Source organism: Qipengyuania gaetbuli, assembly GCF_020524765.1.
Lineage (GTDB): Bacteria > Pseudomonadota > Alphaproteobacteria > Sphingomonadales > Sphingomonadaceae > Qipengyuania > Qipengyuania gaetbuli_A.
Genome location: NZ_JAIVLR010000001.1, coordinates 1 through 56,963 on the forward strand (window position 1 = coordinate 1; position 56,963 = coordinate 56,963).

Below are 56,963 nucleotides of genomic sequence, written 5' to 3' on the forward strand. Positions count from 1 at the left end.
ATCTCCGCCTCACGCAGCTTGGCGATGATCTCCTCCGGCTTGTGCTTTCTTGCCATTCCATTCCTCCTTCGTGGCCATTTCTAAAATAGAAAATGGGCCACTCAGAAGGGGGCAGATCACGGTTATGAACAAAAGAACAGTCACTTTGCCGAGGAGATTGTCAAAGGAGAAATGGCTCCCCTCAGAGCAGATTGACCGGACCACGCCCGCCCGAGAAGGGCGAGCTTAACGTACTGACAAGCCGATGGAACTTCACTGACTGAGAGTGATAATCCGCTTTGACGAAATCCCGCTTCCGAGATCGGTTCGTCGCTATCCGCACAAGTCACGACGATTTTTACATCGTTCGAGAGGCTGCTGGGGGAAATCCGATGCGATGCGGAGATGGAAAACGGAGTATCAGGGGCCTCTATAATCCGTTCGGCAAACTGCCCTCCATTTCCAGGCCGGATGTAAAGCTCGAGCTCCTCAGATTCTTGGCTTTTCTGCGCTCGAAAATCAGCGGTGTCGATAAACCTCCAGTCGAAGGGCTCGAAGGTAGATACCCACCTCAAGACTTGTCTAGTCCTTCCGCCATGGGCCGTCTCGGATAGCTGGCGATATAAGGCGAAAGAGGCATCAAGATCACCCTCTGAGGCAAAATTGCGCAACAAGGCCTTGTCAAGCTCCTGGTCGCCAAATGACTGTCGCGAACGCAGTTCGACAAGATTTTGAAGCGCCTCTGATTGTCCGATTGCATAACTGAGAAAACGTTGATGCCAAGGAGAAGACCCGTCGATTACTCGTGAAAATTCTTCTACCGCTCCATCTTGTATAAATACTCTTATCAAGACCGGAAAAAGTTCTGTAGACCTTGAAGGGCGAACACGGAGAATTTCGTCTATCGTGCCGACTGCACCTGGGTAATTATCCGCCAAGACTTGCTCTTGAAGAACTAAACCTTGAAGGCTTGCCTCACGACGATTCAACCGCGAAGCGAGATTGACGATTTCAGTGCGCAGCCTTCCCTGAGCTTCAGCAAGCGCGAGAATTGCATGCGATTCCGGAGTGAGAGGCTCCCTCAAATAGGACGACCGGGCCCACACCTCCACGCTCCGCGCCGCTGCCTCCGGTTCCTTTGAAAACGCGACGGAAGATGCGAACGCATCGGAAGCAAAATTCTCTTGCGCCAAACCATTCAGCGGGAACAGGTTGGCTGCAGTTGCTGGCGCTTTGCTTGTCAAAGCTATCCCAGCAGACTGGAAGCCAAGCCCAGCAGCCAAGAGAACACATACAAGGCTAACAACGGAAAACCTGAAAGGTTTGGCGAGTTTCATGAATGGGACCTAGCCTGTCTTTATGCCTTTTCAACTTTTCCACTCTCGCCGTAGCCGTAGCCGTAGCCGTAGCCGTAGCCGTAACCGTATGCGGAATTCTTTTGGCTCACCTTGGTCACGACCGCGCCGTACACCTGGGCGCCGGATCGCATCAGCCGACCAAGTGCATTTTCGATGCCACGGAGCTTGATCCGTTCAGTCTCAATCACAAATATTACCCCGTCCACGGCTTTGGACATTTCAATAGCATCTGCCAGCGCGAGCATCGGTGCGCCATCGATCAGCACCTGATCATATGAGCCTCTAGCTGCCTCGATGATTTGTGCAAACCGCTCTCCCGCCAGAAGCTCTACCGGGTTGGGCGGAGTATGCCCCATGGGAAGCATATCAAACCCAAACTCACTGAGGGTTATAATTTGCGACGCCAAATCAGATTTCTGGTTGGTTAGCAGCGCAGTTAGGCCGCCCTTGTCGTAATCCTCAATTCCGAGAGTATTCCGAAGTTTGGAGTTCCGAAGATCGGCATCGATGAGCAGTGTACGCTTACCCAATTGGGCGAAGCTCGCAGCCGTTCCTAACGTTGAAATACTTTTTCCTTCTGCCGGGACAGATGAAGTGAACATCAACACTTGTGGCGCACCCTGAGGGGTGAGGAAGTTTATATTCGTCCTTACTGTAGTGTACGCTTCGCTAATCTCAGAAGATCGCTCTGCGACCTTGTCAGCCATTTGCCCGTCGTCATTACGTGGAATGGCGCCCAGGAGAGGTATGCCAAGTCGCCTTCGGACATCTTCTGGATCTTGCAAGGTCTGGCTGAGCGCAACGCGCAGATATACCAAGCCCCCAGCGATAACTAAACTACCCACTATGGCAATCAGGAGGTTCTGAATTAGCGACGGCGCATAAGGCTTATCGGGCGCTTCCGCCAGATCGATGATCTGGATATTATTTTGTCCAGCGCCAGACGCCTCGAGCTCCTTGAAGCGTTGTAACAATGCAGCATAAATCTCACGGTTTGTATCGACTTCGCGCTTGAGGATACCATAGCTAATGCCCTGCCCTTGCTGACCCAAAAAGCGCCGCTTGGCCTCTTCCAATTGTCCGCGCAGTTCAGCCTCCCTGACGCGAGCCCCTTGAAGCGATGCACGAGCGCCGTTCGAAATTGCAGAATTCAATGAGGTTACTTCAGCCTGCTTTTCCACGACCTCCGGATATTCCGGACCATAGTTGGATCGCAGCACCGCAAGCTCTGCTTTCGCCTCACTCAGTTTCGTAAGAAGTTCGTTACGAGGATCATTCCCAGCAAACTCACCCGCCACTACCGCAGCCTGCGCACTGACTCGATCAGCCACTGCCTCGGCAAGCGCTGTATTCAGAGCCTGCAAATCGGCACCAACAAGTGTTTGCCCAGCGCTCTCAGCTCCGGAATCCTCTCCCGAATTGAGCACGAGAATTTCGTTTGCATTCGCGTATTCAACGAGCTCTCGCTCAGACTGCGCCAACCGGTCTCTGAGTTCAGCGATTTGACTTTGCAGGAAATCGCGGGCCTCAATGTTAGCCCCGAAACGTTTCTCGTAATTGGCGGCCACGAACTCCTGCGCCCATAAATTCGTAATCTCCGCCGAAACAGTAGGACTTGGGCTGGAGAACCTCACATCAACCAGACTTGACTGGGTAATAGGGTCGATACTGATGTTTTCCAGGAGCGCCCTTTCGATTGAACGATTGAGATCTAAATCCTCATCAAAATCGAAGGCTTCCAAAAATTCTTGATCTCGGGACAAGTTGCCCGCTTCCAGCACGCGTTTAGCCATGAACTGCGAGACCAATAGCTCGTACTGAGTGTTGAGATACTGCAACTCCGAGACCAGTCCGTCTGAGTCGAGAGAATCCAAATTAGTGACATCGGCCGTAACCTGCGACACCTCCAACCGTGACTTAGCCATGTATACAGGTGTGGCGAGGAGAGTAACCAAGACGCCAAGCAAAACGCCCAGCGCGATTATCCCGGCAAGCCAATACTTTAAATCGAGCGCCTCATGCCAGTAGCGCTCTAGGTCCAACGCGAAGGAGGCGTTATCACCGATTTCGTTATCGGAGGCCTGAACCTTGGCATTCTGCTCCAACACCCCAGGCGCTGCGAAATCAACTTTGTTCATCGCCCAATCCTATCGATCAAAATTGCTGAGGTCGAAAGCAAGGGCGCAAAGCGCAAAATATTATCAAGTCGTCTCCTTGCGGGAGAATCCCCCACGATGACAATGTCATTGGGATAAAGTGTTGGATCGGCATAATTACCGCGCTGAATAGCTTGGATGTTATAGGCCCCTATGTAGCGCTGGCCCGCAACTGTGCGCAAAACCAGAACATCCTGCAAATCAGCGTATTCCGCAAGCCCACCAGCCTGGTTCACAACTCGCAATAGTGATTGCCTAACGGGGACAGGGTACTCTCCCGGCTTATTTACCTGCCCGCCCACCGAAACTGTTCGTGGCGGAAGCTCGCTGGGCAATACACGCACTTCAGGATTCAGAAGATACGTTCCCCGTAAGGAATTAGCAATCAAGTCCGCTGCCTCGTTGGGCGCAAGACCGTCTATCTCAAGTACACCCAGCAAAGGGAAAGAAATGCGCCCAAGCCCATCGGTGAGGTATGTACCGCTCAGCCGCTCTGCACCAACAACTTCAATTTCCAAAGACTCTTGGGGACCTATGACATATAGGTTCTCAATTTGCGGCGCAGGCAATTCTTCAAGCTGCGCTATTTCAATCCCCGGCGCGTTACCGTAGGTACGGTCGGTCGCGCACCCTGACAACGCGATAGCGGCCGCTAGGCCGGCAAAACCCGTTCTCAATTCTCTCACAACACGTATTCTTTTCATGCTGGGCGCATTAGCGCATTTCTGACGCCGAGAAAGTCAGTTTATCGCTCAGAAGGATTGTCCCGGCGATTCATGTGTCTTCCGCGTCACGATAATCGCGCGAGAGAGCCAGCAGGAGCCAAATCAGGACAAGCTGAAAGATTGGCGTTCTCAAGGGATAGTCCACTAGCGACGCTGCGCCGATTATGCTGAATATGCTGATCCAGAAAATTCCTAAAAAAGGCCCCGCTCGGCCACGAAATATTCTCAATATGGATTTTACCAGCCACACAGTCAATCCAGCCAACAAGGCCCCCGCCATAACCCCGCCTTCAATGACGAATTGCAACCAGTCATTGTGGGCTTGGTTCACATACTGTGGCATCAAAAGTTCCGATGGCTCGTAGATGTGGTAAACTTGTTCAAAGGAGCCGAACCCTGAACCGACCAACCAGTGTGTCGAGAGCATCTCGGAAATGATGGGCAGAATCGACCAGCGCAAATCTGCAAAACTGTCTTTCGCTAGGATATCGCTGAAGGCGGGTGCCCGGCCAAGGGCGATAAAAGCAAAAATGGTCAAGGACAAAACCAAGAGCGGCAGAGCCGCGACCAGGTAGGGGCGCCGCTCGCTCAACCGACTAAGTTGATCAGAAGTAGATTTTCCACTCCATCGAGCTGGCGACACGCCAATCATTCCTACTGAGGTGAGTGCTGCCCCCAAGCATGCGACAAACCCCGCACGCGATCCACTAACCAAAGCTACGAAGACTATAAAGAAGAAGGAAGCGGGGTAGAATATGCTCAACCATCTCGCGCTCCGATGCATTCGCGTTTCTATGCCAAGCCTCGCGACGACCAGCAGCGAGCAAGCAGCGAAGACTGCCGAGTGGTTCTCATTGGCAAAAATGCCGACTGCCGAGCCCCAATTGGTAAGTTCGTAAAAATAGAGGGGGCTGGACCGTCCCGAGATCACTTGCAGTAATCCCAGCGCTGCATTCAAAATTCCCAGTCCAGCAATAATTCGAAGTAGATCCTGGGCCCTTGCTCTAAGGGCAATCGCCATCAGGAGTCCTGCCGCGGGAACGACTAAGCTGCCGAGGGCATTCCATGTTCGCATAGGGGTCAAGGAGAGCGGGCGCCAGACATCGGCGTACCCCCACGCGCGGTCCAGTTGTTCGATAGCATTTCGGCCAGCCAATGCGTGCCAGATATCCGGAGGCAGCGGAACGAGCTGCAGCCCAACGAGCATCACGAATAGAACAAAGAGAGAGACGAGCGCCGCCTCTCGCTTAAGGTCATGCCATGCGAGATAATAAAGCGCAGGGATTAGAAGCAAGCCCGACAAGGCGCGCAGTGGTACGATTTGGATCGCATCATACCTTGAAGCCCCCCCGAAGAAGGCCGCCACAGCGGCGACGAGCACTAACAAGATCCACCCCTTGGATGACTGAATTTCAAACGGTCTGTAAGGGGAGCGGCGGCTGGAGCCCTTGGCCATCAGATACTATTGACCTTTGCAATCTCAATGGTGCAGAAAATTTAGTGGGCTGCCTCTGAAGGGAATACCAACTGATTGCAAGCCCGCGGCGGCATGAACCGGGACAGCTTGCGCGAGGACAGCTAAAACCCAACATCTTATGTACGGCGGTGCACTTTAAGTGCAGTTATATGCACCAAATACGCATTTATCCTAGCCGCGACTGGCGCTCCGAATTCAGGCGCCTTGAGGGCGCCTATGCGCCATCAACAATGCGCAGTTACCGCGCCGATGTCGAGGCTTTCGAAAACTGGTGCGTGGAGAACGGTATCATCCAACCCTTCCCCGCCTCCGTCGAAACCGTCTGCCGATTCCTCGAAGACCAGGGGGAGACCAAGGCCCCGTCAACCATCCAGCGCCGGCTCTATGCGATCCGCAAGGTCCACCGCTTGATCAGGCTTCCCGACCCGACCTATGACGAGGACATCAATCTCGCCATGCGCAAGGTCCGGCGCCAAAAATCCATTCGCCCGCGCCAGGCCAAGGGACTGACGCGCGACTATCTCGAGATTTTCCTGGAAAGCGAGCCCGATACCCCGTGGGGCCTGCGCAATAGCGCGATGCTGGCGCTTGGCTATGAATTGCTCACGCGGCGATCTGAACTGATCGCGCTGCGCAATCAGGATATCACCGAGCGGGCAGATGGCACGCTGAGAGTGCTGATCCGTCGAAGCAAGGCCGATCCCTACGGCCAGGGGCGTATCGCTTTCACATCAAAGCGCACGGCCGACTTGCTTCGGGAATGGCTTTCCCGCCGCGGCCCAGAAATCGAGTGGCTGTTCTGCCCGATCTACCAGGGCAAGGCGATCGCTGTCTCGAGACAACGACAGTGCGACGGGTGATCAAGGAAGCGGCGCAGCGCTGCGGCCTGCGCGCGGACCAGGTCGCATCCTTCAGCGGCCATTCGATGCGAGTGGGCGCTGCGCAGGACTTGTTGAAGCGGGGGTTTGATACAGCCGCCATTATGCGCGCGGGCGGCTGGAAATCAGTGAATGTGCTCGCCCGCTATCTGGAAATGGCTGAGCACAACGTTTGGCAAGGATCTGGATCGAGGCAGGCTTCTTGGTAAGAGAGGGCGCTCCCCGCCAACAAGTGAAAACTAGGGAGCTGAGTTCGGCAAACATCACACAAATATATTCGTATGCTGAAGTCGCTCAAATTCGCTAAGGTTTAGTTTCACGATTTAGCACTTCCTCGTAGACTTCGAGGAATCGTGCGCTCATCAATTCGCGCGAGAACTCTTTTTCGAAGCGAGCCCGGGCACTCTCGCCCAATCTAAAAATCTCCTCTGAATCAGCCAGAAGGAAATCCAGAACTTCAGCCAACGCCTTCGGATCTTCAACTGGCACGTTTATACCACTAGAATTCACCCAAGGCACTCCGCTGCCAGGAATGTCAGTAGCGATGATAGCTCGTCCTGCACGCATGGCTTCCAGGAGGACGACTCCGAAGGCCTCCAGTCGATTGACCGAGGGCAAGCAGAACACAGCCGCTCCCGCAAACTGCTCTTGCAGCCGCGCCTCATCCACACGCCCCATGAATGTTACTCGGTTTGATATTGCAAGGCGTTGAGCCTGCTTCTTTAGTGCAGTCTCTTGCGGTCCGACACCAACTATGCGGAATTCCGCGTCGCTCTCGACCCTTGAGATAGCGTCCAGTAGCACGCTTAGCCCTTTGTAGGGAACCAGCCTGCCGACAAAAAGCACGTAAGGGCGCTGTACACTCTTGGACTCCGGTGGATTTTCAAGATCAGCAATGCCGATAGGTATCACCTTGATGCGATCAGAGAAGGGGGCGAGCGCCGCAGAGGTATCGCCATACGCCTTGGTTGTCACAACCACTAGGCTAGCGCGACGAAGCATGGCCCTTTCAATTGGGCGCACAAGGCGCCCCATGATTCCTTTTCCTGCAATATCAGCGTGCCAATGAACTATTGCGGGTGTGTGACGTGGGAGCAGACAAACTGCCAGTGCCGCCAATACGTTGGGTGTATGGACGTGAACTAGGTCGGCATCTTGCCCCGCGCGTATGCAGGCTTGAACATAACTGAGAGCAAGCGGTTGTGAAACTTTCTCAGCCCACACTCTAATCCGCCGAAGGGTCAGCCGCCCCTTGCGCTCCATGCAAGCGGCGCCACGGGTGAAGCAAACTACGTCTACATTGTGGCCCTTGGCAGCGTGATCTTCGGCCAAGGCCTCCGTGACGCTTTCAATACCGCCGTATTCAGGCGGATAATACTTCCCGAAATGAACAATTTTCATAAGAAAAGCTCAGTCAAGGCTATCAATAGGCCCGCCCCTGCGGTGCAGGCCGCCACCGATAACCACAGCCTTATGAAGAGGTGGCCCAACCACCAAGATACTGCGCATTGCAGCGCATAGAATCCAGCCATCAAACAAAAATGTCCGAGAATGAAGCCATGCAGAAGGTCACTGATCTCGACTGACTGGGCATGGTTCCAAACCCATAGGTAAAGCGCTCCTAGCCCAATCAAAAGATACGGCGCGGTCACAAGTGTAACGCGCCCAGCGATCTGTAAACGTGAATTTATTAGATCGTTCAGCGCGATGGCCGACCAGAGAATTGTCTGCACTAGTAAGACTAGACCTTCGGCACGGTAGGCCGCAAAGACTTCGACAAAGCGCGGCCCCAGCAGCCAACCCAGCCAGGGTTCCAGCAACCAAAACGCCGCTGCCATGGCGCTGACACCGAGCACGATTATCGTTAGCCGCTGGCGCAGTGATTCTTCGGACCACGAAAAGATGTGGCGAAAAAAGCCTACGATAAGGATTTGGTGCCCGACTAATGGAATCGTTGTAGATCTGAATAGCACAGCATAAAGCCCAACGGCTTCAACTCCGGAGGATTGGCCTAGAATTAGTCGCCCTGAAGAACTTAGTATAGCAGTTAGCAAACTGCTTAACATCAGCGGCATTCCCAGTTCAAAGTTGCGCCTTAGATCCTTTGCGTCAAAGGAGCCGGTTCGAGCGCGGACCAGCTTTGCTAAAGTTACCGTCATCAGGCCGACCGCATAGATAAGCAGGGCTACCGTAATCGTGCTGTCAGGAAGCCACTTACCCGTTAAGGCGATCAAACCGGCGCCCAATACGGCCACGCCCCAGAAACCCGCCTCGACAAAAACAGCACTGGTCGAGCGCCCATCAGTCTTCAGCAAGGTAGCCCAAAACCCCTGCAAAATCAGAACTGCTATGGCCAGCAGCACGAGCACCGGAGTCTCATAAAGGCTACGCATTCCTGCCGCTGCCAGACCCGCCGCCAAAAGGCTAATCCCTGCCAGGGACGCGATCAGCCCCAGCAATGTGTCCCATCGGCCCGCGACCTCATCGCGCAGACGTATTAGCGGAACAGTCGCCGGAAGCCCAAAACCCAGCAGCAATGCCCCAATCGTGGCATAAGAATGCGCCAATTCAAATTGGCCATAGCCTTCCAATGAAAGCAGGTTTGCCAATACGATAGGCGACGCGAAAAGCAGGGCACGCGCGACGCCAAATCCTGCGCTGAAGCGCAAGATACTAAGCAATCGAGTCATGCTTTCTGTAGACGGTTTCAACTAGGTTCTGCGCAACAACTCGCTTCATATCTTTACGTGTTGCAGGCTCCGCTGGCAGTTCCACTCTTCGCAAAGGGCCCGATACATAGTGCCCCTGTTCATAGAGGTTCTTGCTGATCGTCGTACCAACGCCCACCATAATGCCGTCAGCAATCGTAACTCCCCCTGTAATGATAGATCGGGAGCCTACGTTTACATTGTTGCCAAACCGCACACCCCCATCAATTCGATAGCGTTCGGGACCACAATTTGAATGTACATATCCGTGTGTCCAAATCTGTGTGCCTGCGCCAGCAAGTGTGCAATAAGCACCGAAGTGGACGGAATTCATGCAGTCGATTTTGTGACCCGCAGTGATCTTCGTTAGCTCTCCAAGCTTAAGATAGGCGGGCCCATAACTTACCCCCAAGCGGGCGCGGGTCACGACATTGCGATTTCCGATACCAGCACGTTCACCAAGGATCACGCCAAATGGTCCCTTGAGAAAATTCATATGGCCGAAGTAAGCACCTCGCCGCAAAACCACTCGCTTCACGCAAACTAGCGAGAAGTGTCCAACACGAGCCCCACGATCCAGGCACAACTGATCGACATAGACAAAGGAGAATCCAATTCGCGCTCCGGCCGCTACCTTATGGCCCAATAGGCGCAAACATAAAGATAATGGTGTAGACGGGAGAATTAGACAAAGTACGCAGGTGATCACCTTTCTCAGGTTCTTGGCGCGCCTCATTGTCTAAGTCCTTCATGCCCATGAAAGAATCCCCAAATGAAGATCCAAAATAGAATGGCGGCGTTGAGTGATTGGATGAATGGAAAGACGGCCATAGCAACACCAATCACAAGAAAATGAAAGGATTTCTCATACCCTATTTTTTTTGCCTTGGCGAAGGCGCCAATCAAAAATATTAAGTAAGCAAAAAGTGATAAGAAACCTGCGTCCATCAATATCCTGAGAAAGTCACTCTCAGTTGAGCCAATGACGCGGTTTGCATAGCCAAGATTACCAAAAGCGGCATTTGCTGCGCTATAATTCAGGTAATGCGAAAGATTTTCCTGCCAAAAATAAATTCGTGCCGAATTACCTGATGACGCTAAATCAAAGGCTGCCGTAAAGAAGCTGGGTAGAGACATGATTTGCGGCGCGAGATATAGAAAGATTGCAGCAACCAGAATAATCAGAAATCTCCTAATGGAACCAGCTGCCGAGAAAATTCGCGCAATGAAAAGCGAAAACATGAGGATAATTCCCAGCCTGCCGTACGCGAGGACGGCACCGATAGTGCCGAGACCGATATTCAGAGTTTTTGGGGATAAGAGCGCAAACAGGATGTAGAAAGCGACAGCACTCAAGGGTCCTTGAAACAGTCCCTTCGCCCTCATTACGCCCGCGTGACCAGCGAAATGCGTGTTATCCAAGATAGATCCGTCTGCTGCGACGACCTCAAAGATGTATGCGCCAATCACTTGCTCATAGGCCTGCAAGACCACACTTACTATCGCGTGGACGATCATAAAGGACATGAACATTGATCTCGAGGATCTAGAAATAATGAGCCCGATGATGGGGGCAATCAGGTAATTGCTAAAGGCAAAGCCTCCCGCCATGGAAGTATTGATCAGAGCAAGAATTCCAAAAGTAAAGGCGACAATCACATCGTAGTTTGAAAATCTTGCGGCGCCTGAGATAAGAATGGCAACCACCCCACTAGCTAACAATAGTGTGGCATCGACATTTGTCAGGCTTGGGCCGATTGCGTCTCGCAAATACACCGAAACATAGATCGTCAGACAGCCGAAAAGGAGTAGCGCGCCTTGGACAGACGGCCACTTGACTCCGTTATTGGGAGGCCTTGATTTTCGTGCCTTTTGGGCCTGAAACCCTGTCGGAAGCATTGACTTCCTCAATCCAGAATGCGGGGGGGCGATAGTACATCCCAACTACAAGGCGAATTGGCCGTAACATCTCGTGCAACTCGCCGGCCAATTACTGCATCCAGGTATTTGGGTGCCAGTCCGTAGCCCGGACGCACAGAACGAATTGCGTCCGCAGTGACGACGTCTCCGGCATCAAGGTCCTTTACGAAATAGAGTGAGCGGCGGAACGTGACATTGCCGATCTCGCTTGACTTTCGGCCATAGTCTACGCGCCCGACCGCCTCCCAGGCAGTGCGAACACCGTTGCAGAGCTCTTTCAACTCATGCGGCTCTAGAGAGAAGCTGTCATCAGGACCGCCCCCCGAGCGATCAAGCGTGAAGTGCTTCTCTATCACCGAGGCCCCCAACGCAATGCTTGCGATCGCTGTGGCGTTGTCCAGCGTGTGATCGGAAAGGCCTACCGGTACGCCCCAACGACGCGCCATGTCAGGTATGGTGGCAAGATTGTAGTCAGACGCTGGAGCAGGGTAACCCGAAACACAGTGCAACAAGGCAAGTTCCTTACAGCCGCCTTCACGCGCCGCCTCCACTGCCTCGCCTATCTCCTCCTCGTCGGCCATTCCGGTAGAAATGATCATCGGCTTGCCAGTCGAGGCGACGTAGCGAATTAAAGGTAAGTCTATCACTTCGAATGAGGCGATTTTGAAAGCCGGCGCGTTCAGGTCCATCAACAGGTCGACAGCGGTGGTATCGAACGGAGATGAAAACATAGTAATCCCAATCTTATGGGCGTGCTCGAATAGTGGTTTGTGCCAATCCCAAGGTGTATGGGCTTCATCATAGAGATCATAAAGAGTGCGCCCATCCCACAATCCGCCCTTGACTACAAAGTCTTCGCTAGTGGCGTTCAGAGTAATGGTGTCAGGGCGATAGGTCTGTATCTTGACAGCATCAGCACCCATCTCTTTCGCGGCATCGACAATACGCAACGCCTGTTCGAAGTTTCCGTTATGGTTAGCAGAAAGTTCGGCAATGACGTAGGGGGGGTTCTGAGCCCCAATCGGGCGCCCTGCGATTTCCATACTTAGTTCTTCCATTTTCTATGGTGTGAGCTCACCGACAGCGAGAAAGTCTCGGAAGCGGGCGGCTCGCGCTAAATGCTACGGCTGCGACTAGCCAAGAGCCAAGCGGTCAATATGATAGAAGATCGGGCTCCAAGGCCCTGTAAGAGGCGTTGGCGTCATGTTTCATCATGGTCCATCTTCCTAAGTGTAATCCTATATTTGGCCCCTCGATAATTCATAAAGGCAGGATACCGATCGGGGTCAGCGACACGTAGTAGATCAAACTGCTCGGCGATCGACTTTTCTGAATCTATCTCGCTGTCTGAGGGGCTCCTTCTTGGGTACCATGTTCTCCCGGCCTCGGCCTGAGGGGAGGGGCTTTCCCCATTCTTTACCATTCGGATCCCTTCATCGATCAATTTTAGCTCCGCATCAAACAGTAGGGAATTAATCTCGTCAAATAATGCGGTTTCGGGAACGTCGAACTGTGTCTTGGCCCAAACATCGCCTGTATCGACCGGATCGGCCGCCTCAATCAACGACAGTGTTAGAACCTTTGCGCCCGCAAGGATCTCCCAAATATGAGGGCTCCATCCTCGGCCTTTCGGCAAATCGCTTGCATGCAGCACCATTGTGCGGCCAAAATTCGCGCGCTGCTCTTCGGAAACCAGGTGGGAGCATGACACCAAGAACAGGATGTCGGCAGGTCTGAGTTCATCCAGCGCATGCGCGATCTCAACATCGTGAAGAAGTTCGTTATCTTCCTTCCATGCCTTCAACCGGGGAACAACCGGATGCTCCGGGTCTGAACAAAGAAATGCAATCCTCATTCCTGCTCCTGCATGTGCTTTAATACTCGGGACGTCCCCTCGCCGTCACAAACTGCGGCGGCTTTTCGAGCCAAAGAGCGATAAGCATCTGGACTCACAAGCGCCCGAAAGGCGCCAGAGAAACGCAATTCGAAGTCGTCCATTTCTGGGCGCCCGAGAGAAATAGCTGCGCCAGCCTCTTGTAGCGCCGTCGCGGCAGATTGCTGATTGTCTGCAAGGGTGACGATGAAAGTCGGCAGCCCTAGGCAACAGCGCTCCCAGCTCGTTGTACCCGCACCGCCAATACAAAGATCGGCTCCTGACATTATGCTAGACATATCCGACGATCCGACGACGACCTGTGTACTAACAGGCATTCTACGAGCGCGTGCCTGAACGGGCTCCACCCATGGCGCAGACGCCCCCAAGACTACCGTTATTCTCTCGAGCCATTTGATTTCTAATCTCGCCAGCATGTCGAGAATTCTCATCGTCACATTATCGCGATCAACGCCGCCCAACGAGATCATAATATGAGATATTTGTGCAGCCTCGCGGCGCTCTAAAGTTTGTTCTCTCGATGCTGCGAATTGAGGGCGCAAGAGAGCATAGTCTGGACCTATCAAACGACAACAGCCTGACGGGACAAGATGATCATAGTCGCCTTTCTGGCGGCCAAGGTTTTGGTCCAACAACAGATCCGCAGAATGTTGGCGATCGGCAAGGTCATCGATCACCAGGATCTTAGAGCTTTTTGTTACCGCAACGTCCTGCCAACGATGATCTAGCCCATAGTGGTCTACAACTACCCAACTAGGGCTGTATTCAGCAATATATCGCGCACTTTCTGATGCGTCTTTTAGCCATGGCACCCCCAACCACGCCGCGTGTGGCGGGACTTGCGCACCAAGCATTTCGATAGGCTCCAGGGGGCGCCTTAAGCACTTCACTTTATGGCCTCGAGAAACGATCAAGTCCGCGAGATGGCCGGGATGCTCCCTACACAAGAAGAGCGACTCTGATCCTTGCCCTGCCAGCCCGTCAGCCAAGGTGAGACATCGCATGATATGGCCGGTGCCGATTTCCAGAGATGCGTCTGTTCTGAAGAGAACGCGACCCGTCATCGACACAATCCTCGGGGCGCCGCAGCTATCTCGCTTTTTCTAAAGGACACCATGTTGCCTAGGCTTCAATTTCCGAAGCAATTGCACTGGCTACCAGCTCTAAGTTTTGAGGGTCAACTGCGCGACGATCGAAAAGCGGTTCGTTGACTATGCCGGGGTAAGAAACTCGGACGAAGTAATCCATCAACTTTGTTGCGGAGGCCTCATTACCAATGCCAGCTTCAGGCTGTTCAATCAGCCGCGCTACACCATCAGCTATTGAGTCGGCGTGAAAATTTGGAAATTCTGATTTGAGCACGGGGTGCCTCAATGCAATGCACCTCCCTTTACCGAGTACGGCTTCGAACGCCACGGTGCCAGTCACGGTCAAAGTCCCCAGGGTTTGGGCCTGCGCATCTGCCATGCTGAAATTAAGAGGCAGGAGCACCAGTCTCGATTCACAAGATGCCAACTCAATGAGTTCATCTGTGAGCTCATACTTGGCTTTGGGATTTGCCTTAACCGCAACGCTGACATGCCTCGGGGTAGCCCGCAACATCTCCCTAAGGGTTACAACCTGTTCGGAAAATGGATGCCCCCATACATCGAGGTTTGCTTCAGGCTGCATCTGCAGAGGATAAAGCAATGCAAGCTCATTCGAAGCAATTGGTCGCGCCATGGCTGTCCATTGTGCAATCCGTTTTCGAAGCAAATGACTGAGGATCATTTTGCGCGAAAACGATGGCGTATTGTAGCGCTCGCCAGCAAGCCTGGCTGCCCAGCCAAACGCCGCGTCCTTGGTTGCTCGCAGTTTACGCATGCGATCAAGCTTGCGCATGTAGCTTGGAATAGTCTTACCCGTTGATACTGACCTTATGAATTCCAACGTCCGGTCATGAGGCCAACGATCGCCGCTCCCACCCAACGGATTCTGAGTATCTCCCTCTAATATCATAAACCTATCAGGGGGGTATCGGGTCATACTGGGGTGCAGAAAACGAATGCCCCGTTGGCGACAGACTCTAACTGCTATTTGTTCATGAAATAGCGTAGCCTCGCCGATCACCACGTCAGGACCAAAGGCGTCAAGAGATCGCTCAATCTGCATCGCGTAGTAAGAGTAATGCGAGTTGCCGTTCCCAAAGTGGCGCCGCCCTCTATCAGCAGAAAGTAAGATATCGAGCTCTTCTGCGGGTTCAGTCAGTTGTTCCGCCTTAGGGTAAGGGATGACTATCACAACATCCCCAGCTGCAACGGCTCCTCGCGGTGTGAAGGCGTGATTTTGAACAATCCAGCCAATATTGTGTCCGCGCTTACGCAAGACATTGGCTATGCCTGCCCAGAACTGCGTTTTGCCCCGGTTCTCAATGAAGCAAATCTTGCTCATTTTTCAATCGTGGAATGTAGCCTGCTGTAATAGCGCCGACATTAGGAATTCGGCTCGCACCCAGTCTTCTTCGGTGTCGATATCTTGCACCCGGTAGCGGGGAAGCGTCATCCCATGAGCCCCCGGCGCAAAGATTCCGAGCCCCGGTTTTGACCACTCGGACGCCCGGGCCCAATAAAACTGCCCTGCGTCATGCCACGCCTCTTCCAGATCCTGAGACCGCGTAAGCATATTTGCGGGCTCGATCATTTCGATTCGGCCATCCCCAAACCTTCGAAGCGCCCGCTGAATGGGAAAAGCGTAACTTGTCACCGAGACAACAAAGCGGGCTTGCTGACCTTCAAGGATCTCCAGCCCTTCCACGAGATCGTCAGCTCGTACAAAAGGCGCTGTGGCATAAAGGCAGCATATTGGTTCGCCAGGCATCACGCCCAATCGAGATACCGCATCTGCAATGACGGGTGCTGTCGTGGTCGTGTCGTCTGAAAGTGATGGGTCACGGCGAAACGGAACTTCAGCGCCTACTGCAGAAGCTATTTCTGCAATCTCATCATCGTCGGTTGAGACCACAACTCTTTCGAAGCAGCCAGCCTCCTTGGCCGCTGAGATTGACCATGCAATCATCGGCTTCCCCAGAAATTCGCGGATGTTTTTCCGCGGAATCCGCTTGGACCCTCCACGCGCAGGAATGACACAAACCGTCATGGCACAAAGGTCGATCGTATCGATTCAACAACCAAGTTCTGATCCGCTTCGGTCATGCCTGAATAAAGCGGAATGCTGATCGCCCGCTCGTAATAATCCTCCGCAATCGGAAAATCGCCATCTGCAAAACCAAGATCCCTGTAGTAAGGCTGAAGGTGCACCGGGATGTAATGCAAGTTCACCCCGATGCCATCCGCCCGCAACGCCTCAAAGATCGCGCAGTGGCGCGTTTCGTCCTGCAGCCGAACAACATAGAGATGAAACGCCGAGCGCGCTCCCTCCAGCCGTCCTGGGAGATGCAACGGCAGATCGGCAAGCAGGGCATCATAGCGCTCGGCCAACGCGTTGCGGCGATCAACGAATTCCGACAAGCGAGTCAGCTGGCTAATGCCGAGCGCCGCTTGCATCTCGGTCATGCGATAATTCCAGCCCAAGTCGATCTGTTGATAGTACCAGGGTCCATCTGGTTCATGGGTCATCAACGAAGGGTCGCGCGTTATGCCATGGGAACGCAATCGCTCCATCCGGGCAGCAAGTTCCGCGTCGTTGGTAAGCGCCATTCCGCCTTCGGCGGTGGTGATAATTTTTACTGGGTGAAAGCTGAAGATGGTAATGTCGGAATACCGGCATGAGCCTATTGGCTGGCCGAGGTAACTACCGCCTACGGCATGGCTTGCATCCTCGATGATACGAATACCGTAGGGATGCACCAGCTCAGCAATCTCCCGGGTGGCAGTCGACTGGCCGCACATGTGAACCGGAACGATGATCTTGGGGAGCCGTCCGGCGGATTTCGCCTGTTCCAGCTTGGCGGCCAGCGCCTTTGGGCACATGTTAAACGTGTCGGGATCGATGTCGACAAAATCGACATCTGCACCGACATATCGGGCACAGTTGGCAGAAGCGACGAAGGTAATCGGGGAGGTCCACAACAAGTCACCGGGCCCAAGGCCCAGCGCCGCACAAGCGATATGAAGCGCAGATGTCGCGGAGTTCACAGCCACCCCATATCTGGCACCTACTCGATCTGCGACAGACTGCTCGAAGCGAGCCACCACGGGGCCTTGGGTAAGAAAATCAGAATTGAGTATCTCAACAACGGCGTCCACGTCCTGTTGCGAAATGCTCTGGCGGCCGTAGGGTATCACTATATTGCCCCAATCTTCTTGTGGTTCGCTTCAATCCAGCTGGCCAACGCATCGAGCGGCATCCACTCGGGATTGTTTTCGCTCGTGTAGGAGAAATCTTCAGCCACCTTCTGCCCCTGCTTTATCCGCGTCTCGTCGACCGCCCAATCGTTGATCGCAGGTAGGATCTTGAAATGCTCATCGTACTCATAGGTGAAGGGTGCGTCTTCAATTCCGATCATCTGCTCGTGCAGTTTTTCACCTGGGCGAATACCGACGACTTCTTGCCTCGCTTCTGGCGCGATAACGTGGGCGATGTCTGTCACCTTCATTGACGGAATCTTCTTCACATAGATTTCCCCGCCGACCATGTCTTCGAAGGCATGCCACACCAATTCCACACCCTGCTCGAGACTAATCATGAACCGTGTCATCCGGTTATCAGTGATCGGCAGGGTGCCGTTATCCCGAATTGACATGAAGAAAGGGATGACCGAGCCACGCGACCCCATCACATTACCGTAGCGAACAACGCTGAAGCGGGTCGCGTGCTCTCCAGAATAGGCATTGCCTGCGACAAACAATTTGTCCGACGCTAATTTTGAAGCGCCGTAGAGATTGATGGGGCTGGAGGCTTTGTCGGTCGAGAGTGCCACTACCCCCTTTACGCCCTTGTCGATCGCTGCATCGATCACGTTCATCGCGCCGTTAACATTCGTTTTGATGCATTCGAATGGATTGTATTCGGCCGTTGGCACGATTTTCGTGGCGGCCGCATGGACAACGTAATCCACGCCAGAAAATGCCCTGTAAAGCCGTTCTCTGTCTCGTACGTCGCCGATAAAGAAACGGACGCGATTGTCGTCGTCAAACAGCTTCGCCATTTCCCACTGCTTCATTTCGTCGCGGGAAAAGATAATGATTTTCTTGGGATTATATTTGGCGAGTGTCATTGGGACAAATGTGTTTCCGAACGAACCGGTTCCGCCGGTAATAAGAATTGTAGATCCGGTTAGCATCTAGGTCTCCTGAGGTGCTAATTTGCGTTGTTTGCGTCGCGTTTCATTGAATGCAGCAAATATTCGGGCGTGCCCTTAACGTTGAGGGGGTGTTTTGCAACTAAGCTTCCATCGCTTGGGTTCCGGACACCGACAAACCAAGAGCATCCGGGAAAGCCCCAAACCCCCGATAACGCAAACTCTCGAAATCCCGTGCGGCACCGTGATCACCCATGCCCCTTGCGCGACCGGACGTCCTGCCGATCTTCGCGCTCATCTGCGTTGATCTCAGCCTTCAACTCCTCGATCTCGCGCTTCAAAGCTTCGTATTCCTCGAGTTTGCGTGCGAGAAATGTTTTCGTGATCGCGGCCTTCTCGGCGAGCCCTTTGGGCGTCAAAATGTAAGCATAGCGGCGCTTGTCGTCACTCGCACTGAAGTTTCCCAGCTTGAGCAGACCCCTTTCCACCAGCGCACTCAGGACGTAATGCACGCCGCCGACGCTGATCCCGACCGCCTCGGCAAGTTCGCGCTGTGACATTTCTGGCTTGGCTTCCAAAAGCCGCAAAACCCGGAAGCGAGCATCTTCCTGCAGATCCGCCTTACGAGAACGCATTGATAATGCGCAAGCTACCGCACCAAGCCTGGCACGCACCAAGCCGGGACGTAATGGAGCCGACGATGTGGCATTGCCATTGCATCGTTCAATATTGAGCGGTAACAATACCCACGCCAAACGCAACACTAATTTGGATTTTTCCGACAAACCGCTACGCCCAACCCTTTCGTCAGAGCATCTCTGCGAAGAATGCGCGACTTCCCGTGGCGTTTCAATATCTTAAAGTGATGCCCCTCAGAATGAACAGCACCTCGCCATCAGCATGGTTTCTCGCGCAATTGAAGCCGAACTGCGGTTCAATTGCCGAACGGAACTTGGCCCAGCAAGGGTTTGCAACCTTTCTTCCCATGGAACGAAGGACGAAGAACAAAAATGGGCAACTGATTCAGGTGAAAGTTCCGTACTTCCCCGGATACATCTTCGTTAGGGACGATGCCCGCGCTTCCCCTTGGCGCGCCATCCATTCAACTTACGGCATATCCCGACTGGTAAGTTTCGGGGCCCGCCCTGCGCCTGTACCTCCAGAAATCATCAACCAATTGCTGGAATGCTGCGATTCCCACGGTTGCATACAGAGGCTCGATCAGTTCGCGGTTGGCGATGAGGTCCAAGTTTGCGACGGCCCCTTGGTGAACTTTACAGGCATAGTAGATAAACTGGCCCCCGCTGAGAGAGCTTGGTTATTGATCGACATCATGGGAAAGGCGACACGCTCTCTCGTCAGATGCGCAGACCTGCGACTAGCTAGTACGTGATTGACCACTAGTTGCGACCAGGGCCTTCTATTTTGCTCCGAATCCGGAAAAGACCACTTTCACGGTGCGCAAAGCAATAACAAGATCGAGCCAATATGAAAGATTCTTGACGTAGTAGAAGTCGTATTGGAGCTTCTCATCGACCTCGTCGATCTCGGCCACATGACCTTGGTTCACCTGAGCCCAGCCACTGATACCCGGCCGAACCATGTGACGATAACGGTAGAATGGAATTTCACTCTCATACCACTTCGAGAGGCTCACCGCTTCCGGCCGCGGGCCGATCCAACTCATCTCGCCCCGAAGGATGTTATAGATTTGGGCGAGCTCATCGAGGCGAGTGCGGCGCAAGAAGCCACCAATTCTCGTGATCCGCGCATCGCCTGACTTGGTTATGGAGAGGTCACGGACCCCACCATTATGCCCATGGGTCATTGTGCGCAGCTTTAGTACGTCAAATTCCATACCGCGAAAGCCCATCCGCCGCTGGCGAAAAAAAACAGGCCCCGGGCTGTCGTGCTTTATCAGGATCGCACAGATACCAATTATCGCAATGGCTATCGGCAACACCGCAATAGCAGACACCAAGTCGATCGCGCGCTTCAATTTCTGATATGAAAAGCTGGGCAGAAGTGCCCCGAAATTATTCTCAGAGAGATGGTCTATTTGAACCTTCCCGGTCTCAGCTTCCCATACCTGCTTGTAATGGTAAATCGGACGACCGGATATCGCAGCGTCCGCTAAGAACCGCTCCCATTTTTCTCCGAGATCCGCATGAAGATCAGCGACGATTGCGCAATCAGGTAAACCCGCGAGCGACGCCGACTTGAGCATGCAAACCGGTGCAGATTTGATTTGAAAGATCAGATCCGACCGACCGCCAGGTACTACATAGTAAAGCAACCCCTTCGCACGGCTTCGCATTGCCGTAATTGCAAATCGCGCCAAAAGCACCCCAAAAAAGCACGACAAAATCAGCTTGTTGTAATATTCCAACCTCAATCCAGCGATCACGCCAATCATCACACCGAACATGAGTGCAACTACCGGCAAGATTGATCGAGCTACCGCTACCCCTGGAAGGTAGCGTAGTCGCCTTAAAATGCCGATCGAGAACAAGGCACAAACGCCACTTCCAACCAATGAATTGGTTACGCCGGGCTGAGTGAGCCAAGCCCAGGTTTCCACCGGGCCAACGGGTCGACCACCATCAAAAAATGCAAGCACCACAAGCGGAAATGTAACGCCGAATAGCAACACGAATGCGAGTTCGAAACGCAATGAATGCACTAACCCGCGCCGAACAATTGGAGAAAGGAATGGCGCTGACAATTTTTTGCTCCGAATCACCTTGATACGCTGCCGCATCCACCCGCAGCGCAATCATCAAACTGGCTTGATTATATGTTCATATTGAACAGTCTTTGCTCCCTTAGGAGCCTTTTTTCCAGGTTGCCAATCTCATTTGATACGAAGCGGTTTTTAACGCTCTTAGCCATGTTGAGACAAACCCAGTGCGAGTTGCCAGAAGCGAATGAATACAGAGGCAACACTTGGGCGATTTGGCGAAACACCGAGGATCCCTGACGCCGCGGTGTCAAATCACCCTACCTTGCCCTCGGCCACACCTCTGCTAAAGCGCGCGCAAATCCATTCGAACTGACAGGAAACCCATGGCCAAGATCAAGGTAGCCAACCCGGTCGTCGAACTCGACGGCGACGAAATGACGAAGATCATCTGGAAGTGGATCCGCGAGCGGCTGATCCTTCCGTATCTCGACATCGACCTGAAGTATTACGACCTCTCGATCGAGAAGCGCGACGAGACGGACGACCAGATCACCGTCGATGCGGCCAACGCGATCAAGGAACACGGCGTCGGCGTGAAGTGCGCCACGATCACTCCGGACGAAGCTCGCGTCGAGGAATTCAACCTCAAGAGCATGTGGCGTTCGCCCAATGGCACCATCCGCAACATCCTCGGCGGCGTGGTCTTCCGCGAACCGATCGTGATCGACAACGTGCCGCGCCTCGTGCCCGGCTGGACCGATCCCATCGTCGTCGGCCGCCACGCTTTCGGTGACCAGTACCGTGCCACCGACACGCTCATTCCGGGCGCCGGCAAGCTGCGCCTCGTCTTCGAAGGCGAGAACGGCGAGAACATAGATCTCGACGTGTTCGAATTCCAGAGCCCAGGCGTCGCCATGGCGATGTACAACCTCGACGACAGCATCCGCGATTTCGCGCGCGCCAGCTTCGCTTACGGTCTTGATCGCAAGTGGCCGGTGTACCTGTCGACCAAGAACACCATCCTCAAGAAGTACGACGGCCGTTTCAAGGACCTGTTCCAGGAAGTCTTCGACGCCGAGTTCAAGGCTGAATTCGACAAGCACGGCATCTTCTACGAACACCGTCTGATCGACGACATGGTCGCAGCGGCCCTCAAGTGGAGCGGCAAGTTCGTCTGGGCCTGCAAGAACTATGACGGTGACGTGCAATCGGACATCGTGGCACAGGGCTTCGGCTCGCTCGGCTTGATGACCTCGGTCCTGATGACGCCGGACGGCAAGACCGTGGAAGCGGAAGCCGCGCACGGCACCGTTACCCGCCACTATCGCCAGCACCAGCAGGGCAAGGCGACCTCGACCAACCCGATCGCCAGCATCTTCGCCTGGACCCGCGGCCTCATGTACCGCGGCAAGTTCGACAATACGCCCGACGTGGTGCGCTTTGCCGAAACGCTCGAGGAAGTCTGCATCAAGACCGTCGAAAGCGGCAAGATGACCAAGGACCTCGCGCTGCTGATCGGTCCGGACCAAAGCTGGATGACCACCGAGCAGTTCTTCGAGGCGATCGTCGAGAACCTCGAAAAGGAAATGGCCAACTGGGCCTGAAACCCATTGCCTGCTACGTCATTTCGTAGACAAGGCTAGACCAAGCGGGGTCGGCTCGATGCCGGCCCCGTTTTCGTTTCGGGACGCAGGAAAGCGGGAAGAGCATGGCAAGGACGCCCATCAAGAAGCGCGCGGTGCGCCGCAACAGCAGTGAACGTTTCGGGCAGAAGCGGCTCGAGGTGCGTAACGCCAGGATCAAGGACATTCGCGGCATCGCCGACCTCGTCCGACGCGTCTACGAAGACATGCCCGCCTATACCCACGGCGAGATCCGCGGCCAGATCAACAATTTCCGCGAAGGCTGTTTCGTTGCCCTGCTCGACGACGAGGTGGTGGGCTATTGCGCCACCATGCAGGTCGCGGAAGCGCTCGCATTCCAGGACCATGACTGGGACGAGATTACCGGCAACGGCTACGGCAGTCGGCACGACCCGACGGGCGACTGGCTCTACGGCTACGAAATGTGCGTCGACCCCAAGGTGCGCGGCGTGCGTATCGGGCGCCGCCTCTATGAAGAGCGCCGCGCGCTGGCGGAAGAGAAGGACCTGACTGGGATCGTCTTTGCCGGGCGGATGCCGAACTACCGCCGCTATCGCCGCAGGGTCGACGGCCCGCAGGATTACCTCGAAAAGGTGGTCGAGGGGAAACTGCACGACCCGGTCCTGCGCTTCCAGCTCGCCAATGGTTTCGAGCCTGAGCGGATCATCGAAGGCTATCTGCCCGAAGACAAGGCGAGCATGGCCAATGCGGTCATGATGGTCTGGCGCAACCCCTATGTGGAACGCGACCAGCCGGTGAAGAAGCGCCTGCCGCGGGGTGTGGAAGCCGTGCGCGTGGCCACCTGCCAGCTGCAAGCCCGCGCTGTGGCGGACTACGCCGAATTTATGCGGGCCATCGAATATTTCATCGATGTTGCAAGCGATTACGAGGCAGACTTCATCGTCTTTCCCGAACTCTTCACACTCATGCTGCTGAGTTTCGAGGAGAAGGAGTTGTCGCCGGTAGAGGCTATCGAGCGGCTTTCGGAATACACCCCGCGCCTGCGCAGCGACATCTCCGACATGGCGATGCGCTACAACATCAACATCATCGCCGGCAGCCACCCGACCCGCATGGACGATGGCGACATCCACAATGTCGCGTACGTCTGCCTGCGCGACGGGTCGGTCCATGCGCAGGAGAAGATCCACCCCACTCCGAACGAGCGGTACTGGTGGAACATCAAGGGCGGCGACAAGGTCGAGGTCATCCAGACGGACTGCGGCCCGATCGGTGTGCAGATTTGCTACGACAGCGAATTCCCCGAACTCAGCCGCCGGCTCGCCGACGAAGGCGCGCGGATCATCTTCGTGCCCTTCTGTACCGACAGTCGGCAGGGCTACTTGCGCGTGCGCTATTGCGGCCAGGCTCGCGCGATCGAGAACCAGTGTTTCGTCGTGCTGTCGGGCAATGTCGGCAACCTGCCCAACGTCGCCAACATGGACATCCAGTACGCGCAGAGCTGCATCCTGACGCCCTGCGACTTCCCTTTCGCCCGTGACGGCATTGCGGCAGAAGCCAGCGAGAACGTGGAAACGCTGACAATCAGCGACATCAACCTCGCCGATCTGTCATGGGCGCGCGCCGAAGGCACCGTCCGCAATCTCGCCGACCGCCGGTTCGATCTCTATCGCATCGAGTGGGACGAGGACGGCAAGCACCCCGGCAAGCCCCGACCGCGCCGCGAACCGCTCGGGCCAAAGCATCCGGGCGGCGGTTAACGCCTCAGAACGTGGCGCGGTAGCTGACGGCGGCCCCGTAATCGGGCTTCGTATAGGCGCGATGGAACGGGTCCTTGCGGTAGAATAGCGACGCCCCGCCCCAGCCCCAGCCCATCGGGCCGCTCCAGCGTGCTTCGCCCACGATCTCGCGCGATGAGGGCGTGAGCGACAGCAGGCGGTCGCCGAACAGGGCGCTTTCGGTGGCGTAATCGTACCCAACCGGCAGGCGCAGGTTGAGGCCGCCGTTCTCGACTCTCAGGGGTTGCGAGAGGCGGAAGGCGAGGCGATCTTGCGCACCGAAGACACCTCGCCGGTCGAGATCGATCGACCAGCTACTGGTGGCAAGACGCGAATTCGCACCGATAAGCCCCGCGGTATCGACCATGGTCCAGCCGCGGCGCATGGTGCCTGCGAGCGTCCATTGCGGCGCAAGATCGTAACCCAGCGTTCCGGTCAGCAGGACCGTTTCGGCCCCCTCGCCGCCCAGCGTACCGCCGAACCAGCCGCCAAGGACGGTGCTGTCCTCGCGGATCCAGTCCAGCCCCAGCGATCCCCGCAGATCGCCGAAGATGCGGTCCAGCTGTCCACCGGCTCTGAGGTAGCGGTTGCGATCGAACAGGACGCGCGTGGGTTCCGGCAGCGGACCTTCAGAGGATACCGACACATCGCCACTTTCCATCGAGAGGCTGAGGCCCGTGCTGCGGTCGATTTCATAGCGCGCTGCAATCGTGCGCATATCGCGCGCCTGAAGCGGGGAGGCGGAGCCAGACCCTGCAACCAGGAACGCCGGAGCATCGCTACCTTCAAGCTGAGCGGCTAGGCCGTCGCTGCCTTCCCTGATGGCAAACCCCAGTTGCAGCTTGGGCGAGATGCGCGCTGCAATGCGTCCGGCCAGCACCCGTGCTGCTTCAGCCTCATTCCTGCTGAGGAGCAGCTCGGCAACCGGCTCAAGCCCGCTGTTGGCGGCAGACCGGTCCGCAACGGTAAAGCCCATTGCCAGCAGCTCGTTGCCGGCCGACACGCGTCGGCCACCGGGTGCGAGCGCTGCCCTCAGGCGGTCGCCGTCCTCGAACCCGTCACGCATCCCCCGACCGAGGTCGACGGAGTAGGCGCGGGCGTACTTGTCCGTCGCGACAGTGGTCACGCCTCCATTTGCAGACAGTGCATCACCCATGGCGGGCGAGCCGACAGCAACGGGCTGGCCGCTGGAGACAGCCAGACGCGTTCCGGCAATCGAGAGTACGCCTGCCGGCTGGAATGCCCGCGCAATGTCGAGGATGCCGCGTCCAAAAGTCGTATCGGTCCCGGGGTCGCCCCCGTCCCTTGCGCTATCGAGCAGGAGTTCGACGATTTCCGCGCCGGTCAGATTGGGGAAGGCTTGCTTGAGCAGCGCCACCGCGCCCGACACCTGCGGTGCCGCGAAGCTCGTGCCCGAAAAGAGCACCACGTAATCGCCGTTAGCATCTGTGCCGACGAAGATCCGGCCATCCTCGTAGACGCAACACAGCCGCTCGCCGCGGGCCGCTAGGTAGAAGTCTGCCTGCGCGCCTGCCGGATTGGCGAAACTGGAGAAGGCCCCGCTCTCGTCGACCGAGCCGACGATGATGACATTGTTCCCCCCAGCATCGCGGATGGCGGAGGCAAATGGCAGCGGCTGGAACCGGTCGAAATCGGGATCGCTCCCGTCGCCCGAATTGCCCGAGGCGACAATGATCACGACACCCGCTGCCGAAGCACGTGCGACCGCATCGAGCACCGCCTGCCCGGGCGCTCCTCCGCCAAGCGAAAGGTTGATGACGGTCGCACCCGCATTCACCGCAACGTCGATCCCGCGCGCGATGTCGCGATTGATGAAGCTGCAGCCGAGCGAGGGATCGTCTGGTGTATCGGTAGCGCAGGTGCCCGGCGCATCGGCGCGCAGGGCCAGGACGTCGGCCTGGAAGGCGATACCCACGATGCCCTGGTTGTTACGCGCGGCGGCGGCGATCAGGCTCACATTGGTGCCATGATCGTCCTCCGCCTCGATCCCGCGGTTCCCGGCTACGTCCTGCGATGCGGGGTGGATGCGTCCGGCAAATTCCGGGCTGTCGCTGTCGATCCCTGTATCGATCACTGCGATGACCGACCCCGTGCCTGTGGCTCCCGCTTCCCACGCGGTAATCGCCCCATGGAACGCTGGCCCGTCGGACCGCTCATATTCCGCCGTAACAAAGCCGCTCGGTGGCGGAGTTGGGGTCGGCGTGGGGCTCGGCGTTGGTGTCGGGGTCGGGGTCGGCGTCGGTGTCGGAGACGGCGCGGGCCTGGGGGCGGATACCGGCGGCCCTCCTCCTCCACCGCCGCACGCAGCCAGCATGAGCACGAGGCTCATCGCGGCGCCGGTCCTCGAAAGGGACGTTCTGGAGGGGTATTTTTTCACGATGCGACCTGGTTGGAGGAAATCTACGTCTTTCATGTGAGCAAATCATGAACTGCCTGACGACAGCTTCGATCCATCTCGCCTTAACCGGATGACAGAGCGGGTTTCAGCCCATAAGACACCCCCATGGCATCCGGCGAACTGGCTTCTCCCGCAATTTCCGACGCACTGGTGATCCTCGGCGCTGCCGGGCTGGTCATTCCGGTCTTCACCCGCTTCCGCATCACCCCGGTCATCGGCTTCATCCTGATCGGCATCCTTGTCGGCCCATATGGCCTCGGTCAATTGGTCTACGAGCGACCATTGCTCGAACATTTCACGATATCCGATCCCGAGGCGCTGGAGCCATTCGCCGAGTTCGGGATCATCTTGCTGCTGTTCGCCATCGGCCTCGAACTGTCATTCAAGCGATTGTGGCAGTTGCGCAAGCTGGTCTTCGGCCTCGGCGCGATGGAATTGATGATCGGCGGCATCTGCATCGCGGCGGTCCTGGCGATGATGGGCCAGTACTGGACCGGCGCATTGGCGCTGGGCTTTGCCCTGGCGTTCTCGTCCACCGCCATCGTCCTGCCGATTTCCGGCAGCTCCAGCCCCGTAGGCCGCGCGGCGCTGTCGATGCTGCTGTTCGAGGACATCATGATCGTACCGATCATCTTCGTCCTCGGCGCAATGGCACCCAATGCACAGGCGGACGGCTGGGAAGGCCTGCTGCAGACACTGTGGCAAGGTGCGTTGGTGATCGGCGTCATGATGATCGCAGGCCGCATCCTCCTGCCCCGCCTTTTCGCGCAGGCAGCCCGGACCAAGAGCCCCGAACTGTTCCTCGCCGCCGCCCTTCTGGTGGTCATCGGGTCGAGCCTTGCGACCGCAGCCGTCGGCCTGTCGCCTATCGTGGGCGCACTGATTGCGGGCCTGCTGATCGCCGAGACCGAATATCACGGCGAGGTCGAGACCATCATGGAGCCGTTCAAGGGCCTCGCGCTGGGTATCTTCCTCATCACCGTGGGCATGAGCATCGACCTCAGGACCATCTGGGAAAACCTCGGTATCATCGCCGTCGCGGTTGTTGGCGTGCTCGTATTCAAGGCACTGCTTACCGGCGTCCTCCTGCGCCTGATGGGCGCACGTCGCAGCACGGCGGCGGAAACCGGCATCCTGATGGCAAGTCCTTCGGAAACGACGCTGATCGTGCTGGCGGCGGCGAGCAGCGCGCTGCTCATCCAGCCCGGCACGGCGCAGTTCTGGCAGATCGTGACGGCCATCGGCCTCACCATCACGCCCTTGCTGGCACGGCTGGGCCGCATGGTCGCCCGCCGTATCGAACCCGCCCCCGAACTGCCGCCCGAAGACGAGGGCGAACCGCGCGTCATTATCGTGGGCGCCGGCCGCGTCGGGCGCCTGATTGCCCAGATGCTGGACGCGCACGACAAGCCCTATGTCGCGATCGATTCCGATGCCGACATGATCGAGAGCGCCAAGCGCAAGGGCTATCGGGCGACCTTCGGCGATGCAGCCCGGGGGGATGCGCTCAGGAGGCTGGGCGTCGACAATGCGCTGGCGGTCGTCCTGACCATGGACGAGCCTGTGCTGGCCCAGCGTCTCGTGTCGAAACTTCGGGCAGAGCATCCGGACCTGCTGATCGTCGCGCGTGCCCGCGACATCGCCCACGCATCGGAGCTCTACCGTGCAGGCGCCAGCCATGCCGTGCCCGAAACGCTGGAAGCGACGCTGCAGCTTTCCGAGGCAGTGCTGGTCGACATCGGCGTCGCCATGGGACCTGTCATTGCCTCCATCCACGAGAAGCGCGACGAATTCCGTGCGCGGATCGAAGAAGACGGTGCGCTGACCTACAAGCCGAAGCTGAGGTCGAGCACGGCGGAAGGCTGACTTTCCAAGAACCTTCACCTTTTCCGTGCGTTGATCGGGAAAGGAGATAATTCTTATGAGCAACCCTGACCCGACCCAGCCAACGCCGAACAGCGAAAAGTTCAAGCCGCAGAACGTGGCCGATCCCCTGAAGGACCAGGCGCCCGACCAGCTTCGCGGCAAGCCGGGCGACACGGAGGGCTACGATATCGAGCAAGGCTCCAGCGGCGTCACCAAGAAGACGCCCGCCGCCTGAACCGGCTGAGATAGGTAACGCCTGGTGGTAAACGTCAGGCGTTTTCTTTGGCCAGCGCCTCTCGCACCGCGGCAATCGCGTCCTCGGCCTTCGAACCGTCCGGCCCGCCGCCCTGCGCCATGTCCGGACGGCCACCGCCGCCCTTGCCGCCGAGCGCCTCTACACCGACGCGCACGAAATCGACCGCACTGAAGCGAGAGATCAGGTCATCGGTCACGGCAACCGCGAATGCGCCCTTGCCGTCATTGACCGCGCAGATTGCCGCGACGCCCGAACCCAGGCGCTTCTTCGCCTCGTCCAGCAGGGGGCGCAGGTCCTTGGGATTGAGGCCTTCGATCACCTGTCCGGAAAATGCGACGCCGCCGATCTCTTCGTCGGCAGACCCTGCATCGCCGCTGCCACCGCCGCCCAGCGCGAGAGCACGTTTGGCTTCGGCGAGTTCCTTTTCGAGGCGCTTGCGCTCCTCTACCAGTGCCGAAACGCGCGCGGCTGCCTCGTCAGGCGAGGTCTTGAGCGCGCCGGCAATGACGCGGACAGCCTCGTCACGGGCGAGAAGCCACTGGCGCGCCGCTTCGCCGGTCAGCGCCTCGATACGGCGCACACCGGAGCTGACCGCGCTTTCCGACACGATCTTGAACAGGCCGATGTCGCCCGTGGCTTCCACATGGGTGCCGCCGCACAGTTCGACCGAGTAGTTCTTCCCGCCATCGGCCTTGCGGCCCATCGACAGGACGCGGACTTCATCGCCGTACTTCTCGCCGAACAACGCGAGCGCGCCTGCTGCGACCGCATCGTCGGGCGACATGAGGCGCGTGCCCACGCGTTCGTTGGCGCGGATTTCGGCGTTCACCTCGGCCTCGATCGCCGCAATATCCTCGTCTGCAAGCGGCTTGGGATGCGAGAAATCGAAGCGGAAGCGGTCGTCGGACACGAGCGAGCCCTTCTGCGTGACATGGTCGCCGAGCCGGTTGCGCAGCGCTGCATGGACGAGGTGCGTCGCCGAATGGTTCGCGCGGATGCGGTCGCGTCGATCGGCATCGATTTCCAGATGCACTGCATCGCCGACCTTCACGCTGCCCTTTTCCACCTTGGCGACATGCGCGTGCAGGCGACCGAGCGGCTTGTTGGTCGTGCTGACGGTGATCTCAAGGCCTTCGGGTGTCCAGATACGCCCGGCATCGCCGGTCTGGCCGCCGCTTTCGCCATAGAATGGTGTCTGGTTGGTAAGGACGATCAGCTCATCGCCCGCCGCAGCGCTGGCGACTTCCTGCCCATCCTTGACCAGCGCGACCACTGCGGCCTCGCCCGTGTCGGAGCTGTAGCCGGTGAATTCCGTCGAGCCTTCGCGCTCGGCGATGTCGAACCAGACTTCCTCGCTGGCCGCTTCGCCCGAACCCTTCCATGCAGCCCGCGCAGCCGCTTTCTGCTGCGCCATGGCAGCATCGAAACCGGCCTTGTCGACGCCGATACCGCGATTGCGCAGCGCGTCCTCGGTAAGGTCGTAGGGGAAGCCGTAGGTGTCGTAGAGCTTGAAGGCCGTCTCGCCGTCGAGCGTGCCGCCCTCGCCCATGTCGCCGGTCGCTTCGTCCAGCAGCTTGAGACCCTTGTCGAGCGTGCGGCGGAACTGGGTTTCTTCGCGCTCCAGCACTTCCTGGATCAGCGCCTGACCGCGGACGAGTTCAGGATAGGCAGCGCCCATCTCGCTCACCAGTTCGGGCACGAGGCGGTGCATCAGCGGCTGGCTTGCGCCGAGCAGGTGGGCGTGGCGCATGGCGCGACGCATGATCCGGCGCAGGACATAGCCGCGCCCTTCATTACTCGGCAGGACGCCGTCCGCCAGCAGGAAGCTGGTCGAGCGCAAATGGTCCGCGATCACGCGGTGGCTGGCCTGCTGGTCGCCTTCGGCCTTCACGCCGGTGAGCGCTTCGCTCGCGCCGATCAGTGCCTTGAAGGTGTCGGTGTCGTAATTGTCGTGCACGCCCTGCATGACGGCGGCCACGCGCTCGATCCCCATGCCGGTGTCGATGCTGGGCTTGGGCAGGTCGCCGACGATCTCGTCGTTTTCCTGCGTGAACTGCATGAAGACGAGGTTCCAGATCTCGACGAAACGATCGCCGTCCTCTTCCGGCGATCCGGGAGGGCCGCCCCAGATGTGATCACCGTGATCGTAGAAGATTTCCGAACACGGCCCGCACGGACCGTCCGAACCCATGGCCCAGAAATTGTCCTTGGTCGGGATGCGGATAATGCGGTCGTCGGCAAAGCCGGTGCGCTTCTTCCACAGGTCGAAGGCTTCGTCGTCGGTGTGGTAGACGGTGACCAGCAGCCGGTCCTTGTCCAGCCCCCATTCCTTGGTCAGCAGAGTCCAGGCATGGTCGATCGCCTGTTCCTTGAAGTAATCGCCGAACGAGAAATTGCCGAGCATCTCGAAGAAGGTGTGATGCCGCGCCGTGTAACCGACATTGTCGAGATCGTTGTGCTTGCCGCCGGCACGCACGCACTTCTGCGCGGTGGTCGCACGGGGAGCAGGCGGCGTTTCGAGGCCCGTGAAGGCGTTCTTGAACGGCACCATCCCGGCGTTCACGAACATCAGCGTCGGATCGCTGAAGGGGACGAGCGGCGCGCTCTGGATTTCCGCGTGCCCGTTGGCAGCGAAATAATCGAGGAAAGAGCGGCGGATTTCGTTGGTCGACGTCATGGGAGCGCAGTTAGGCAATCGGCGCGCAACCGACAAGCGCGAATGCCCGTTCAGACTGTGCAGAGCCTGCGATCAGTTCAGGCGCGCGCCGTTACGATCCAGCTGGAGGCGAGGAGAGCTACCCGTTCGCCATCGAAATTCGCGGATAGTAATTCGCGCAGACGCTCGATCGCCGCGGCGCGTTCGTCAGCGTCAAGGGCTGCAATCGCTCCCGCGGCAGGGCCGATGCGGAGGAAGTAGGACAGCGCATCCTCGACCGCATCGGCCCCCTCGCCCGCGATCATGGGGTAATCGACCGCCTCGAAACCGATGTCGCTCCAGCGCGCGGACGAAAGAACCTGCTCCACGTATTCCGCATCGCCAAACGCGAAGGGACCGGGCGCACGGGGGTCGGAAGGCGGCGACGCGTTGCCCGCAACTACGTTCACCAGCTTCATCGCCCATTCGTTCGCGGATCGTGCCCGGAAGCACGAAAAGACGAGGCGGCATCCCTCTTCGGCCTGCGACCGGATATGTGCAAAGGCTGCTTCCGGCTGGCCGAAGAACATCACGCCGTGGCGCGACAGGACGAGATCGGGCCGTTTCTGCCCGCTCGCCGTCCACTTCGAGGCATCTGCGAACCGGAATTCGACATGGGCACGACCGCCGACCCGCTCGCGCGCCATGGCCAGCAGGTCTTCGCTGATATCGATGCCGATCACGCGCGCTTCACGGCGGGCATCGGCCAGTCTGAGCGAGGTTTCCCCGGCCCCGCAACCGATATCGAGCGCAAGGCTGAACGCCTCCCGCGTGGCAACCTCGACCAGCCTGTCCGTCAGTACGCCGAAACTCCGGTCGGTCCGGCGCCATTCATCGGCCCAGCTGCGCCCGACGCGCCCTTCCCAGTCCGAACGGTCCGTCATCGCCTAGGCCCGGTAATAATCGCGATACCAGTCGGTGAAGCGGCGGACACCTTCCCGGATATCGGTTTGCGGTACGTAACCGGTGAGCGATCTCAGCAATTCCGCATCGGCCCATGTCGCAGGGACATCGCCCGGCTGCATCGGCATCAGGTTCCGCTTCGCCTCGATGCCCAGTGCGTCTTCGACCGCCGCGATCATCTCGCCCAGCTGGACCGGCTGCGAATTGCCGATGTTGACGACCCGCCATGGTGCGACGGGTGAAAGGCTGTCGCCTTCCGCAATGTCATCACGGTTTTCGGGACGCACCGGCGGAGTATCGATCAGGCGGCGGATCGCCTCTACGAGGTCTTCTACATAGGTGAAGTCGCGCATCATCTCGCCGTGATTGTACACGTCGATCGGATCCCCGTTCAGCATCGCCTTGGTGAACTTGAACAGCGCCATGTCCGGGCGGCCCCACGGACCGTAAACGGTGAAGAAGCGGAACATGGTGACCGGCAGGGCGAAAAGGTGGGCGTAGGAATGCGCCATCGCCTCGTTTGCCTTCTTGGTCGCCGCATAGAAGGACATCTGATGGTCCGTCTTCATCGTCTCGCGATAGGGCATTTCCTCGTTCGACCCGTAGGCCGAGGACGTCGAGGCGAGCAGCATGTGCTGCGGCGGGTGAGCGCGTGCCGCTTCGAGCAACTCGAATGTACCGACCAGATTGCTTTCCAGGTACGATCGGGGGTTCTCGATCGAGTAGCGCACACCTGCCTGCGCGGCGAGATGGACAACCACGTCGGGTTTTTCGTCCGCGAACATCTGAATCAGCAGGCCGGGCGTCTCGATCGGTTCGTTTTCGATCCGGAAACCGGCATTCTGCAGCAGTTCGGCCTGCCGCCGGCGCTTGAGCTGCGGGTCGTAATAGTCGCTGAGGGAATCGATGCCGACGACGCGGAAGCCGTCCGCCAGCAGGCGCTTGCACGTGAAGTAGCCGATAAACCCTGCAGCACCGGTGACCAGCGCAGTGCGCGCTTCGCCCATCAATCGGCTCCGAACAGGTCGCGGGTGAAGACCTTGTCGCTCACATCGGCGAGTTCGGGATCGAGGCGGTTGGCGATGATTACGTCGGCATCGGCCTTGAACCTTGATAGGTCGCGTTCCACGCGCGAACCGAAGAAGCTGTCCTCCTCCATCACTGGCTCGTAGACGATGACCTCGATACCCTTGGCCTTGATCCGTTTCATGATTCCCTGGATCGAGGACTGGCGGAAATTGTCCGATCCCGCCTTCATCACAAGACGGAAAACGCCGACTTTCGCCGGGTTCTTCTCGATTATGCGGTCGGCGAGGAAATCCTTCCGGGTCCGGTTGGCATCGACGATCGCGCGGATGAGGTTCTGCGGTACTTCGCTGTAATTGGCGAGGAGCTGCTTGGTGTCCTTCGGCAGGCAATAGCCACCGTAGCCGAAGGAAGGATTGTTGTAGTGCGAACCGATGCGCGGATCGTGCCCGATTCCCTCGATGATCTGGCGCGTGTCGAGGCCGCGGGACAGGGCGTAGCTGTCGAGCTCGTTGAAGAAAGCGACGCGCATGGCAAGGTAGGTGTTGGCGAACAGCTTGATCGCCTCGGCCTCGTCGGCATCGGTCAGAAGGACCGGCACATCGTCGTCGAGCGCGGGCTGGAGCAGGAGGTCGGCAAAACGCTGGCCCCGCTCCGAACGTTCACCCACGATGATCCGCGAAGGATGGAGATTGTCGTGCAGCGCCTGCCCTTCGCGGAGGAACTCGGGGCTGAACATGATCCGGTCGCTGCCGAAGCGTTCGCGAGCGGAGGAAACGTAACCCACCGGGATCGTCGACTTGATCACGATCACCGTGCGGTCATTTGCCGCCAGCACGGTCTCGATCACGGAATCGACTGCGGATGTGTCGAAGAAGTTCGTATCGACATCGTAATTGGTCGGCACGGCCACGATGGCGAACTCCGCCCCTGCGACGGTTTCGGCAAAATCGGTCGTGAAGGTCAGGTCGAGGTCGGCTTCGGACAGGTACTGCTGCACCAATGCGTCCTGGATCGGCGACTTTCCATCCCGGAGCATCGCCACGCGATCGGAAGAAACATCACAGCCGACGACAGTGTTGTGCTGGGCGAGCATGATGGCGTTTGACAGCCCGACATAGCCGAGCCCGAAAACTGCAATCTTCATCTTGTTACCCGTGTTGAAGGCGACGGCGGATGCCGTTCGGTCGGGGCGCATGTAGAGGCTCGGCCCGCCGGATTGCAAGGCCGGTGCAGTTCCGGGAGCCTACCAGACGAAATAGGCCCCGCCCCGCTCACGGGCACGCAGCCAAGCCGGGCGCGCATGGATCGCCTCGACGAAACGCGCGAGTTTGGGCGCGCGCTCGCCGTAGCCCTGCATGACGGCGATTTCCGCCGGGAAGCTCATCATGACATCGGCGGCGCTCCAGTCGTTGCCCACGAAATGGAGATCGTCGGAGATATTCTGTTCCGCGAAATCGATGTGTGCAGCCAGTTGTTCGTCCACGCGCGGCATCAGCGGTGCCGCCGCTTCACCCAGACGGCCTGCATAGATCTTGAGCATGACCGGCACGAAGAAGGAACTCTCGCCGAACTGCATCCATTCCAGATGGTCCACCCACTCATCCGATCCCTGCGCAGGCAGCCAGGCCTCGCCGCCGTGCCGGGCGCAGAGGTATTCGATGATGGCACCGCTTTCGGAGACCATCCGCCCGTCGTCCTCGATGACCGGCGATTTGCCGAGCGGGTGCACGCCCTTGAGTTCGGGCGGAGCGAGATTGGTTTCCGCATCACGCTGGTAGGCCTTGATCTCATAATCCGCACCCAGCTCTTCGAGCAGCCAGAGAATGCGCTGCGAACGGCTGTTGTTGAGATGGTGGACGATGATGGTCATGCACTGCTCCTGCTGGTTACGGCAGCCTGCCTACGCCCGTGGCAGGTCCATTACCATAGGCGGATACGGAAAAGCCGGTGCGGCAGCCTTGGAATGGGCGCGCGCACCGGCTTTCCGTTTCATCGGGAGCACCGGGGGACAGTCCGGCTTGCTGGCGGCAGGGGTTGAAGCGCCGCCCGCGCTCCCGCTTCGAGGAGTGAGGATCAGTCGTCCGCGTCCGGACCGGTCATCATTTCCTCGGCGACCTCGTCGGTTTTGCCGCGAATGGCGGCTTCCAACTTGGCACACATCTCGGGGTTTTCCTTCAGGAAGGTCTTGGCGTTCTCGCGGCCCTGGCCGATGCGAACGCTGTCGTAGCTGAACCAGCTACCCGACTTCTCGACGACGCCGGCCTTCACGCCGAGATCGAGGATCTCGCCGATCTTGGAAATGCCTTCGCCGTACATGATGTCGAATTCGACCTGCTTGAACGGGGGGGCAACCTTGTTCTTGACCACCTTCACGCGGGTCGAGTTGCCGATGATATCGTCACGATCCTTGATCTGGCCGGTGCGGCGAATGTCGAGACGGACCGATGCATAGAACTTGAGCGCATTGCCGCCCGTCGTGGTTTCCGGATTGCCGTACATCACGCCGATCTTCATGCGCAGCTGGTTGATGAAGATCACCATGCACTTGGAGCGGTTGATCGAACCGGTCAGCTTGCGCAGCGACTGGGACATGAGGCGGGCCTGGAGGCCGACGTGGCTGTCACCCATCTCGCCTTCGATTTCGGCGCGCGGCACGAGAGCTGCGACCGAGTCGACCACCAGCACGTCGATCGCGTTGGAACGTACCAGCGTGTCGGTGATTTCCAGCGCCTGTTCGCCGGTATCGGGCTGCGAGACGATCAGTTCGTCGATGTCGACGCCCAGCTTCTTGGCGTAAACGGGGTCGAGGGCATGTTCGGCGTCGACGAAAGCGGCAGTGCCGCCGGCCTTCTGCGCTTCGGCGATGACATGCAGCGCAAGCGTCGTCTTGCCCGAGCTTTCCGGACCGTACACTTCGATCACGCGGCCTTTCGGGAGGCCGCCCACGCCGAGCGCGATGTCGAGGCCGAGCGAGCCGGTGGAGATGACCTCCACGTTCATGGCTTCCTTCTGGCCCAGCTTCATCGCCGAGCCTTTACCGAATGCGCGATCGATCTGCGCGAGAGCTGCGTCCAATGCCTTCTGGCGATCTGCGTCCACTTGTTTTCCTTCCACGAGCTTCAGACTGGCCGCCATGACACATACCCCTTTCGTATTTCCAGAGCCGTTCGTGACTCTTCAACACAACAGGGTGTACCCACTTTGTTCCATAAGAACAAGAGTGGAACGAAATTTTTTTGCCAGTCTAGATTTTACGCTTAGTCCTGCCGCTCCCGGTAACGCACGGCGCGGCGTGAATTCGCGGGCACTTCGAACTCGTAGATCACCCGCCCGTCCTTGATCTTCGTGCCCGACAAATTCCGCAGCCTGGTGTAGCCGGCCATGCCGAGATCGAGCCTGACGGTCACCGGCGCATCGTTGGCATTGGATACCTGCGCCCGCTTGCGGATCCAGCGATTTCCATCGTCCAGCTCGTCGTCGTCCACGTGGCCGCACTGGGCGAAGACCTGCGAACTCGCACCGAGCTCCAGCTCGATAACTTCCGACAGGGCGAAATCGCGCAGGCGGGTTTCGGCGACGAGCAGGTCGCCTGCCGCAGTAGTTTCATAGATCGCCATACCGCCCATCGGCAGCGACTGGCCCAGCCCCTTCGCTTCCTCGTTGGCTGTCACCAGCAGCATCGGGACGGGATCGAAATACTCGACCTCGTCATAGGCATCGACCTCGCCATAATCGCAAGAGACCCGGTAAACGAAACGCACCTCGACCGCGTCTTTCTCGAGGAAGGCGATCTGCTTCTGGCCTTGCGCCGACACGGTGACCGGTTCCGGAATGCGATACAGCTTGAGGTCGCCCAGCGCCTCCTCGGCAGCGATCACGGCGACCGGCGCGGCCGCTTCCGCCATGACCTTCTGCACCCGAGCCCCGGTGACGACGATCGCGTTGGCGCTGTCGTACATCATCGTGGCCGGAGCCGGCGGCGGAGGTGGTGGCGGTGGCGGCGGATAGGCGACCGGACTACCGCGTGCCGTGCTGCCGAAGGGATAGCAGGTCAGCCGCAAGGGATTGGCCACCGGTTCTTCCGACAATTCGTCGAAGTCGCTCTCGATATTGAGCGTGCCGGCCACCGCCATCAGGTCGGCATCGGGAAAGCTCTGGTTGTTGTCGTTGAGGATGGTGAGCCAGGACAGCAGCTCCATCCGCAGCGTGCCGTCGCGCTTTGCTTCCTGGAGGCGCGCGACGTAGTTCGCTTCCCAGTCGAAGCCCCATGCAAGGTAGGACAGTGTCACCGTATAGGTGCCCCCCTCTTCGCTCCGCGTATCGATGGAAAACACGGGGTCCGGGGAAAGGCCGGACGGGACGCGGTCGAAGACGAGCTTTTCCGGAAGGCCCGAACAACGCACCGCCTCGTACCCTTGCTGTGTCTGCAGCACCAGGCCGCCATCCGCCCGCGTCCTGACGATGGCATCTTCGGAGCGCGCGATACCGGTGGCTGGATCTGTCCGCGTGATGGTGACACGGTTACCGAGCGAGCGGTCGACCAGCGCGGCCGGGCTCAGCAGTTCGGCATTGCGGTTCTTCTCGATCGTGCCGCCGGGCAGGCCGGTGACGATGGCGCTCACCGCCACCATGCCCTCTGCAACGCCTGTAAAGCGGATGGTCGAGACGCCCTTGGGCAGAGTGACGGTCCGCACCTCGCTGATCATGGCGAAGCCTTCAGGCCAGTCGCGGTTCATCCGGCTTTCCTGGTCCCGGCCGGGATCGCGGTAGACCGTCACCGCAAGGCTCTGCGGTTTCGAGGCATCGACCGCCTCGCGCGCGGCAGCGGGAGCCGCGACGGATGCCGCGAATGCCGCCAGTCCGATGAGGATGCGCTTCATCGCGATGTCCTCAGAAGCGCGCCTCGTAGGTCACGGTGATTTCGCGCTTGCTGTTGGCGGCGACCGGCACGGTCCATTCGCGGCGGTCGAGGCCGGACCGGCGACCCTGAATGTCCTCGGAAATGACGCGGTAGTCCTCCGACCACCATCCGCGATAGAGGCCCGCCTGCGACAGCTCGACCTCGACCGGGACGGGCTTGGCGTTGGTGATGGTGTAGCGCATGGTCGTGCGCCAGAATTCCTTGGCCTCCTCCACTTCGACATCGCGGATGACCTTGCCGTTCTCGATCACGCGGTAGCGCGCGGACTTTTCGAATTCGGCCGAGGTGATCTTCTCGCGCTCGACGACTTCGGCAAGGACGAGCACGTCGAAAGCATCGCCCGTCTGCAGGGTCAGCTGGCTGCCCATGGGCGTGTGGCCGATGCCGCTTTCGCCGATGAACTGCGGGTTCCCCTGCGCATCGCGCTGGTAGAAACGGACCGTGCCTGCGGGAAGCGCATCGCCCAGCCCCTGGTCGCGGCTGGTGCTGAACTGCAACTGGCTGGCGACATTGATCGAACGGGCGTCGTTCGTCAGCCAGTCGACCGTGCGCTCGTACCGCCGCTTGGCAGGCACGCTCTGTACGTCGAGGAAGCTGACCTGCTTGGTTTGCTGGTTGGCGATCGTTGTACGCTCGGACAGCGGATAGAGGTAGAAATCGCCCAACTGCTCGCGGTTCGCCGTTTCCGTGCCGGGGCGCATGGCGTTGGGCGGCGGAGGCGGCGACGGGCGGCGGCGCGGATTGTAATTGCCGTTGTTTCCGCCTGCCGGGCTTCCGGCGACGAGCAGCGTGTCCGCCCGATGGAAGGTCGTGCCGGTCTGGTTGGTCAGCGTCACCCAGCCCTGCATGTCCACGGTTCCGCGCTGCTCGTCGAACAGCGCGACGTAATCCGCGCTCCAGCCAAGGCCGGGCGTGAGATAGCGGATCGAGGCCGGACGCGTCCCGCTGCGGTCGCTTTCGACCGTGACCGAAAGGGTCGGGCGTGCGCGCAAATTGGTCGGCACGCGGTCGAAGATGGCGCGAACCGGCAGGCCGTCGTCGCGCAGCACCTCGATGCGGTCGCCGATCTTCACCACCACACCGCCGGCGGTGGAGAGCACAGTCGCCCGCTCGCGCGTCTCAGCGCCGGTCGCGGGGTTGGTGCGGATCAGCGTGATGGTCTGGCCGATGGCCTTTTCCATCAGCTTGGTCGGGGTCAGCAAGTCGAAGTCGAAATTCTGCTCGACGATGCCGGCACCCGCCGCCGCGAAGCTGAGCGTTTCGGGCCGGATGCGCGCAGATACGTCCGGAAACTCGATCCGGCTTCGACCGGCACCTATGGCCAGCTGCCGCACGTCCTGCACCAGCGCCTGGTCGTTGTTGTAGATGGTGACGGAGACATCGCCCTGCGCGGTGGCGTCAGGATCGGCCAGCACCTGCTCTGCCGACTGGGCCAGCAAGGGTGCCACCCCCAGCGCCGCAAGACCTGCCAGAGCCGTTATCGAATGCACCTTCATCGCAGTCCCTCCCCGCGGCCAGATGCACCCGAAAAACCCTAGGCGTCGATCTTGGCCTGTTCTCCAAGCACTTCTGATACCTTACCGTTTATTTGCTGTACGCTGAACGGCTTAGGAATGAAGTGCATGTTGTCGATGTCGATTTCGTTGCGCAACTGCTCTTCGGCGTAACCCGACATGAAAAGGATCGGGATCTTCGGTTTTACCCGGCGAATTGCCCGCGCCATCGCCGGACCATCCATCGCCGGCATGACCACGTCCGACACGATGAGGTCGAATTCGGTCTTGCCATTGGCAACGGCCGCCAGCCCTTCTTCGCCGTCGCGCGCGGTGGTGACGGTATAGCCTGCCCGCGTAAGCGCGCGTTCGGCGACTGCGCGGACCATGTCTTCGTCCTCGACCAGCAGGAGATTGCCGCCGCCCGACCATTCGCTGGCCTTGGCATCCTCGCCATCGTCGGAGCGCTGGACGACGGGCATCTCGCCCTTGTGGACCGGCAGGTAGATGGTGAAGCGCGCGCCGGAGGGGCGGCCGTCAGGCCCGCCGATATTGTCGGCGAAGATGAAGCCGTTGGACTGCTTGACGATACCGTAGACCGTCGAAAGGCCGAGGCCGGTGCCCTTGCCCTGTTCCTTGGTGGTGAAGAACGGCTCGAAGATCTTGCTGAGGTGTTCGGCGGGAATGCCCCCGCCTGTGTCCTGGACGATCAGCACGGTGTAATCGTCGGCGGGCATGATATCGATGCCCATCTTGCGCACGTCGCGCGCGGAAACGCGGCGGGTCGCAAGGGTCAGCTTGCCCTTCCAGTTTTCCTTGCCCGAGCGCGCGGCATGGGCCTGCATGGCATCGCGCGCATTCACGGCAAGGTTGATGATGACCTGTTCGAGCTGCTGCGGGTCGGCGCGGACCGGCCCAAGCTCGCGGTCGTGGCGCACGGCGAACTCGATCTTGTCGCCCATCAGGCGCTTGAGCAGCTGGCTGACTTCGCTCACCACGTCGGGCAGTTGGAGGACCACGGGGCGCAGCGTCTGCTGGCGGCTGAAGGCGAGCAGCTGGCGGGTCAGGCTGGCCGCGCGGTTGGAATTCGCCTTGATCTGCTGGATGTCGTCGTAATCGCTGTCACCCGGTGTGTGGCGCAGCAGCATGAGGTCGCAATAGCCGATGATGGCGGTCAGCACGTTGTTGAAGTCATGCGCTACACCGCCTGCCAGCTGGCCGACGGCCTGCATCTTGGTGGCCTGCGCGACCTGGCGGCGCAGGCGCTTTTCCTCGGTGGAATCGGTGATCGAGAGCAGCACCGCCGCATCGCCCAGCCCGCGCACACCGGCGAGGCCGATCGACACCGGTTCTTCCTTGTCGCCTGCAAGCCGCACGGCCATGTCGCCGCTCGACGTCGCGCCCTTGGCGAAGCGGCGCACGGTGTCGGCAATGGCCGGCTTGTCCTCGCGCACGACGAGGTCGGAGGGGAATTGGGGCAGGCCCTGTTCCTCGCGCTCCACCGCGCGCAGGAACGCCTTGTTGGCGAACAGGAAGCGGCCGTCGCGGTCGGTCAGTGCCAAGCCCAGCGGCAGCGCGGAAAGCAGCGCCTCCAGCTGCGGGATGGCCGCCTTGCCGCTGCCCTGCCAGCCACCGCCGATGCCGACATTGCTGTCGACCAGCAGCATAAGCGACGGTGCCTTGTCGGCGGGTGCGCCAGCATCGCCGTCGGGCTGGTCGAGCGGGATGTGCACCAGCGTCTGGGGCGTGCCCTGCTGGCCTTCGCGCGCAAAGAAGATGCGGTCGCGGTCGTCGGACCGCAGGAGCTGCACGAATTCCTGCCCCACCAGCGATCCGCCAAGTTCGCCCAGCGCCCGCTCTGCGAGGCCGGGCGTCGCCGACTGCACGATGCCGTCGGGCGCAACCAGTGCGAGTTCGATGCCCGAAGCAGACAGCAACGCGCCGAAAGGTCCGGCAATGCGGTCGGCAACGCCTTCCTGACCCTTGTCGTCGATCCGCTCGCCGAAACGCCAGACGAGGTAGTCCTCGCCGCGCCCGACCCGCTCGACTTGCAGGGTGAAGCTTCGATCCCTAGCCGGGGTCGACAGCTCGTCGGTTTCGGCCGATCCTTCGCGCCATGCCTGCCGCGCCGCATCAGCGAGCCGCTTGCGTGACGCTTCGTCCAGCGCGATTTCATGCGGGGCGCCCTGCCCGCCGAACCATGCCTCGTAAGTGGCATTCGCACACACGAGCCGGTTGGCGCGGTCGATGATGGCCACCGCCCGGCGGCGGTTTTCGATCGCCGCAGCAGTCACCGCCCAGTCGGGCTGGGTCAGATGGGCCGTCTCCTCGGGCGTTTTAAGCCGTGCCGCCAGCAACAGGGTGAGCAGAACGGCCACCAATGCACCGCCGTACGAAAGCGCGACGAGCGAGGTGCCGCCGACCAGCCAGACCAGCCCGACCGATACGGCCAGCGCCAGCAGGATGCCGAAAAGCAGCGGAATGGGCGGGAGGCCGGGCCCGTCGCCGTGGCTACCGAGGCTCACTGGCCGTGTTCCTTGAGCCGTTCGACGAGGCGCTGCTCCATCTTCACCAGCCGCTTGCGGCGCTTGTGAGCGACGATGTAGCGCCATCCGAACCCTGCGATCAGGTAGCCGAGCGCCGCGCTGACCACGGCGAGCACAACGAAGCCGAAAGCAGTCACGCCCCCCACCTCGAGCCAGCGAGCCAGCACGCCGCTGTCTTCAGCCAGCGTATTGGCGGCGCCTGCGCCCAGAGTGGCGTCGATGTTGAGCGTGAGTTCGCCCACGCGATTGGCGACCACCAGCCAGAAGGGCAGCGTGAAGGGGTTGGTCACGAAGGTCACGAGCGCCGACAGCGGCACGTTCGCACGCGCGGGCAGCGCCAGGAAAGCGGCAAGGAATATCTGGCCGAGCGGCACGATGAAGGCCGCGAACAGCCCCAGCGCCACGCCGCGCGGCACGCTACGGCGGGTGAACCGCCAGAGTTCGGGCGACAGGAAACGGTGGGCAATGGGGCGCAAATAGCGGTTGGACGCCATTTCCTCGCGCGTGGGCATGTGCTTGCGGATCAGGTCCGACAGCCAGGTCTTCGATCTGGGCCCGCTCATTGGCATGTTCCTGCAATGGGACGCGGCCCTGCCAAGCGCAAGGAGCGGCAATCAGATATCGGCGACGAAAACTGCATGGCTGGCGACGGGATTAGCACGATTTGATTGCGGCTTGCTGAAAAGCTCAACCTTTCTCCCGCATCAGGCGCGCTTTGTCGCGCTGCCAGTCCCGGTCCTTGATCGTCTGGCGCTTGTCGTGGGACTGCTTGCCCTTGGCGAGAGCCAGCTCCACTTTCGCCCGTCCGGTCGAGTTGAAGTAGATCGACAGCGGCACCAGCGTCATGCCCTTGCGCTCGACCGCGCCGAACAGCTTCTCGATCTCGCGCGCATGGAGCAGCAGCTTGCGCGGCCGGCGCGGCTCGTGGTTCAGGCGGTTGCCGTGCGAATATTCGGGGATGTTGGCATTGACCAGCCAGACCTGCCCGTCGCGCACCTCGGCATAGGCTTCCTTGATCGACGCCTCGCCAGCCCGCAGCGCCTTGACCTCGGTTCCCTGCAGGGCAAGCCCTGCCTCGAACGTATCCTCGACATGATAGTCGAACCGCACGCGCCGGTTGTCGGCGACGGTTTTCTGCTTGTCGAAAGTGGCGGGTTTGGGACGAGCCATAGGGTGGGCGCATGTAGGCGAGGCATGCGCGATTGGAAAGGGCACAGGCGCGAATTCACTTGCCAAAGAGCGCCGCTGCGTGGCGAAAGCAGGCAATGGACGCAGGAAATTCGAACGAACCGTTTGCCATTCACGACAAGGTGATCGCTCCCGGGACGAGCGCGACGGTCTCGATCCCGGTCAGCCAGCACGTCACCGGCCTCGATTCCTCGCTGTCGCTCAAGGTTTTCAACGGCGCGAAGCGCGGCGCCTGCATTTTCGTGAGCGGAGCGATCCACGGCGACGAGATCATCGGCGCGGCGGTAATCCAGCGACTGATCGAGCAAATCTCGCCCGAAATGCTGTCGGGCACGATCATCTTCGCACCCGTGGTCAATATCTACGGTTTCGTGTCGCACAGCCGCTACCTGCCCGACCGGCGCGACCTCAATCGCAGCTTTCCGGGCGCGGAACGCGGCAGCCTGGCAGCGCAATTGGCGCATTGCTTTCTCGAGAACGTGATCGACCGCTGTTCGCTCGGCATCGATATCCACTCGGCCGCCGTGCATCGCTACAACCTGCCGCAGATACGCATTGCCTCGGGTAGCCCTTACCTCTCCGAACTCGCCATGGCTTTCGGCGCACCGATCATCATCGAAAGCCCCTTGCGCCCCGGTTCGATGCGCGCGCTTGCTGCCGAACGCGAGACACCGATGCTGTTGCTCGAAGCAGGAGAGGCGCTGCGTTTCGACCGCTTCGCGATCGAGGTCGGGGTGGCCGGCGTGCTGCGCGTGCTCGCCCATATCGGCATGATCGACGCCGACGACGGCCTCGAAGAAGTCGAGGTCCCGCTGCGTTCGAGCCGATCGACCTGGGTAAGGGCGCCGCGCGGCGGGATCAGCCGCCGCGCCTGCAAATCGGGCGATGTGGTGCGCGCGGGCGAAATGCTGGCAATGGTCGGCGGACTGTTCGGCGAGGATCCCGAAGATCTGGTCAGCCCATTCGACGGCGTGGTGATCGGCCACGCGACCCTGCCCATCGTCAACCAGGGCGACGCGCTGTTCCATATCGCCGAAGTCGAGGGGCTCGACCACGCAGGCCAGCACGCCAACAGCATCGTTGAAGCGCTCGCCGTCAGTGCGCCGCCCTTTCCGGCGACCCCGCTGCTGGACGAGGACGAGGTGCTCTAGAGCAGGCCTGCGATTTCCAGCGCCTCGTCGACTGCCCTGCGCGAAGCTTCGCTTGCGGGAACCAGTGGCAGGCGGACCTCGTCGGAAAACCAGTCATGCACGCGGCTGAGCGCGTATTTGGCCGGCGCCGGGCTCGCGTCGGAGAACATGGCGTAGTGGAGCGGGAACAGCCGGTCGTTGAGCTTGCGTGCCTTGACGAGGTCGTTGGCAGCGATTGCCTCGTGGAATTCGGCGCACAGGGCCGGCGCGACGTTCGCCGTCACGGAGATGCATCCCGCACCGCCCGCAGCCGAATGTGGCAGCCACAATTCGTCATTGCCCGACAGCTGGCAGAAATCGTGGCCGATGCCCATGCGGTGGTCCGCCACGCGCGACAGGTCCCCGCTCGCATCCTTGATGGCGACGATCCGGTCGGGATACTTGCGCACCAGTTCGACCACGGTTTCGTCTTCGAGGTCGGTCACCGTGCGCCCGGGAACGTTGTAAAGAACGATCGGCAGGTCGCTGTTTTCCGCAAGGAAACTGAAATGCGCGATCAGACCCGCCTGGCTCGGCCGGTTGTAATAGGGCGCCACGCACAGGCCCGCGGTCGCACCCGCCTTCTTCGAGAAATTCATGTGCAGCAGCGCATTGCGCGTGTCGTTCGAACCGCAGCCGGCGATAACCGGTACGCGCCCGGCAGCCTGTTCGATGCAGACCTCGATCACGCGATGGTGTTCGGCATTGGACAGCGTCGACGCTTCACCGGTGGTGCCGCAGGGCACGAGACCCTTGCTGCCGTTTTCGATCTGCCAGTCGACGAGCTTGCGGAAAGCGGCCTCGTCAAACGATCCGTCGCGAAAAGGAGTCGCCAGAGCCGGAATTGAGCCAGAGAACATTTACGCGAGTCCTGCGTTAGAGCTATGAAAAGGGGCGCTTTGTGGCACTCCGTGCCGCAATTCATTCAGCGCCTGATAAGGAGGGGCCGGGCACTATGTCCAGCATGGGCAGTAAATCTCTTGTTTCGTTCGTTTTCCTTGCCGGCAGCGCGCTGGCTTCACCCGCATTCGCGCAGACGATCGAAGTGCCCCAGCGGACCATGGTAGCCCAGCAGCCCACCAAGATGGCGGCTGCCCTGTCGCAGTGGGAATATCTGACCAAGACCGACAACCTGTCTTTCTCGCAATATGCGGGCTTCCTTTCCACATATCCCAACTTCCCGAAGGCCGAACTGATCCAGCGCCGCGCCGAGGCTGCGCTCGACAATGATGCGGTCTCGCCGCAGTCGCTGGTCGCTTTCTTCCAACAGAACCCTCCGCTCTCGAACGGGGCTAAGGCGCGCTATGCCCTCGCCCTTGCCGCGATGAACCGGCCGGAAGCCTTCGACCTCGCCCGCGCGGCCTGGCGCGGCGGCCGGATGAGCGGCCCGGCAGAAGCTTACATGCAGGGCCTGTTCGGCCAGCGCTTTGGCCCTGAAGACCATGACGCGCGCATGGACGCGCTGCTCTGGCAGGGCGAATCCGAAGCGGCCGTGCGCCAGATCGTGCGCGTGTCGCCCGCCTATCGCGACATGGCGCAGGCACGCCTCTCGCTCCTCCAGGGGACCGATCCCGCCAGTATCGGCCTGCGCGTTCCGGCTGGCGCGATGAACGATGCGGGCTACGTCTACAATCTTGCGCGCTACAAGCGCAGCAGCGGCAACCTGCCCGAAGCGGTAAACCTGCTCGCCACCCGCGCTCCTTCAACCACCCCGGCTTTCGACGGCACGGATTTCGTCGTCGAGGCGCTGCGCATCGCCAAGGGCGCGGGCACCTCGCAGGCGATCGCGATTGCCAGCAAGGTCGACGACCTGTTCGCCCCCGGCACCGACATTTCGCAGGGCAGCTTCCAGCTGCGCGACAAGTACACCGACCTCATGTGGCTCGGCGGCACGAAGGCGCTGTGGTCGATGGGCGACGGCGCGAAAGCCGCCCCCTTGTTCTATCGCTACGGCTCTGCAGCAAAAAGCCAGCTGACCCGCGCCAAGGGCTTCTACTGGGCCGGCCGCGCCGCGGCGCGCGCAGGCAATCGCGAAGAGGCGCAGCGCTATTGGGAAATGGCCGCCCGCCATCCCGAATATTACTACGGCCAACTCGCCCTGAGCGAATTGGGTCGCCCGATGAAGCAATTCGCCGGCGGCCTTCCCGTGCAGCCCTCGCCGGAGCAGCGCGCCGCGTTCAACGCGCAGCCGCTGACGCAGGCCCTGCGTGAAATCTCGCGCAACCGGCGCGCCTGGCAGACGGAACGCGCTTTCTTCGAAGCCATCGCCGAAAATGCCAAGGCGCCCGAAGAGATGGCCCTCGTCGCCGAACTGGCACGCGAGACAGGCCTTGAGGAAATGGCCGTTGTCGCCGGCATGGTCGCTGGCGAGCGCGATTTCGCCGATTTCGAATGGCTTGGCTTCCCGACCGTGCCCACCCACTCGGGCGCGAACTGGACGATGGTCCATGCGATTGCCCGGCAGGAAAGCGAATTCGACCGCACCCGTGTCAGCCATGCCGGCGCGCGCGGGATGATGCAGTTGATGCCCGGCACCGCCCGCGAAGAGGCAGGCAAGCTCGGCATCACCTATATGTCGGCAAACCTGACCGACAGCCCGAGCTACAACATCCGCCTCGGCGATGCGCATTTCGCGCGGCTGATGGACCGCTACAACGGCGCCTATCCGCTCGCCATCGCGGCGTACAACGCCGGGCCGGGACGCGTGAACGAATGGCTGCGGCTCAATGGCGATCCGCGCACGGGAGCGGTCGACTGGATTTCGTGGATCGAGCAGATCCCGTCCAACTTCGAGACCCGCTATTACGTCATGCGCGTGATCGGGAATGCGGTCACCTACGCCAACCTGCATCCGGACAAGTCGGCCCCCTACGAACGCGATATTCGCCATTACGTCGGGCGCTGATCGGCGCTAGAGCCCCTCGCCTGATGCAGGGCAAGACCAATCCGATTACGCCAGCGGGCTATTCCGCGATGAAGGCGCGTTACGACCATCTGCTGGGTAAGGAACGCCCAGAGATCGTCGAAATCGTCAGCTGGGCGGCCGGCAATGGCGATCGCAGCGAGAACGGCGATTACCTGTATGGCCGCAAGCGCATGCGCGAAATCGACCGCGAGCTTGCCCATCTCGCCCGGCGAATGAAGGCCGCGCGCGTCATCGAACCTTCCGAACAGCCCGACAAGAGCCGTGCCTTTTTCGGCGCGCGCGTCACCCTGGCGGACGAGGACGATGTCGAGAAGGTCGTGACGCTCGTCGGCGATGACGAACAGGACGCAAGCGCCGGCAGGATTGGCTGGTCCAGCCCCCTCGCCCGCGCGCTCAAGGGTGCAAGCGTCGGGGATTTGCGCAGCGTGCGGCTTCCATCGGGCGACAAGGAATGGGAAGTCGTGGCAATCGACTATGCGTAGCCTGTTCCTCGTCTCCCTCCCCCTGCTCCTCGCCACGCCGCTGGCGGCGAAGGATAGCCTGGGAGTGTTCGGAGACTGGGGCGCCTTTCGCGATGCGAGCGTCCCGCGATGCTATGCGATTTCCTCGCCCATTCCCGACCGCGGGGCCACCAATCGCGGGGCTTATGCCAGCGTCGGCACCTGGCCGCGCCAGCGCATTCGCGGACAGGTCTATTTCAGACTGTCCCGCCCCGCTCCCTCGAAGAGTGCAACACTACGCATCGGCAGGCAGAGCTTTGCCTTGAGAGCCGAAGGCGACGGGGCTTGGGCTCGCGATGCGAAGATGGATGCCGCAATCGTCGCCGCCATGCGCTCTGCCAGCGAAATGACCGTCCGCTCGCGCGGGGCAGACGGGCGCAGCTACTCCGCCACATACCGGCTTGGCGGCGCTGCCAGCGCGCTGGACGCGGCAACACTGGCTTGTGCCCGGCGGAAATAGAAACGGGGCCGGCAGCACCATGGCTACCGGCCCCGTCCATCGGTTCAGCTACGCTTAGAAGCGGTAGCCGAAGCCGACCATGACCTGGTGGCGGTCGGTGTCGATCTCGCCGAGTTCCACGTCGGGCGCGTCACCTTCGAAGTCGAGTTCCGCGTCGCTGTAGTTCGAATAGCGGTATTCGACCTTGGCGAAGGTGTTCTGGTTGAGCGCGTATTCCACGCCCGCACCCACGCGGAAACCGTCGGTATCGATCTTCGAATTGTACTGCTCGCCGTCGAACGAGCTTTCGACGTTGTAACGGGCGTTGGTGTAGCCGCCCTTGGCGTAGATCAGCAGGTCCGGCTGGGCGAGCACGCCGACGCGGGCACCGAGATAGAGGTCGCGGCCAGTTTCGACTTCGCCGAGGCCGAAGCCTTCGAAATCGCCGTCCTCGACATCGACGCTCGCGGTCGAGTCGGTCAGTTCGGCCTCGAGGCCGAGGACTACGCCGCCGGCGTTGAAGTCGTAGCCGACGCCCACGCCGTAGCCGACGCCTTCGATCGACTGGTCGTTGTCTTCGTTGATGTCGTCATCGACCGAGCTGCCAGCCTTGCTTACATCATAACCGGCGAGGACTTCCACGCGCGGACCGGTGAAGGGCGTGTTGTCCTGCGCCATGGCGGGGGTTGCGACTGCTGCTGCCGTGCCTGCGACCAGAAGGGCTGCGAACTTGTTCATTGGGTAACTCCATTGTTGTTTTCTACGCACCGTCAGCGATGCGTGGACCCATTCAACGGAGCGGCGGGCCTCGCGTTTCATTAACGCTGCACAACAAGAACACGTTGTTTTTGTGCAACAAATTCGTCGACGAGTTGCACACGTTGTGCGACGAAACGACGGGAACCGAAAAAATCGATGAGCCGGTCCGAATTGGGCGCCGGAACCGGAAACCGAACGCGCTTTTGCGGATTGGTCGCGCCCCTTTCCTTTGCGTGCGCTCGCGACTATATGCGCCGCTCCCATGGCCGATACGACACTCATGAGCATCCCCGGGCAGATCGACCCGGTTCCCGTCGCGCGTGACATCACGCCGCGCGCCGATGGCCGCATCGATTTGATCGGCCTGCCCAAGGACCGCATCCGCGAACTCTTCGCCGACGCCGGGCTCGAGCCGAAGCAGGCCAAGCTGCGCGCCAAGCAGGTGTTCCACTGGCTCTACCACCGCGGCGTAACCGATTTCGAGGCGATGACCGACATCGCCAAGACGATGCGCCCGTGGCTTGCGGAACGCTTCGTCATCGGCCGGCCCGAGGTGGTCGAGGCCCAGCATTCGGTCGACGGCACCCGCAAGTGGCTGCTGCGCACGGCCGACGGCCACGATTTCGAGATGGTCTTCATCCCCGACGCGGATCGCGGCACGCTGTGCGTGTCGAGCCAGGTCGGCTGCACGCTGAATTGCCGCTTCTGCCACACCGGCACGATGAAGCTGGTGCGCAATTTGACCCCCGGCGAAATCGTCGGCCAGGTCATGCTGGCACGCGACGCGCTGGGCGAATGGCCCAAGGGTTCGATGGCCGGCCTCGACGAGGCCGAGGACGAGGGCCACTACACCTCGGACGGCCGCCTGCTTACCAACATCGTGATGATGGGCATGGGCGAGCCGCTCTACAATTTCGACAATGTGAAGGGCGCGCTGAAGCTCGTCATGGACGGCGACGGGCTGGCCCTGTCGAAGCGCCGCATCACCCTGTCGACCAGCGGCGTCGTGCCGATGATGGACCGCTGCGGCGAGGAAATCGGCGTGAACCTGGCCGTCTCGCTCCACGCGGTGACCAATGAAATCCGCGACGAGATCGTGCCGCTCAACAAGAAGTACGGCATCGAGGAACTGCTCGAAGCCTGCGCCGCCTATCCCGGTGCCAGCAACGCCCGCCGCATCACGTTCGAATACGTGATGCTCAAGGACAAGAACGACAGCGACGAACACGCGCGTGAACTCGTCCGCCTGCTCAAGCACTACAAACTGCCGGCCAAGGTGAACCTCATCCCGTTCAACCCCTGGCCGGGCGCGGAATACGACACCTCGACTCCGGAACGGGTGAAGCGTTTCTCCGACATCGTCTTCGAGGGCGGCATTAGCGCGCCGGTCCGCACCCCGCGCGGGCGTGACATCGACGCGGCCTGCGGCCAGCTCAAGACGGCGGCCGAGAAGAAAAGCCGCGCCCAGCTGGACCGCGAGGCGGCAGAGGCTGCATCCGCGTGACCGCCGACGCGGCGACGATCGCTTTTTATGAAGCGAACGCCCCGCGCTACACGCTGAGCTTCGGCCAGGCGCCAAGCCCTCATCTCGACCGTTTTCTCGACCGGCTGGAAACGGGCGCCCGTATCCTTGAACTTGGGTGCGGTGCAGGACGCGATTCCGCCCGCATGGTGGAGCGCGGTTTCCGGCCCGACCCTACCGACGGCACGTCCGCTATGGTCCGCAAGGCGCAGGAGAGGTTTGACCTCCCCGCCCGGCAGTTGCGGTTTCACGAACTCGACGCCGATGCGGAATATGACGCCATCTGGGCGCACGCCTGCCTGATCCATGTCGCCCGCGCGGATTTTCCTGCAGTACTAAAAAGGATAGGCAAAGCGCTCGTCCCGGCGGGCTGGCATTATGCCAATTTCAAGCTCGGTGATGGCGAAGGCCGCGATCCGCTGGGACGTCTGCACAACTTCCCCGAACAAGAATGGCTGGAGGATGCGTATCGAGACGCGGGCTTCTCGCTGGTTGAGACGGAACGCTACCGCGGAGAAGGCGCAGACGGCGTTGTGCGCGACTGGTACTCGCTGACCGTGCGGAGGGGCACGCAATGACCTGCGAAATCCGGGTGATCTGCGTCGGCCTGCCCAAGCCCTTCAACGGTGCCGAACTGAGCGCAATCGCCAAGGCTCCGGTCGAAGGACGGGTAAAGATCCGCGCCTTCGGCATCGAAGGCGACATGGTGGCGGATACGAAACACCACGGCGGGGCCGACATGGCGGTGCACCACTATCCGGGCGACCACTATGCCGACTGGAACGAGTGGCTCGGTGGCCACGAACTGCTCGCAGGCCCTGCCGCATTCGGCGAGAACCTCATGTCTCTCGGCCTTACGGAAACGCAGGTCCATGTCGGCGACCGGTTCCGGCTTGGTACCGCGATCCTCGAGATCAGCCAGGGCCGCCAGCCCTGCTGGAAGATCGAGCACCGCTTCCAGCGCAAGGGCATGGTCGCGCGCATCCTCGAGACCGGCCGGTGCGGCTGGTACTACCGCGTGATCGAGGAAGGCGAAGCTTCTGCGGGCGACAGGCTCGAACGCATCGAGACGGCGAACCCGGATTGGTCCGTGGCGCGCGTTTTCGCAGCGCTTTACGACAAGGCGAATCCGCCTTCGACCGAAGACCTCGAAGCCCTCGCCACTATGGACCGGCTCAGCGAGGTCTGGCGCGGCAAGGCAGCCGCAAGGCTTTGAATTGCGAACAACTCGTCCCGCGTTTCGCCACGGTTTATCGCTAATTTCGGGTTAAGCGCATTCGTTCAGGCGGGGTTGTAATCGCTGGCGCATTCTGGCGGTCGAACAATCCTAAAAGGGACCGCACAATGAAGAAGATCGCTCTCGCTCTTGCCGCCGCCACGATGGCCCTCACCGGCCTCGGCACTGCAGCGCCCGCTGCCGCAGACCCGCCGCACTGGGCCCCGGCCCACGGCAAGCGCGCCAAGGATCGCGCCATGTACGATTCGCGCGGCTATTACGTGCAGCCGCGCCGTATCTCCCGCGACAGCTACATGTGGCGCGGCCGCGATGGCCGTTACTATTGCAAGCGCGACAATGGCACGACCGGCCTGGTGATCGGCGCAGGCGTCGGCGCCCTTGCCGGCCACGAGCTCGCCGGCCGCGGCGACAAGACGCTCGGCGCGATCCTCGGCGGTGCGATCGGTGCCGTGGTCGGACGCGAAATCGATCGTGGCAGCCTGAGCTGCCGCTGACCTTGTAGGGCTTTCCTACCTGCGCCGGCGCCGCTAGGCGTTGGGCATGCAAGGACCGCAAAGCCTTCCCAGGATACATGGCGCCGCTCCCGATCCGTCGGGGGCGGCGTTTTTGCTGCAGGACCGTGTTCCATCCGTTCCATCCTGTAGGAGTATGCGATGAGCTCTCCTGCCGTGCTCGTGACGGGCGGAGCGGCACGGATCGGTGCCGCGATCAGCCGCGCCTTCGCCGCTGCCGGATGGCACGTGATCATCCATTACCGCGATTCCAGCGACGAGGCAGAAGCGCTCGCCGCCACCCTGCCCTCTGCCGAAACGGTCCGCTGCGACCTGTCGGACATGCAGGCGGCGGTGGCGATGATCGGCAATCTGGCAGAACGGCTCGATGACTGGCGGGTGCTGGTCAACAATGCCTCGCTGTTCGAGTGGGACGATGTAACCGCGCTCGACCTGCCGACGAACGAACGGGCCATGCAGGTCAACGCCCAGACTCCCGCGCGCATGGCGCAGGCCTTTCTCGCCCATGCCAGGGCGAAGGGCGGGCGCAGGGTCATCCAGGTCACCGACCAGAAGCTGCGCAATCCGAATCCCGACTTCTTCAGCTACACCATGAGCAAGCACGCTCTGGACGCGACCATCCCGATGCTGGCGATGGGCGCAGCGCAGCCCGACGACCGGATCTACGGACTGGCGCCGGGTGCCATCCTGCCGAGCCACGACCAGTCCGACGCGGAAGCCGAAGTGTCGCACCGGCTGAACCTGCTCGCCCGCCGCACCGGACCAGGTGAAATCGCGGATGCCGCCCTGTTTCTCGCATCGGGAGCGCTGGCGAGCGGCCAGACGCTTTACATCGACAGTGGACAGCACCTGATGCGGCAGGACCGCGACGTCATCTATCTCGCCCGCGAAGGAGCCGGGGCATCGTGAAGCGCCACGCCCTTTCCACGCGGCTGTGGCACTGGGTGAACCTCGTGTGCGTGGTGGTCCTGTTCATGTCGGGCCTCACCATCTCGAACGCGCACCGGCTGCTCTACTGGGGCGACTGGGGTTTCTCGCGCTCGCAGGCATGGTTCGAGGTGCCGCGCTTTCCCGACTGGATGACCATTCCGGGCTATTACGACCTCGCCCTTGCGCGGGACTGGCACATCCTGACCGCCTGGCCCTTTGCGCTGGGATTGCTGTTCATGTGGGCCGCGATGCTGCTGAACCGACATTTCCGCCGCGATATCGCTACCTCGATCAGCGAATGGCGCTGGCCGGCAATCCGCGAAGACATCCTCCGCCACCTGAAGCTCGATTTCGACCACGGCGATGGCAAGTACAACTTCCTCCAGAAGCTCGCTTACGGGCTCGTCCTCGGCGTATTCCTGCCGATGATGGTGTTCACGGGGCTGGCGATCAGCCCGGGTATCGAACCCGTGCTCGGCTGGATGGTCGACCTGCTCGGCGGCAGGCAATCTGCGCGCAGCCTGCACTTCATCTTCGCCTTCGCGCTCTTCGGCTTCTTCCTCGTCCACCTGGCACTCGTGCTGCTGTCCGGTCCGGTGAAGCAGGTGCGCGCGATGATTACAGGGGGCCGCAGCGATGAAGCGTAGGGGCTTCCTTGCCGTTATGGGCGCTGCTTTCGTCGCCGGCTGCAACAAGCTCGCCGAAAGCGAGACGGGATCGCGCCTGCTCGGGGCGGCGGAAGGCTGGCACAAGAGCGCGCATCGCTTCTTGCAGGACCGCAAGGCGCTGGCCCCGGAATTCCCGCGCAGTGCGGTCTCGCCCTACTTTCGCGGCAACGGCTCGGTCGATCCCCAGAACGGGGACTATCCTTCGCAGGCGGCGAACGGTTTTGCCGACTGGCGGCTGGAAGTCCGCGGGCTGGTGGAAACACCGCTTTCGCTCAGCCTCGACAACATCAGGCGGCTGCCGCAGCGCACGCAGGTCACGCGCCACGATTGCGTTGAAGGGTGGAGCGCGATCGGGGAATGGACCGGGCCGCAATTGTCCGTCCTGCTCGATGCGGCTAGGCTGAAGCCCGAAGCGAAGTTCATCGTGTTCCGCTGCGCCGACAATCTCAACGGGCAGGATTATTACGAAAGCGTCGACCTCATCGATGCCTACCACCCGCAGACCATCGTGGCGCATTTGCTGAACGGCGAACCGCTGCCGATCCGCAACGGGGCGCCGCTGCGGATTAGGATCGAGCGGCAGCTCGGCTACAAGCACGCCAAGTATCTCACGGCCATCGAAGCGGTCGCCAGCCTCGACGATATCGGCGGCGGGAAAGGGGGCTACTGGGAAGATCGCGCCGGATACCAGTGGTACGCGGGGATCTGACTATTCGGGGTAGAGCCGCGCCATCGCGTCCCAGTCGTTGCGAAGCATCTCCTCCAGCACCGCCATGTTCACGTCGGCCAGCTTATTGATGTAGAGGCAGCTCTTGCCGCTGGAGTACTTGCCCAGCTTCGCGAGCAGCGCATCGCGGCGCTTGCCGGTCAGTTCATCGCAATATCCGCCCATCAGGTAGAGCGAATGCTTCGCTTTTCGGGGGCTGAAACCGGTCCGCATCCAGTGCACGTCGCGGCCGCTGGCATAGGTGGTCCGGTACTGGCCATAGCCGATGATCGACGCCCCCCACATGACGGGCAGCTCGCCCGTCACCTTGCGGAACAGGGCATCGAGGACCAGCGCCTCCTCCCGGCGCCGCTCGGGTTCCACCCCGGCGATGAAGTCGGCAGGCGACTGGTCCGTGATCGTGGTTTTCGCCTCGGCCATTGGATGAAGCCTACCACCACCCGCCGCCGGGCGCGACAGGTGACTTAACAGCGGGTGTGAAAACGCATATCCATTGTGCTCATGAGCAAGCGACTTCTCACGCGCTTCCTGGGATCGGTGGTCAAATCCGGCACGCTAGAGATCGCTTATGCCGACGGCACGCACGAGAAGCTCGGAACGCCCGCAGAGGGCTTTCGTGACGTCGCCATCCGCTTCACCGACGACAAGGCGCCGCGTGACATCCTCCTCGATCCCCGGCTCGGCGCGGCGGAGGCTTTCATAGACGGGCGGCTGGTGGTCGAGCGTGGCGGGATCATGGAACTCGTCGAACTCCTGCGCAGCAACCAGCCCTGGGACCGGGGCGGCGAACTGCGCGGACCGAATCTGCGCAAACGGGTGCTCAATTCGCTCGGTTTCGCACGGGAATCGGTCAACAACCGGATCGGCGCCAAGCGCAATATTGCCCATCACTATGACATCGGGAACGACTTCTACCGGCTGATGCTCGATGCCGAGCACATGCAATACAGCTGCGCCTACTGGACGGCGGAGACCGCGACACTCGCCGAGGCGCAGGAGGCCAAGCTGGCGCATATCGCGGCGAAGCTGGCGATCGCACCGGGCCAGCGGGTGCTCGACATCGGCTGCGGATGGGGCGGCATGGCGATCTACCTTGCCCGGCACTACGACGTGCGCGTCCACGGCATCACGCTGTCCGAAGAGCAACTGGCCCTGGCCCGCGTCCGGGCGAGCGAAGCCGGCGTGAGCGACCGGGTGCAGTTCGAACTCGTCGACTACCGCGATCTCGCCGCGCGGGGCGAAGGCTTCGACCGGATCGTGTCGGTCGGCATGTTCGAACACGTCGGCCGCCCGCAGTTCGAGGCCTTCTTCCAGGCCTGCACCGCGCTGTTGAAGGCTGACGGCGTGATGCTGTTGCACACCATCGGCCGCTTCGGCTCGCCCGGGACGACCGACGCCTTCACGCGCAAGTACATCTTCCCCGGAGGCTACATCCCAGCCCTGTCCGAGACGGTTGCGGCAAGCGAGAAGTTCCGCCTGATCGCGACCGACGTCGAAACGCTGCGGCTGCATTACGCAAAGACCCTGCGCGCTTGGTACGCCAGTTGCGAGGCGAACCGCGAGGCCATCGTCGCCATGTACGACGAGCGCTTCTACCGCATGTGGACCTTCTACCTCGCCGGGGCGACGGCGGCCTTCGAATGGGGCGGCATGGGCAACTACCAGATCCAGTTCGCCCGCAGCCGCCACGCCCTGCCCCTCACCCGCGACTACATGGCGGCGGCAGAGGCGAAGCTCACCGGCTGAGCGGCTGGCGGAGCGCCGCGCGAGGCGGAGCGACGCCCTGTAGGACCGAAGTAGGGTTTGTGCTCGCAAGTCCCGACAGGATGGAACGGATGGAACACGGTCCTGGGGGGAAT

Annotated in this window: 51 protein-coding genes; 19 read left to right on the forward strand and 32 right to left on the reverse strand. The window is 60.3% G+C overall.

The window, feature by feature from the left end:
- Window positions 1–140: 140 nt before the first annotated feature.
- The 4 genes from LC083_RS00005 to LC083_RS00020 all read right to left on the reverse strand — a co-directional run bounded on the left by LC083_RS00005 (window position 141) and on the right by LC083_RS00020 (window position 5,674).
- A complete protein-coding gene (locus tag LC083_RS00005) occupies window positions 141–1,316 on the reverse strand; it encodes a hypothetical protein (protein ID WP_226698669.1) in 1,176 nt (391 codons plus the stop codon).
- A 20-nt stretch (window positions 1,317–1,336) separates the two neighbouring features.
- Window positions 1,337–3,475: a GumC family protein gene (locus LC083_RS00010; RefSeq protein WP_226698670.1), complete on the reverse strand. Its 2,139-nt coding sequence runs from the start codon at window positions 3,473–3,475 to the stop codon at window positions 1,337–1,339.
- Window positions 3,472–4,197: a polysaccharide biosynthesis/export family protein gene (locus tag LC083_RS00015; protein WP_226698671.1), complete on the reverse strand. Its 726-nt coding sequence runs from the start codon at window positions 4,195–4,197 to the stop codon at window positions 3,472–3,474. The genes LC083_RS00010 and LC083_RS00015 overlap by 4 nt, the downstream gene beginning before the upstream one ends.
- A 70-nt stretch (window positions 4,198–4,267) precedes the next feature.
- Window positions 4,268–5,674 carry an O-antigen ligase family protein gene (locus LC083_RS00020; protein WP_226698672.1) on the reverse strand — a complete coding sequence of 469 codons (1,407 nt, stop codon included), beginning with the start codon at window positions 5,672–5,674 and terminating at the stop codon, window positions 4,268–4,270.
- Window positions 5,675–5,844: 170 nt separating this feature from the next.
- Between LC083_RS00020 and LC083_RS00025 the strand changes: the two genes are divergently transcribed.
- Together LC083_RS00025 and LC083_RS13945 are read left to right on the forward strand one after the other, a co-directional pair.
- Window positions 5,845–6,555 (forward strand): tyrosine-type recombinase/integrase, encoded by a 711-nt coding sequence (locus tag LC083_RS00025; protein WP_264187012.1) that lies wholly within the window; start codon window positions 5,845–5,847, stop codon window positions 6,553–6,555.
- A complete protein-coding gene (locus LC083_RS13945) occupies window positions 6,552–6,782 on the forward strand; it encodes a tyrosine-type recombinase/integrase (protein WP_319003406.1) in 231 nt (76 codons plus the stop codon). The genes LC083_RS00025 and LC083_RS13945 overlap by 4 nt, the downstream gene beginning before the upstream one ends.
- A gap of 94 nt (window positions 6,783–6,876) precedes the next feature.
- Here LC083_RS13945 and LC083_RS00030 read toward each other — a convergent pair whose 3' ends face one another.
- From LC083_RS00030 to LC083_RS00085, 12 genes are all read right to left on the reverse strand, one after another.
- Window positions 6,877–7,974, reverse strand: coding sequence for a glycosyltransferase (locus tag LC083_RS00030; protein ID WP_226698673.1), 1,098 nt, complete (start codon window positions 7,972–7,974; stop codon window positions 6,877–6,879).
- Complete coding sequence (locus LC083_RS00035; protein WP_226698674.1) at window positions 7,971–9,263, reverse strand: oligosaccharide flippase family protein; 1,293 nt, start codon at window positions 9,261–9,263, stop codon at window positions 7,971–7,973. Before LC083_RS00035 ends, LC083_RS00030 begins: the two co-directional genes overlap by 4 nt.
- Entirely contained in the window at window positions 9,247–10,017 is a 771-nt protein-coding gene (locus LC083_RS00040) for an acyltransferase (RefSeq protein WP_226698675.1), read from the reverse strand. The genes LC083_RS00035 and LC083_RS00040 overlap by 17 nt, the downstream gene beginning before the upstream one ends.
- Window positions 10,014–11,180, reverse strand: a complete 1,167-nt coding sequence (locus tag LC083_RS00045; RefSeq protein WP_226698676.1) for a hypothetical protein — start codon at window positions 11,178–11,180, stop codon at window positions 10,014–10,016. The genes LC083_RS00040 and LC083_RS00045 overlap by 4 nt, the downstream gene beginning before the upstream one ends.
- A gap of 8 nt (window positions 11,181–11,188) precedes the next feature.
- Window positions 11,189–12,244 (reverse strand): pseudaminic acid synthase, encoded by a 1,056-nt coding sequence (gene pseI / locus LC083_RS00050; protein WP_226698677.1) that lies wholly within the window; start codon window positions 12,242–12,244, stop codon window positions 11,189–11,191.
- Between the two features lie 158 nt (window positions 12,245–12,402).
- Window positions 12,403–13,056, reverse strand: a complete 654-nt coding sequence (locus LC083_RS00055) for a formyltransferase family protein (protein WP_226698678.1) — start codon at window positions 13,054–13,056, stop codon at window positions 12,403–12,405.
- Window positions 13,053–14,159: a UDP-2,4-diacetamido-2,4,6-trideoxy-beta-L-altropyranose hydrolase gene (pseG, locus tag LC083_RS00060; protein ID WP_226698679.1), complete on the reverse strand. Its 1,107-nt coding sequence runs from the start codon at window positions 14,157–14,159 to the stop codon at window positions 13,053–13,055. Before pseG ends, LC083_RS00055 begins: the two co-directional genes overlap by 4 nt.
- A gap of 58 nt (window positions 14,160–14,217) precedes the next feature.
- Window positions 14,218–15,525: a hypothetical protein gene (locus LC083_RS00065; RefSeq protein WP_226698680.1), complete on the reverse strand. Its 1,308-nt coding sequence runs from the start codon at window positions 15,523–15,525 to the stop codon at window positions 14,218–14,220.
- A gap of 3 nt (window positions 15,526–15,528) precedes the next feature.
- Window positions 15,529–16,230, reverse strand: coding sequence for a pseudaminic acid cytidylyltransferase (gene pseF, locus LC083_RS00070; protein WP_226698681.1), 702 nt, complete (start codon window positions 16,228–16,230; stop codon window positions 15,529–15,531).
- Window positions 16,227–17,378, reverse strand: coding sequence for a UDP-4-amino-4,6-dideoxy-N-acetyl-beta-L-altrosamine transaminase (pseC, locus tag LC083_RS00075; protein ID WP_226698682.1), 1,152 nt, complete (start codon window positions 17,376–17,378; stop codon window positions 16,227–16,229). Before pseC ends, pseF begins: the two co-directional genes overlap by 4 nt.
- The gene (gene pseB / locus LC083_RS00080; protein ID WP_226698683.1) at window positions 17,378–18,376 is read right to left on the reverse strand and encodes a UDP-N-acetylglucosamine 4,6-dehydratase (inverting); all 999 of its coding nucleotides are present in this window, start codon (window positions 18,374–18,376) and stop codon (window positions 17,378–17,380) included. The genes pseC and pseB overlap by 1 nt, the downstream gene beginning before the upstream one ends.
- Before the next feature lie 206 nt (window positions 18,377–18,582).
- Window positions 18,583–18,969, reverse strand: coding sequence for a MarR family EPS-associated transcriptional regulator (locus tag LC083_RS00085; RefSeq protein WP_226698684.1), 387 nt, complete (start codon window positions 18,967–18,969; stop codon window positions 18,583–18,585).
- A 242-nt stretch (window positions 18,970–19,211) separates the two neighbouring features.
- Between LC083_RS00085 and nusG the strand changes: the two genes are divergently transcribed.
- Window positions 19,212–19,727, forward strand: coding sequence for a transcription termination/antitermination protein NusG (gene nusG, locus LC083_RS00090; protein ID WP_226698685.1), 516 nt, complete (start codon window positions 19,212–19,214; stop codon window positions 19,725–19,727).
- Window positions 19,728–19,754: 27 nt separating this feature from the next.
- Here the strand turns inward: nusG and LC083_RS00095 are convergent, their stop codons facing one another.
- Window positions 19,755–21,095 carry a sugar transferase gene (locus tag LC083_RS00095; RefSeq protein WP_226698686.1) on the reverse strand — a complete coding sequence of 447 codons (1,341 nt, stop codon included), beginning with the start codon at window positions 21,093–21,095 and terminating at the stop codon, window positions 19,755–19,757.
- Between the two features lie 305 nt (window positions 21,096–21,400).
- Here LC083_RS00095 and LC083_RS00100 point away from each other — a divergent pair, with 305 nt between their 5' ends.
- Window positions 21,401–22,621, forward strand: coding sequence for an NADP-dependent isocitrate dehydrogenase (locus LC083_RS00100; protein ID WP_226698687.1), 1,221 nt, complete (start codon window positions 21,401–21,403; stop codon window positions 22,619–22,621).
- 104 nt (window positions 22,622–22,725) lie between these two features.
- Window positions 22,726–24,381 carry a carbon-nitrogen hydrolase family protein gene (locus tag LC083_RS00105; RefSeq protein WP_226698688.1) on the forward strand — a complete coding sequence of 552 codons (1,656 nt, stop codon included), beginning with the start codon at window positions 22,726–22,728 and terminating at the stop codon, window positions 24,379–24,381.
- Window positions 24,382–24,385: 4 nt separating this feature from the next.
- Here LC083_RS00105 and LC083_RS00110 read toward each other — a convergent pair whose 3' ends face one another.
- Window positions 24,386–26,749: a S8 family peptidase gene (locus LC083_RS00110; RefSeq protein ID WP_226698689.1), complete on the reverse strand. Its 2,364-nt coding sequence runs from the start codon at window positions 26,747–26,749 to the stop codon at window positions 24,386–24,388.
- 174 nt (window positions 26,750–26,923) lie between these two features.
- Here LC083_RS00110 and LC083_RS00115 point away from each other — a divergent pair, with 174 nt between their 5' ends.
- The gene (locus LC083_RS00115; protein ID WP_226698690.1) at window positions 26,924–28,684 is read left to right on the forward strand and encodes a cation:proton antiporter; all 1,761 of its coding nucleotides are present in this window, start codon (window positions 26,924–26,926) and stop codon (window positions 28,682–28,684) included.
- A 55-nt stretch (window positions 28,685–28,739) separates the two neighbouring features.
- Complete coding sequence (locus tag LC083_RS00120; RefSeq protein ID WP_226698691.1) at window positions 28,740–28,919, forward strand: hypothetical protein; 180 nt, start codon at window positions 28,740–28,742, stop codon at window positions 28,917–28,919.
- A 34-nt stretch (window positions 28,920–28,953) separates the two neighbouring features.
- Here LC083_RS00120 and alaS read toward each other — a convergent pair whose 3' ends face one another.
- The 11 genes from alaS to smpB all read right to left on the reverse strand — a co-directional run bounded on the left by alaS (window position 28,954) and on the right by smpB (window position 43,697).
- Complete coding sequence (gene alaS / locus LC083_RS00125) at window positions 28,954–31,617, reverse strand: alanine--tRNA ligase (protein ID WP_226698692.1); 2,664 nt, start codon at window positions 31,615–31,617, stop codon at window positions 28,954–28,956.
- Window positions 31,618–31,694: 77 nt separating this feature from the next.
- Window positions 31,695–32,519, reverse strand: coding sequence for a class I SAM-dependent methyltransferase (locus LC083_RS00130; protein WP_226698693.1), 825 nt, complete (start codon window positions 32,517–32,519; stop codon window positions 31,695–31,697).
- Window positions 32,520–32,522: 3 nt separating this feature from the next.
- On the reverse strand, window positions 32,523–33,545 hold the full coding sequence (locus LC083_RS00135) for an NAD-dependent epimerase/dehydratase family protein (protein WP_226698694.1): 1,023 nt from the start codon (window positions 33,543–33,545) through the stop codon (window positions 32,523–32,525).
- Window positions 33,545–34,711 (reverse strand): nucleotide sugar dehydrogenase, encoded by a 1,167-nt coding sequence (locus tag LC083_RS00140; RefSeq protein WP_226698695.1) that lies wholly within the window; start codon window positions 34,709–34,711, stop codon window positions 33,545–33,547. Before LC083_RS00140 ends, LC083_RS00135 begins: the two co-directional genes overlap by 1 nt.
- Before the next feature lie 99 nt (window positions 34,712–34,810).
- A complete protein-coding gene (locus LC083_RS00145; protein WP_226698696.1) occupies window positions 34,811–35,437 on the reverse strand; it encodes a glutathione S-transferase family protein in 627 nt (208 codons plus the stop codon).
- Between the two features lie 203 nt (window positions 35,438–35,640).
- Window positions 35,641–36,702, reverse strand: a complete 1,062-nt coding sequence (gene recA, locus LC083_RS00150; RefSeq protein ID WP_160607250.1) for a recombinase RecA — start codon at window positions 36,700–36,702, stop codon at window positions 35,641–35,643.
- Window positions 36,703–36,824: 122 nt separating this feature from the next.
- Window positions 36,825–38,447 (reverse strand): DUF4139 domain-containing protein, encoded by a 1,623-nt coding sequence (locus tag LC083_RS00155; RefSeq protein ID WP_226698697.1) that lies wholly within the window; start codon window positions 38,445–38,447, stop codon window positions 36,825–36,827.
- Between the two features lie 10 nt (window positions 38,448–38,457).
- Entirely contained in the window at window positions 38,458–39,984 is a 1,527-nt protein-coding gene (locus tag LC083_RS00160) for a DUF4139 domain-containing protein (protein ID WP_226698698.1), read from the reverse strand.
- Between the two features lie 38 nt (window positions 39,985–40,022).
- Complete coding sequence (locus tag LC083_RS00165; RefSeq protein ID WP_226698699.1) at window positions 40,023–42,506, reverse strand: response regulator; 2,484 nt, start codon at window positions 42,504–42,506, stop codon at window positions 40,023–40,025.
- A complete protein-coding gene (locus LC083_RS00170; protein ID WP_160607254.1) occupies window positions 42,503–43,090 on the reverse strand; it encodes a DUF2062 domain-containing protein in 588 nt (195 codons plus the stop codon). Before LC083_RS00170 ends, LC083_RS00165 begins: the two co-directional genes overlap by 4 nt.
- A 124-nt stretch (window positions 43,091–43,214) precedes the next feature.
- Complete coding sequence (gene smpB / locus LC083_RS00175) at window positions 43,215–43,697, reverse strand: SsrA-binding protein SmpB (protein WP_222553144.1); 483 nt, start codon at window positions 43,695–43,697, stop codon at window positions 43,215–43,217.
- Between the two features lie 95 nt (window positions 43,698–43,792).
- Between smpB and LC083_RS00180 the strand changes: the two genes are divergently transcribed.
- The gene (locus tag LC083_RS00180) at window positions 43,793–44,866 is read left to right on the forward strand and encodes a succinylglutamate desuccinylase/aspartoacylase family protein (protein ID WP_226698700.1); all 1,074 of its coding nucleotides are present in this window, start codon (window positions 43,793–43,795) and stop codon (window positions 44,864–44,866) included.
- Here LC083_RS00180 and dapA read toward each other — a convergent pair.
- Window positions 44,863–45,744, reverse strand: coding sequence for a 4-hydroxy-tetrahydrodipicolinate synthase (gene dapA, locus LC083_RS00185; RefSeq protein ID WP_222553142.1), 882 nt, complete (start codon window positions 45,742–45,744; stop codon window positions 44,863–44,865). The two genes, LC083_RS00180 and dapA, sit on opposite strands and share 4 nt — an antisense overlap.
- Window positions 45,745–45,839: 95 nt before the next feature.
- Between dapA and LC083_RS00190 the strand changes: the two genes are divergently transcribed.
- The 3 genes from LC083_RS00190 to LC083_RS00200 are packed head-to-tail and all read left to right on the forward strand — an operon-like array spanning window position 45,840 to window position 48,770.
- On the forward strand, window positions 45,840–47,789 hold the full coding sequence (locus LC083_RS00190; protein ID WP_226698701.1) for a lytic transglycosylase domain-containing protein: 1,950 nt from the start codon (window positions 45,840–45,842) through the stop codon (window positions 47,787–47,789).
- A 23-nt stretch (window positions 47,790–47,812) separates the two neighbouring features.
- A complete protein-coding gene (gene greB, locus LC083_RS00195; protein ID WP_226698702.1) occupies window positions 47,813–48,292 on the forward strand; it encodes a transcription elongation factor GreB in 480 nt (159 codons plus the stop codon).
- Window positions 48,285–48,770: an invasion associated locus B family protein gene (locus LC083_RS00200; RefSeq protein WP_226698703.1), complete on the forward strand. Its 486-nt coding sequence runs from the start codon at window positions 48,285–48,287 to the stop codon at window positions 48,768–48,770. The genes greB and LC083_RS00200 overlap by 8 nt, the downstream gene beginning before the upstream one ends.
- Before the next feature lie 54 nt (window positions 48,771–48,824).
- On the opposite strand, the gene LC083_RS00205 is transcribed toward LC083_RS00200, so the two are convergent.
- Complete coding sequence (locus LC083_RS00205; protein WP_226698704.1) at window positions 48,825–49,487, reverse strand: outer membrane protein; 663 nt, start codon at window positions 49,485–49,487, stop codon at window positions 48,825–48,827.
- Between the two features lie 283 nt (window positions 49,488–49,770).
- Here LC083_RS00205 and rlmN point away from each other — a divergent pair, with 283 nt between their 5' ends.
- The 7 genes from rlmN to LC083_RS00240 all read left to right on the forward strand — a co-directional run bounded on the left by rlmN (window position 49,771) and on the right by LC083_RS00240 (window position 55,086).
- Window positions 49,771–51,012 carry a 23S rRNA (adenine(2503)-C(2))-methyltransferase RlmN gene (gene rlmN, locus LC083_RS00210; RefSeq protein WP_226698705.1) on the forward strand — a complete coding sequence of 414 codons (1,242 nt, stop codon included), beginning with the start codon at window positions 49,771–49,773 and terminating at the stop codon, window positions 51,010–51,012.
- Window positions 51,009–51,608 (forward strand): class I SAM-dependent methyltransferase, encoded by a 600-nt coding sequence (locus LC083_RS00215; protein WP_226698706.1) that lies wholly within the window; start codon window positions 51,009–51,011, stop codon window positions 51,606–51,608. Before rlmN ends, LC083_RS00215 begins: the two co-directional genes overlap by 4 nt.
- Entirely contained in the window at window positions 51,605–52,246 is a 642-nt protein-coding gene (locus LC083_RS00220; protein ID WP_226698707.1) for an MOSC domain-containing protein, read from the forward strand. Before LC083_RS00215 ends, LC083_RS00220 begins: the two co-directional genes overlap by 4 nt.
- Before the next feature lie 128 nt (window positions 52,247–52,374).
- The gene (locus LC083_RS00225; RefSeq protein ID WP_226698708.1) at window positions 52,375–52,761 is read left to right on the forward strand and encodes a glycine zipper 2TM domain-containing protein; all 387 of its coding nucleotides are present in this window, start codon (window positions 52,375–52,377) and stop codon (window positions 52,759–52,761) included.
- A gap of 159 nt (window positions 52,762–52,920) precedes the next feature.
- Window positions 52,921–53,688 carry an SDR family oxidoreductase gene (locus LC083_RS00230; protein WP_226698709.1) on the forward strand — a complete coding sequence of 256 codons (768 nt, stop codon included), beginning with the start codon at window positions 52,921–52,923 and terminating at the stop codon, window positions 53,686–53,688.
- The gene (locus tag LC083_RS00235) at window positions 53,685–54,356 is read left to right on the forward strand and encodes a cytochrome b/b6 domain-containing protein (RefSeq protein WP_226698710.1); all 672 of its coding nucleotides are present in this window, start codon (window positions 53,685–53,687) and stop codon (window positions 54,354–54,356) included. Before LC083_RS00230 ends, LC083_RS00235 begins: the two co-directional genes overlap by 4 nt.
- Entirely contained in the window at window positions 54,346–55,086 is a 741-nt protein-coding gene (locus LC083_RS00240) for a molybdopterin-dependent oxidoreductase (RefSeq protein ID WP_226698711.1), read from the forward strand. Before LC083_RS00235 ends, LC083_RS00240 begins: the two co-directional genes overlap by 11 nt.
- Here LC083_RS00240 and LC083_RS00245 read toward each other — a convergent pair whose 3' ends face one another.
- Window positions 55,087–55,524, reverse strand: coding sequence for a DUF1801 domain-containing protein (locus LC083_RS00245; protein ID WP_226698712.1), 438 nt, complete (start codon window positions 55,522–55,524; stop codon window positions 55,087–55,089).
- Window positions 55,525–55,605: 81 nt separating this feature from the next.
- Between LC083_RS00245 and LC083_RS00250 the strand changes: the two genes are divergently transcribed.
- A complete protein-coding gene (locus tag LC083_RS00250) occupies window positions 55,606–56,850 on the forward strand; it encodes an SAM-dependent methyltransferase (RefSeq protein WP_226698713.1) in 1,245 nt (414 codons plus the stop codon).
- The last annotated feature ends 113 nt before the right edge of the window (window positions 56,851–56,963 follow it).

What these genes read in the sequence shown, in the direction of transcription:
- greB (WP_226698702.1), top strand. Translation starts at nt 47,813, where the DNA reads ATGCAGGGCAAGACCAATCCGATTACGCCAGCGGGCTATTCCGCGATG.
- LC083_RS00105 (WP_226698688.1), top strand. Translation starts at nt 22,726, where the DNA reads ATGGCAAGGACGCCCATCAAGAAGCGCGCGGTGCGCCGCAACAGCAGT.
- LC083_RS00065 (WP_226698680.1), bottom strand. Translation starts at nt 15,525, where the DNA reads ATGAGCAAGATTTGCTTCATTGAGAACCGGGGCAAAACGCAGTTCTGG.
- LC083_RS00240 (WP_226698711.1), top strand. Translation starts at nt 54,346, where the DNA reads ATGAAGCGTAGGGGCTTCCTTGCCGTTATGGGCGCTGCTTTCGTCGCC.
- smpB (WP_222553144.1), bottom strand. Translation starts at nt 43,697, where the DNA reads ATGGCTCGTCCCAAACCCGCCACTTTCGACAAGCAGAAAACCGTCGCC.
- LC083_RS00035 (WP_226698674.1), bottom strand. Translation starts at nt 9,263, where the DNA reads ATGACTCGATTGCTTAGTATCTTGCGCTTCAGCGCAGGATTTGGCGTC.
- dapA (WP_222553142.1), bottom strand. Translation starts at nt 45,744, where the DNA reads ATGTTCTCTGGCTCAATTCCGGCTCTGGCGACTCCTTTTCGCGACGGA.
- LC083_RS00190 (WP_226698701.1), top strand. Translation starts at nt 45,840, where the DNA reads ATGTCCAGCATGGGCAGTAAATCTCTTGTTTCGTTCGTTTTCCTTGCC.
- rlmN (WP_226698705.1), top strand. Translation starts at nt 49,771, where the DNA reads ATGGCCGATACGACACTCATGAGCATCCCCGGGCAGATCGACCCGGTT.
- LC083_RS00145 (WP_226698696.1), bottom strand. Translation starts at nt 35,437, where the DNA reads ATGACCATCATCGTCCACCATCTCAACAACAGCCGTTCGCAGCGCATT.
- LC083_RS00245 (WP_226698712.1), bottom strand. Translation starts at nt 55,524, where the DNA reads ATGGCCGAGGCGAAAACCACGATCACGGACCAGTCGCCTGCCGACTTC.
- pseB (WP_226698683.1), bottom strand. Translation starts at nt 18,376, where the DNA reads ATGCTAACCGGATCTACAATTCTTATTACCGGCGGAACCGGTTCGTTC.
- LC083_RS00140 (WP_226698695.1), bottom strand. Translation starts at nt 34,711, where the DNA reads ATGAAGATTGCAGTTTTCGGGCTCGGCTATGTCGGGCTGTCAAACGCC.
- LC083_RS00095 (WP_226698686.1), bottom strand. Translation starts at nt 21,095, where the DNA reads ATGCGGCAGCGTATCAAGGTGATTCGGAGCAAAAAATTGTCAGCGCCA.
- pseI (WP_226698677.1), bottom strand. Translation starts at nt 12,244, where the DNA reads ATGGAAATCGCAGGGCGCCCGATTGGGGCTCAGAACCCCCCCTACGTC.
- LC083_RS00120 (WP_226698691.1), top strand. Translation starts at nt 28,740, where the DNA reads ATGAGCAACCCTGACCCGACCCAGCCAACGCCGAACAGCGAAAAGTTC.
- LC083_RS00100 (WP_226698687.1), top strand. Translation starts at nt 21,401, where the DNA reads ATGGCCAAGATCAAGGTAGCCAACCCGGTCGTCGAACTCGACGGCGAC.
- LC083_RS00110 (WP_226698689.1), bottom strand. Translation starts at nt 26,749, where the DNA reads ATGAGCCTCGTGCTCATGCTGGCTGCGTGCGGCGGTGGAGGAGGAGGG.
- LC083_RS00230 (WP_226698709.1), top strand. Translation starts at nt 52,921, where the DNA reads ATGAGCTCTCCTGCCGTGCTCGTGACGGGCGGAGCGGCACGGATCGGT.
- LC083_RS00055 (WP_226698678.1), bottom strand. Translation starts at nt 13,056, where the DNA reads ATGAGGATTGCATTTCTTTGTTCAGACCCGGAGCATCCGGTTGTTCCC.
- LC083_RS00225 (WP_226698708.1), top strand. Translation starts at nt 52,375, where the DNA reads ATGAAGAAGATCGCTCTCGCTCTTGCCGCCGCCACGATGGCCCTCACC.
- LC083_RS00135 (WP_226698694.1), bottom strand. Translation starts at nt 33,545, where the DNA reads ATGGGCGAAGCGCGCACTGCGCTGGTCACCGGTGCTGCAGGGTTTATC.
- LC083_RS00010 (WP_226698670.1), bottom strand. Translation starts at nt 3,475, where the DNA reads ATGAACAAAGTTGATTTCGCAGCGCCTGGGGTGTTGGAGCAGAATGCC.
- nusG (WP_226698685.1), top strand. Translation starts at nt 19,212, where the DNA reads ATGAACAGCACCTCGCCATCAGCATGGTTTCTCGCGCAATTGAAGCCG.
- LC083_RS00155 (WP_226698697.1), bottom strand. Translation starts at nt 38,447, where the DNA reads ATGAAGCGCATCCTCATCGGACTGGCGGCATTCGCGGCATCCGTCGCG.
- alaS (WP_226698692.1), bottom strand. Translation starts at nt 31,617, where the DNA reads ATGACGTCGACCAACGAAATCCGCCGCTCTTTCCTCGATTATTTCGCT.
- LC083_RS00200 (WP_226698703.1), top strand. Translation starts at nt 48,285, where the DNA reads ATGCGTAGCCTGTTCCTCGTCTCCCTCCCCCTGCTCCTCGCCACGCCG.
- LC083_RS00205 (WP_226698704.1), bottom strand. Translation starts at nt 49,487, where the DNA reads ATGAACAAGTTCGCAGCCCTTCTGGTCGCAGGCACGGCAGCAGCAGTC.
- pseF (WP_226698681.1), bottom strand. Translation starts at nt 16,230, where the DNA reads ATGACGGTTTGTGTCATTCCTGCGCGTGGAGGGTCCAAGCGGATTCCG.
- LC083_RS00180 (WP_226698700.1), top strand. Translation starts at nt 43,793, where the DNA reads ATGGACGCAGGAAATTCGAACGAACCGTTTGCCATTCACGACAAGGTG.
- LC083_RS00085 (WP_226698684.1), bottom strand. Translation starts at nt 18,969, where the DNA reads ATGCGTTCTCGTAAGGCGGATCTGCAGGAAGATGCTCGCTTCCGGGTT.
- LC083_RS00220 (WP_226698707.1), top strand. Translation starts at nt 51,605, where the DNA reads ATGACCTGCGAAATCCGGGTGATCTGCGTCGGCCTGCCCAAGCCCTTC.
- LC083_RS00025 (WP_264187012.1), top strand. Translation starts at nt 5,845, where the DNA reads ATGCACCAAATACGCATTTATCCTAGCCGCGACTGGCGCTCCGAATTC.
- LC083_RS00130 (WP_226698693.1), bottom strand. Translation starts at nt 32,519, where the DNA reads ATGACGGACCGTTCGGACTGGGAAGGGCGCGTCGGGCGCAGCTGGGCC.
- LC083_RS00030 (WP_226698673.1), bottom strand. Translation starts at nt 7,974, where the DNA reads ATGAAAATTGTTCATTTCGGGAAGTATTATCCGCCTGAATACGGCGGT.
- LC083_RS00115 (WP_226698690.1), top strand. Translation starts at nt 26,924, where the DNA reads ATGGCATCCGGCGAACTGGCTTCTCCCGCAATTTCCGACGCACTGGTG.
- recA (WP_160607250.1), bottom strand. Translation starts at nt 36,702, where the DNA reads ATGGCGGCCAGTCTGAAGCTCGTGGAAGGAAAACAAGTGGACGCAGAT.
- LC083_RS00045 (WP_226698676.1), bottom strand. Translation starts at nt 11,180, where the DNA reads ATGCTTCCGACAGGGTTTCAGGCCCAAAAGGCACGAAAATCAAGGCCT.
- LC083_RS00170 (WP_160607254.1), bottom strand. Translation starts at nt 43,090, where the DNA reads ATGAGCGGGCCCAGATCGAAGACCTGGCTGTCGGACCTGATCCGCAAG.
- LC083_RS00015 (WP_226698671.1), bottom strand. Translation starts at nt 4,197, where the DNA reads ATGAAAAGAATACGTGTTGTGAGAGAATTGAGAACGGGTTTTGCCGGC.
- LC083_RS00250 (WP_226698713.1), top strand. Translation starts at nt 55,606, where the DNA reads ATGAGCAAGCGACTTCTCACGCGCTTCCTGGGATCGGTGGTCAAATCC.
- pseG (WP_226698679.1), bottom strand. Translation starts at nt 14,159, where the DNA reads ATGACGGGTCGCGTTCTCTTCAGAACAGACGCATCTCTGGAAATCGGC.
- LC083_RS00020 (WP_226698672.1), bottom strand. Translation starts at nt 5,674, where the DNA reads ATGGCCAAGGGCTCCAGCCGCCGCTCCCCTTACAGACCGTTTGAAATT.
- LC083_RS00040 (WP_226698675.1), bottom strand. Translation starts at nt 10,017, where the DNA reads ATGAGGCGCGCCAAGAACCTGAGAAAGGTGATCACCTGCGTACTTTGT.
- LC083_RS00005 (WP_226698669.1), bottom strand. Translation starts at nt 1,316, where the DNA reads ATGAAACTCGCCAAACCTTTCAGGTTTTCCGTTGTTAGCCTTGTATGT.
- LC083_RS00160 (WP_226698698.1), bottom strand. Translation starts at nt 39,984, where the DNA reads ATGAAGGTGCATTCGATAACGGCTCTGGCAGGTCTTGCGGCGCTGGGG.